48 protein-coding genes and 3 pseudogenes are annotated in these 51,087 nt (G+C 71.7%); 29 read left to right on the top strand and 22 right to left on the bottom strand.

Annotated elements, in window-relative coordinates; all coding sequences use genetic code 11:
- Both G5C51_RS09985 and ypfJ read right to left on the bottom strand, forming a co-directional pair.
- Window positions 1-587, bottom strand: a pseudogene (locus tag G5C51_RS09985) (hypothetical protein); the annotation flags it as partial.
- A gap of 69 nt (window positions 588-656) precedes the next feature.
- On the bottom strand, window positions 657-1,580 hold the full coding sequence (gene ypfJ, locus G5C51_RS09980; RefSeq protein ID WP_165235153.1) for a KPN_02809 family neutral zinc metallopeptidase: 924 nt from the start codon (window positions 1,578-1,580) through the stop codon (window positions 657-659).
- Between the two features lie 178 nt (window positions 1,581-1,758).
- On the opposite strand from ypfJ, the gene G5C51_RS09975 reads away from it, so the two are divergent.
- From G5C51_RS09975 to G5C51_RS09965, 3 genes are all read left to right on the top strand, one after another.
- A complete protein-coding gene (locus tag G5C51_RS09975) occupies window positions 1,759-3,357 on the top strand; it encodes an ATP-binding cassette domain-containing protein (RefSeq protein WP_165235150.1) in 1,599 nt (532 codons plus the stop codon).
- Window positions 3,358-3,677: 320 nt separating this feature from the next.
- A complete protein-coding gene (locus G5C51_RS09970; RefSeq protein ID WP_182853556.1) occupies window positions 3,678-3,896 on the top strand; it encodes a helix-turn-helix domain-containing protein in 219 nt (72 codons plus the stop codon).
- A 64-nt stretch (window positions 3,897-3,960) separates the two neighbouring features.
- Window positions 3,961-4,752, top strand: coding sequence for an enoyl-CoA hydratase/isomerase family protein (locus tag G5C51_RS09965; protein ID WP_165235144.1), 792 nt, complete (start codon window positions 3,961-3,963; stop codon window positions 4,750-4,752).
- Here G5C51_RS09965 and G5C51_RS09960 read toward each other — a convergent pair whose 3' ends face one another.
- Window positions 4,753-5,325 carry a hypothetical protein gene (locus G5C51_RS09960; RefSeq protein ID WP_165235141.1) on the bottom strand — a complete coding sequence of 191 codons (573 nt, stop codon included), beginning with the start codon at window positions 5,323-5,325 and terminating at the stop codon, window positions 4,753-4,755.
- A gap of 66 nt (window positions 5,326-5,391) precedes the next feature.
- On the opposite strand from G5C51_RS09960, the gene G5C51_RS09955 reads away from it, so the two are divergent.
- The 6 genes and pseudogenes from G5C51_RS09955 to G5C51_RS42935 all read left to right on the top strand — a co-directional run bounded on the left by G5C51_RS09955 (window position 5,392) and on the right by G5C51_RS42935 (window position 8,383).
- On the top strand, window positions 5,392-5,898 hold the full coding sequence (locus G5C51_RS09955) for an Asp23/Gls24 family envelope stress response protein (protein WP_165235138.1): 507 nt from the start codon (window positions 5,392-5,394) through the stop codon (window positions 5,896-5,898).
- A 17-nt stretch (window positions 5,899-5,915) separates the two neighbouring features.
- Window positions 5,916-6,110 carry a hypothetical protein gene (locus tag G5C51_RS09950; RefSeq protein WP_165235135.1) on the top strand — a complete coding sequence of 65 codons (195 nt, stop codon included), beginning with the start codon at window positions 5,916-5,918 and terminating at the stop codon, window positions 6,108-6,110.
- A gap of 6 nt (window positions 6,111-6,116) precedes the next feature.
- Window positions 6,117-6,494, top strand: a complete 378-nt coding sequence (locus G5C51_RS09945; protein WP_338118075.1) for a hypothetical protein — start codon at window positions 6,117-6,119, stop codon at window positions 6,492-6,494.
- Entirely contained in the window at window positions 6,491-7,126 is a 636-nt protein-coding gene (locus G5C51_RS09940) for a DUF6286 domain-containing protein (RefSeq protein ID WP_165235132.1), read from the top strand. Before G5C51_RS09945 ends, G5C51_RS09940 begins: the two co-directional genes overlap by 4 nt.
- A 4-nt stretch (window positions 7,127-7,130) precedes the next feature.
- A complete protein-coding gene (gene amaP / locus G5C51_RS09935; protein WP_165235129.1) occupies window positions 7,131-7,718 on the top strand; it encodes an alkaline shock response membrane anchor protein AmaP in 588 nt (195 codons plus the stop codon).
- Between the two features lie 55 nt (window positions 7,719-7,773).
- A pseudogene (locus G5C51_RS42935) lies at window positions 7,774-8,383 on the top strand (DUF6338 family protein).
- Here G5C51_RS42935 and G5C51_RS09925 read toward each other — a convergent pair.
- From G5C51_RS09925 to G5C51_RS09905, 5 genes are all read right to left on the bottom strand, one after another.
- Window positions 8,380-9,135 carry an SDR family oxidoreductase gene (locus G5C51_RS09925; RefSeq protein WP_165235126.1) on the bottom strand — a complete coding sequence of 252 codons (756 nt, stop codon included), beginning with the start codon at window positions 9,133-9,135 and terminating at the stop codon, window positions 8,380-8,382. The pseudogene G5C51_RS42935 and the gene G5C51_RS09925 sit on opposite strands and share 4 nt — an antisense overlap.
- Window positions 9,136-9,139: 4 nt before the next feature.
- Complete coding sequence (locus G5C51_RS09920; protein WP_165235123.1) at window positions 9,140-9,946, bottom strand: SURF1 family cytochrome oxidase biogenesis protein; 807 nt, start codon at window positions 9,944-9,946, stop codon at window positions 9,140-9,142.
- A 43-nt stretch (window positions 9,947-9,989) separates the two neighbouring features.
- Window positions 9,990-10,223: a hypothetical protein gene (locus G5C51_RS09915; protein ID WP_165235120.1), complete on the bottom strand. Its 234-nt coding sequence runs from the start codon at window positions 10,221-10,223 to the stop codon at window positions 9,990-9,992.
- 63 nt (window positions 10,224-10,286) lie between these two features.
- The gene (locus G5C51_RS09910) at window positions 10,287-11,312 is read right to left on the bottom strand and encodes a DEDDh family exonuclease (RefSeq protein ID WP_165235117.1); all 1,026 of its coding nucleotides are present in this window, start codon (window positions 11,310-11,312) and stop codon (window positions 10,287-10,289) included.
- Between the two features lie 72 nt (window positions 11,313-11,384).
- Complete coding sequence (locus G5C51_RS09905) at window positions 11,385-12,707, bottom strand: MFS transporter (protein ID WP_206313650.1); 1,323 nt, start codon at window positions 12,705-12,707, stop codon at window positions 11,385-11,387.
- A gap of 165 nt (window positions 12,708-12,872) precedes the next feature.
- Between G5C51_RS09905 and G5C51_RS09900 the strand changes: the two genes are divergently transcribed.
- On the top strand, window positions 12,873-13,772 hold the full coding sequence (locus tag G5C51_RS09900; RefSeq protein WP_165235114.1) for a LysR family transcriptional regulator: 900 nt from the start codon (window positions 12,873-12,875) through the stop codon (window positions 13,770-13,772).
- A gap of 34 nt (window positions 13,773-13,806) precedes the next feature.
- Here the strand turns inward: G5C51_RS09900 and G5C51_RS09895 are convergent, their stop codons facing one another.
- Both G5C51_RS09895 and G5C51_RS09890 read right to left on the bottom strand, forming a co-directional pair.
- Window positions 13,807-16,368, bottom strand: a complete 2,562-nt coding sequence (locus G5C51_RS09895; RefSeq protein ID WP_165235111.1) for an MXAN_6230/SCO0854 family RING domain-containing protein — start codon at window positions 16,366-16,368, stop codon at window positions 13,807-13,809.
- 160 nt (window positions 16,369-16,528) lie between these two features.
- The gene (locus tag G5C51_RS09890) at window positions 16,529-17,155 is read right to left on the bottom strand and encodes a TetR/AcrR family transcriptional regulator (RefSeq protein ID WP_338118074.1); all 627 of its coding nucleotides are present in this window, start codon (window positions 17,153-17,155) and stop codon (window positions 16,529-16,531) included.
- Between the two features lie 58 nt (window positions 17,156-17,213).
- Here G5C51_RS09890 and G5C51_RS09885 point away from each other — a divergent pair, with 58 nt between their 5' ends.
- From G5C51_RS09885 to G5C51_RS09870, 4 genes are read left to right on the top strand one after another with little or no spacing between them, the layout of a single operon-like run.
- Entirely contained in the window at window positions 17,214-18,011 is a 798-nt protein-coding gene (locus tag G5C51_RS09885) for an acetoacetate decarboxylase family protein (RefSeq protein WP_165235105.1), read from the top strand.
- Window positions 18,011-18,892 (top strand): SDR family NAD(P)-dependent oxidoreductase, encoded by an 882-nt coding sequence (locus G5C51_RS09880; protein WP_165235102.1) that lies wholly within the window; start codon window positions 18,011-18,013, stop codon window positions 18,890-18,892. The genes G5C51_RS09885 and G5C51_RS09880 overlap by 1 nt, the downstream gene beginning before the upstream one ends.
- An 18-nt stretch (window positions 18,893-18,910) precedes the next feature.
- Window positions 18,911-20,194, top strand: a complete 1,284-nt coding sequence (locus tag G5C51_RS09875; RefSeq protein WP_165235099.1) for an amidohydrolase family protein — start codon at window positions 18,911-18,913, stop codon at window positions 20,192-20,194.
- Complete coding sequence (locus G5C51_RS09870) at window positions 20,191-21,432, top strand: amidohydrolase family protein (protein ID WP_165235096.1); 1,242 nt, start codon at window positions 20,191-20,193, stop codon at window positions 21,430-21,432. The genes G5C51_RS09875 and G5C51_RS09870 overlap by 4 nt, the downstream gene beginning before the upstream one ends.
- 12 nt (window positions 21,433-21,444) lie before the next feature.
- Here the strand turns inward: G5C51_RS09870 and G5C51_RS09865 are convergent, their stop codons facing one another.
- Together G5C51_RS09865 and G5C51_RS09860 are read right to left on the bottom strand one after the other, a co-directional pair.
- On the bottom strand, window positions 21,445-24,591 hold the full coding sequence (locus G5C51_RS09865) for an NACHT domain-containing protein (RefSeq protein ID WP_165235093.1): 3,147 nt from the start codon (window positions 24,589-24,591) through the stop codon (window positions 21,445-21,447).
- Between the two features lie 49 nt (window positions 24,592-24,640).
- Complete coding sequence (locus G5C51_RS09860) at window positions 24,641-26,713, bottom strand: phosphocholine-specific phospholipase C (protein WP_165235090.1); 2,073 nt, start codon at window positions 26,711-26,713, stop codon at window positions 24,641-24,643.
- Between the two features lie 266 nt (window positions 26,714-26,979).
- Between G5C51_RS09860 and G5C51_RS09855 the strand changes: the two genes are divergently transcribed.
- Genes G5C51_RS09855 through G5C51_RS09845 form a run of 3 tightly spaced genes read left to right on the top strand, consistent with a single transcriptional unit; the run spans window position 26,980 to window position 30,245 of the window.
- Window positions 26,980-28,671: a hydrogenase maturation protein gene (locus G5C51_RS09855; protein ID WP_165235087.1), complete on the top strand. Its 1,692-nt coding sequence runs from the start codon at window positions 26,980-26,982 to the stop codon at window positions 28,669-28,671.
- A 33-nt stretch (window positions 28,672-28,704) separates the two neighbouring features.
- Complete coding sequence (locus G5C51_RS09850; protein ID WP_165235084.1) at window positions 28,705-29,595, top strand: sterol desaturase family protein; 891 nt, start codon at window positions 28,705-28,707, stop codon at window positions 29,593-29,595.
- Entirely contained in the window at window positions 29,592-30,245 is a 654-nt protein-coding gene (locus G5C51_RS09845) for a lysoplasmalogenase family protein (protein ID WP_165235081.1), read from the top strand. Before G5C51_RS09850 ends, G5C51_RS09845 begins: the two co-directional genes overlap by 4 nt.
- Here G5C51_RS09845 and G5C51_RS09840 read toward each other — a convergent pair.
- Window positions 30,203-31,729, bottom strand: a complete 1,527-nt coding sequence (locus G5C51_RS09840) for a S8 family peptidase (protein WP_165235078.1) — start codon at window positions 31,727-31,729, stop codon at window positions 30,203-30,205. The genes G5C51_RS09845 and G5C51_RS09840 overlap by 43 nt on opposite strands.
- A 246-nt stretch (window positions 31,730-31,975) precedes the next feature.
- Between G5C51_RS09840 and G5C51_RS09835 the strand changes: the two genes are divergently transcribed.
- From G5C51_RS09835 to moaA, 3 genes are all read left to right on the top strand, one after another.
- Window positions 31,976-32,344, top strand: coding sequence for a DUF485 domain-containing protein (locus tag G5C51_RS09835; protein ID WP_165235075.1), 369 nt, complete (start codon window positions 31,976-31,978; stop codon window positions 32,342-32,344).
- Complete coding sequence (locus G5C51_RS09830; protein ID WP_165235072.1) at window positions 32,341-33,963, top strand: solute symporter family protein; 1,623 nt, start codon at window positions 32,341-32,343, stop codon at window positions 33,961-33,963. Before G5C51_RS09835 ends, G5C51_RS09830 begins: the two co-directional genes overlap by 4 nt.
- A gap of 166 nt (window positions 33,964-34,129) precedes the next feature.
- Window positions 34,130-35,119 (top strand): GTP 3',8-cyclase MoaA, encoded by a 990-nt coding sequence (gene moaA, locus G5C51_RS09825; RefSeq protein WP_165235069.1) that lies wholly within the window; start codon window positions 34,130-34,132, stop codon window positions 35,117-35,119.
- A 79-nt stretch (window positions 35,120-35,198) separates the two neighbouring features.
- Here moaA and G5C51_RS09820 read toward each other — a convergent pair whose 3' ends face one another.
- A complete protein-coding gene (locus G5C51_RS09820) occupies window positions 35,199-35,414 on the bottom strand; it encodes a hypothetical protein (protein ID WP_165235066.1) in 216 nt (71 codons plus the stop codon).
- A 170-nt stretch (window positions 35,415-35,584) separates the two neighbouring features.
- Window positions 35,585-35,986 (bottom strand): DUF3099 domain-containing protein, encoded by a 402-nt coding sequence (locus G5C51_RS09815; protein WP_165235063.1) that lies wholly within the window; start codon window positions 35,984-35,986, stop codon window positions 35,585-35,587.
- A gap of 145 nt (window positions 35,987-36,131) precedes the next feature.
- Here G5C51_RS09815 and G5C51_RS09810 point away from each other — a divergent pair, with 145 nt between their 5' ends.
- The gene (locus G5C51_RS09810) at window positions 36,132-36,419 is read left to right on the top strand and encodes a GlsB/YeaQ/YmgE family stress response membrane protein (protein WP_165235060.1); all 288 of its coding nucleotides are present in this window, start codon (window positions 36,132-36,134) and stop codon (window positions 36,417-36,419) included.
- 59 nt (window positions 36,420-36,478) lie between these two features.
- Here G5C51_RS09810 and tyrS read toward each other — a convergent pair whose 3' ends face one another.
- The 3 genes from tyrS to G5C51_RS09795 all read right to left on the bottom strand — a co-directional run bounded on the left by tyrS (window position 36,479) and on the right by G5C51_RS09795 (window position 40,800).
- Window positions 36,479-37,747: a tyrosine--tRNA ligase gene (gene tyrS, locus G5C51_RS09805; RefSeq protein ID WP_165235057.1), complete on the bottom strand. Its 1,269-nt coding sequence runs from the start codon at window positions 37,745-37,747 to the stop codon at window positions 36,479-36,481.
- Between the two features lie 46 nt (window positions 37,748-37,793).
- Window positions 37,794-39,176, bottom strand: coding sequence for a TldD/PmbA family protein (locus G5C51_RS09800; protein ID WP_165235054.1), 1,383 nt, complete (start codon window positions 39,174-39,176; stop codon window positions 37,794-37,796).
- 103 nt (window positions 39,177-39,279) lie between these two features.
- Complete coding sequence (locus G5C51_RS09795) at window positions 39,280-40,800, bottom strand: metallopeptidase TldD-related protein (RefSeq protein WP_165235052.1); 1,521 nt, start codon at window positions 40,798-40,800, stop codon at window positions 39,280-39,282.
- A gap of 191 nt (window positions 40,801-40,991) precedes the next feature.
- Between G5C51_RS09795 and fabG the strand changes: the two genes are divergently transcribed.
- The 3 genes from fabG (at window position 40,992) to G5C51_RS09780 (ending at window position 43,007) form a co-directional block, all read left to right on the top strand.
- Complete coding sequence (gene fabG, locus G5C51_RS09790; protein WP_165235049.1) at window positions 40,992-41,696, top strand: 3-oxoacyl-[acyl-carrier-protein] reductase; 705 nt, start codon at window positions 40,992-40,994, stop codon at window positions 41,694-41,696.
- A gap of 5 nt (window positions 41,697-41,701) precedes the next feature.
- On the top strand, window positions 41,702-42,469 hold the full coding sequence (gene fabI / locus G5C51_RS09785; protein ID WP_165235046.1) for an enoyl-ACP reductase FabI: 768 nt from the start codon (window positions 41,702-41,704) through the stop codon (window positions 42,467-42,469).
- Window positions 42,470-42,704: 235 nt separating this feature from the next.
- On the top strand, window positions 42,705-43,007 hold the full coding sequence (locus G5C51_RS09780) for a hypothetical protein (RefSeq protein ID WP_206313648.1): 303 nt from the start codon (window positions 42,705-42,707) through the stop codon (window positions 43,005-43,007).
- Here the strand turns inward: G5C51_RS09780 and G5C51_RS09775 are convergent.
- A complete protein-coding gene (locus tag G5C51_RS09775; RefSeq protein WP_165235043.1) occupies window positions 42,988-43,695 on the bottom strand; it encodes a FadR/GntR family transcriptional regulator in 708 nt (235 codons plus the stop codon). The genes G5C51_RS09780 and G5C51_RS09775 overlap by 20 nt on opposite strands.
- Before the next feature lie 71 nt (window positions 43,696-43,766).
- On the opposite strand from G5C51_RS09775, the gene G5C51_RS09770 reads away from it, so the two are divergent.
- The 4 genes from G5C51_RS09770 (at window position 43,767) to G5C51_RS09760 (ending at window position 46,128) form a co-directional block, all read left to right on the top strand.
- On the top strand, window positions 43,767-45,020 hold the full coding sequence (locus tag G5C51_RS09770; RefSeq protein WP_420824794.1) for a CynX/NimT family MFS transporter: 1,254 nt from the start codon (window positions 43,767-43,769) through the stop codon (window positions 45,018-45,020).
- 18 nt (window positions 45,021-45,038) lie between these two features.
- Complete coding sequence (locus tag G5C51_RS43725) at window positions 45,039-45,152, top strand: SGM_5486 family transporter-associated protein (protein ID WP_276617612.1); 114 nt, start codon at window positions 45,039-45,041, stop codon at window positions 45,150-45,152.
- Between the two features lie 144 nt (window positions 45,153-45,296).
- Entirely contained in the window at window positions 45,297-45,506 is a 210-nt protein-coding gene (locus G5C51_RS09765) for a hypothetical protein (protein WP_165235038.1), read from the top strand.
- 100 nt (window positions 45,507-45,606) lie between these two features.
- Window positions 45,607-46,128 carry a SixA phosphatase family protein gene (locus tag G5C51_RS09760; protein ID WP_165235035.1) on the top strand — a complete coding sequence of 174 codons (522 nt, stop codon included), beginning with the start codon at window positions 45,607-45,609 and terminating at the stop codon, window positions 46,126-46,128.
- 36 nt (window positions 46,129-46,164) lie between these two features.
- On the opposite strand, the gene G5C51_RS09755 is transcribed toward G5C51_RS09760, so the two are convergent.
- Entirely contained in the window at window positions 46,165-48,432 is a 2,268-nt protein-coding gene (locus G5C51_RS09755; protein WP_165235032.1) for an ATP-binding cassette domain-containing protein, read from the bottom strand.
- Window positions 48,433-48,494: 62 nt separating this feature from the next.
- Here G5C51_RS09755 and G5C51_RS09750 point away from each other — a divergent pair, with 62 nt between their 5' ends.
- Window positions 48,495-49,502 (top strand): helix-turn-helix transcriptional regulator, encoded by a 1,008-nt coding sequence (locus G5C51_RS09750; protein ID WP_165235029.1) that lies wholly within the window; start codon window positions 48,495-48,497, stop codon window positions 49,500-49,502.
- Here the strand turns inward: G5C51_RS09750 and serB are convergent.
- The gene (serB, locus tag G5C51_RS09745; RefSeq protein ID WP_165235026.1) at window positions 49,459-50,655 is read right to left on the bottom strand and encodes a phosphoserine phosphatase SerB; all 1,197 of its coding nucleotides are present in this window, start codon (window positions 50,653-50,655) and stop codon (window positions 49,459-49,461) included. The two genes, G5C51_RS09750 and serB, sit on opposite strands and share 44 nt — an antisense overlap.
- 61 nt (window positions 50,656-50,716) lie before the next feature.
- Window positions 50,717-51,087: pseudogene (locus G5C51_RS09740) on the bottom strand (hypothetical protein); the annotation flags it as partial.

The following is a 51,087-nucleotide window of genomic DNA, read 5'->3' as shown; positions in this document are numbered from 1 at the left end:
GCGGCCCCACCGCCCAGCTCCGCCACCCGCTGCCGCAGCAGATCCAGCAGCGCCGGCACCCGCATCGGACCGCCCGACAGGTGGAGCAGCGCCAGCACCTGCGGCGCCGCCTCCACCACTTCCGCCACGGCCGCGGTGTCCAGGCTGTCCGGCGCCGGTACGGCGAGGGACCACGCGTCGAAGAGAGCCACCCAGCCGCGTAGCACCGCGCTGTCGTCCCGCTCCCACGCCCGTAGCCGCCAGCCCGCGCGGGCCTGGTCGGCGTGCAGTTCGATCAGGCCGGCGAGCAGCGCGAAGTCCCAGTCGCGCCCGGCCTCGGCCGGATCGGTGCCCAGCACCGCCGCCGCGTCCTCGGCCGACTTGCGCGAGGGTGCGTGCACGTCTTCCGCCATGCGTGCGACCCGCACCGCCCCCGCGAGCCGCTCCCGTGCCTGCGCCGCCAGGCGCGGTCGTGGGGCGATGCCGTCGGGCACGCGCGGCTGCCGCCGGGTCCGGTGGCGGACTGCCCGCCGGGCGGAGGCGGCGATCTCCCGCGTGGGTTGCCGCGGTACGAGCTGGAGCCTGGGGTCGCGCGATGTGCCGTCCATCACGAAGACAGTGTTCCCCGTGCCTGCCGGAAAGCCCAATCCGGGGGTGGGTCAGGGGCCGTTACCCGCTCAGCGGAAGGTGTCGCACCGGTTCATGTCGCCGGTCTTCAGCCCCTGCGCGAACCACTGCTGCCGCTGCGCCGACGACCCGTGCGTCCAGCTCTCCGGGTTGACGTAGCCCGTCGCCATCTCCTGGATCCGGTCGTCGCCGACCGCGGCCGCCGCGTCCAGGCCGTCGCGGATGTCGTCCTCGGTGAGGTTGGTGATCAGCGGACGGCCGGTCGTCTTGTCGGGGGTGGTCATCGCGTTACGGGCCCACACCCCGGCGTAGCAGTCGGCCTGCAGCTCGAGCCGGACCGCGTTGCTCGCCGTGCCCTGGCCCGTATTGGGGCCGATGCGGGCGAAGACGCCGGTCAGGTTCTGCACGTGGTGGCCGTACTCGTGGGCGATCACATACGCCTGGGCGAACGGGCCGCCGCGGGCGCCGAAGCGGCTCTGCAGCTCGTTGAAGAAGGACAGGTCCAGATACACATTCATGTCCGCCGGGCAGTAGAACGGGCCCACCGCCGACGTCGCGTTGCCGCAGCCGGTGCTGATGGCGCGCGAGTAGATCACCGTGTTCGCGTCCTTGTACGTGCCGCCGCGCTTCTGGAACTCGTCCGACCAGTAGCTCTGCAGGCTGTTGGTGATCGCGACCACCCGGCAGTCCAGCTTGTTGTTCGCGTCCGCGCCGGTACGGCACTCGCCGGCCAGGTCCGCCGTGTCCGTGGCCCGCGGGCCCGGGTCGGGGGTGGCGTCGTTGAAGCCCAGGTTGCTGGGGCCCACGCCGAAGAACGCTCCCAGCAGCGCCACGACGAGCGCGAGCAGTCCGCCGCCCTTGACCGCCGCTCCCCGGCCACCGCCGCCGAAGCCGCCGCCACCGAAGCCGCCACCGCCGCGGCGCACATCCCGTACCTGCGAAGGGTCCAGGCCGGCCTTGTCGTCGAACTGCATAGGGATGAGTATGGTCGAAATCCCTCATACCCGCCCTTTGCGGGCAGGGGCTGGCAGCTAATTGGGTTGCGACCCACCGGTAGACTGGCCGCATGGCCATTCTCCTTGTGCATTAGGCGGCGTCGACGTCCCCTCGCGCCCTGTCCGCCCCCTCTTCCTGCTGCCTGGAGAAACCACCGTGATCACCGCCACCGGCCTGGAGCTGCGCGCCGGCGCCCGCATCCTGCTCGAGTCCGCGTCCTTCCGTATCGCCAAGGGCGACCGCATCGGCCTGGTCGGCCGTAACGGCGCCGGCAAGACCACCCTCACCAAGGTCCTGGCCGGCGAGGGCCAGCCCGCCGCCGGCACCGTCACCCGCAGCGGCGCCGTCGGCTATCTGCCGCAGGACCCGCGCACCGGCGATCTCGACGTGCTCGCCCGCGACCGCATCCTCTCGGCCCGCGGCCTCGACGCCGTCATCCGCAAGATGCGCGAGGACGAGGACCGGATGGCGACCGGCAAGGGCGCCACCCGCGAGAAGGCCATGAAGCGCTACGAGCGGATGGAGACGGAGTTCCTGACGAAGGGCGGTTACGCCGCCGAGTCGGAGGCCGCCACCATCGCCGCCAGCCTCGGGCTGCCGGACCGCGTCCTCGGCCAGCCGCTGCATACCCTCTCCGGCGGCCAGCGCCGCCGGGTCGAGCTGGCCCGGATCCTGTTCTCGGACTCCGACATCATGCTGCTCGACGAGCCGACGAACCACCTCGACGCCGACTCCATCGTCTGGCTGCGCGACTACCTGAAGACGTACCACGGCGGCTTCATCGTCATCTCCCACGACGAGGACCTGGTCGAGACGGTGGTGAACAAGGTCTTCCTCCTGGACGCCAACCGCTCGGCCATCGACATGTACAACATGGGCTGGAAGCTCTACAAAGCCCAGCGCGAGGCCGACGAGCGACGCCGCAAGCGCGAGCGGCAGAACGCGGAGAAGAAGGCCGCGGCCCTCAACTCCCAGGCGGACAAGATGCGCGCCAAGGCGACCAAGACCGTCGCCGCGCAGAACATGGCCCGGCGGGCCGAGCGGCTGCTGGCCGGCCTGGAAGAGGTCCGCCAGTCCGACAAGGTCGCCAAGCTCCGCTTCCCCGACCCCGCGCCCTGCGGCAAGACCCCGCTGATGGCCGAGGGCCTGTCGAAGTCGTACGGCTCGCTGGAGATCTTCACCGACGTCGACCTGGCGGTGGACAAGGGTTCGCGGGTCGTCATCCTGGGCCTGAACGGCGCCGGCAAGACGACCCTGCTGCGGCTGCTGGCCGGGGTCGAGAAGCCGGACACGGGCGAGGTCCAGCCGGGCCACGGCCTCAAGCTCGGCTATTACGCGCAGGAGCACGAGACGCTCGACCCGGACCGTACGGTCCTGGAGAACATGCGTACCGCCGCGCCGGACATGGACCTGGTCGAGATCCGGAAGATCCTCGGCTCGTTCCTGTTCTCCGGCGACGACGTCGACAAGCCGGCGGGCGTGCTCTCGGGCGGCGAGAAGACCCGTCTCGCCCTGGCCACGCTGGTCGTCTCGTCGGCGAACGTGCTGCTGCTGGACGAGCCCACGAACAACCTCGACCCGGCCAGCCGCGAGGAGATCCTCGGCGCGCTGCGCACCTTCACCGGCGCCGTCGTGCTCGTCACCCACGACGAGGGCGCGGTGGACGCGCTGCAGCCGGAGCGCATCATCCTGCTGCCCGACGGCGTCGAGGACCTGTGGGGCGAGGACTACGCGGACCTCGTCGCGCTGGCCTGACGGCCCCGGCAGCCTCCTGATCGACTCGTTCTGGATCATTCGGCTCATGCCTTGATCCATCATCTGAGTGAGATCTGCTCGTACCACCGATCGATCCGCCGGATTGGCGGCGCGTCAAGGTCATCGTGCGCCGTCCGCGTGGTACGCGCTTCCTCACCGCTGTGACCTGCGTCAACGATGGATCTTGCGGGAATCGCGGCGGGCCGGACTCGGTGCTGTCCGGAAAACCTGTTGCGCGGACCTTGCCGAATGGGTGGCCAGCAGGCGATAAAGGGGTGATCATGAGAGTCCAGAGCGCACTTCCGTATGAGGAGGCACGGGTGGCCGAGACTCTGAAGAAGGGCAGCCGGGTTACCGGCGCCGCGCGCGAAAAGCTCGCGGCAGACCTGAAGAAGAAGTACGACTCCGGTGCGAGCATCCGGGCGCTGGCCGAAGAGACCGGCCGCTCCTACGGATTCGTGCATCGGATGCTGAGCGAATCCGGCGTGACCCTGCGCGGTCGTGGCGGTGCGACAAGGGGCAAGAAGGCTTCGGCCTGACGCCTGGTGTGGCATGTGCCACCCGGTCGGCCGACTGGCCGGCCGGGTGGTTACTGTTCGGTATATGACTTCGAAGGCTTTGAACCAGGACGGCGTCCGCCTCGAACTCGACGCCGAACAGGCCGTAGCGACGGTCACCCTTGACCTTCCCGAGCGGCGGAACGCGCAGTCCCCCGCCATGTGGCGGGCGCTGGCTTCGGTCGGCCGATCGCTTCCCGGCAGCGTGCGGGTGGTGGTGCTGCGAGCGGAGGGCAAATCCTTCTCCGCGGGCCTCGACCGGCAGGCATTCACGCCCGAGGGCTTTCCCGGCGAACCCGGATTCATGGAGTTGGCCGGGTATTCCGATGAGCGGGTGGACGCTGTCATCGCGGAATACCAGGAGGCATTCACCTGGTGGCGCCGTAATGACATCGTTTCCCTCGCCGCGGTGCAAGGCCATGCGATTGGCGCGGGCTTTCAACTGGCGCTGGCGTGTGACCTGAGGGTGTGCGCTGCTGACGCGCAGTTCGCGATGCGCGAGACCAGCCTTGGGCTGGTGCCGGATCTCACGGGGACGCAGCCGCTGGTTCAACTCGTGGGATATGCGCGGGCGTTGGAGATCTGCGCTACGGGTCGCATGGTGCATGCGGAGGAAGCGGAGCGGATCGGGCTGGCGAATCTGGTGGTGCCGGGGGAGCAGCTCGCGGGCGCGGTGGGGGACTTGGCGGCGGCGCTGCTGGAGGCTCCGCGGGATGCGGTGGTGGAGACTAAGGCGTTGTTGCGGGGGGCGCTTTCGCGGTCGTTTGAGGAGCAGCGGGGGGCGGAGCGGGGGGCGCAGGCTCGGCGTCTACGTGACCTCGCGGGGATCTCTGACTGATCAGCGGAGCGACGTGACCAGGACCGCCGCGTTCGTCGACTCCGTTGAGCGCAGCTGACGGACCGTGTCGAGGACGCGGCCGCCGTCCAGCGGGAGTTCCATGTGGAGTTCGCCGTGCACCCTATGCACCACCGGCGCCGCGAGCCCGGCGGGCTCCTCCGCCGGGGGCGGGGCCGACTCCAGCAGGTCGGTCACCTGCACGTCCACCGCCGTCACCTCCAGGCCGACCGCCAGGTCCGCCGCCTCGAAGAGTGCCGAGCGCAGCGCGTCAGCCGCATCGCGCAGCGAGCGGTCCGCCGCAAGCACCGCCGCGCACTCCGCGGTGATCCGTAGCGGACCCGGCGGCAGCGCGCTCGCCGGTGGCGTCACCGCCGGGTCCGTCCACACCTCCGGGTCGGCCAGGGTCAGCCGCAGCGAGCGCAGCTCGATGCCCGGGACCCGCGCCGCCGCCGGGCGCAGTGCTGCCGCCACCGCCGTCTCCGCGATCCAGGCGCCGTCCTTCGCCTCGCCCAGCGGCAGCAGTCGCCCGAGGCCCAGCTGGTCGCGTACCGCCTCCCGCAATGAGTCCGCCATGGTCTCCATCCTGCAGCCTCGGGTAGACCTCCCATAGTGTTGAGGTCGGGCGAACGCACAGAAAGGGTGACGCAGGTGAACAGCGAGGCCACGGTCAGGCAGAGCACGGTCCCGGAGCGACCCGCGCCGGTGGAGTCGGCCGGGCCCAAGACGCTGGGCACCCGGCGCGGCACCGGCGATCCGGCCACCCGAGGGCGTACGACCATCTCCGACGGCGTCGTCGAGAAGATCGCCGGGCTTGCCGCCCGGGATGTGGTCGGCGTGCATGCGATGGGCGGCGGCTTCTCCCGTACGTACAGCGCGGTCCGGGAGCGGGTGCCGGGCACCGGCACCCCCAAGTCGGCGGCCGGCGTCAAGGCCGAGGTCGGTGAGCTGCAGACGGCGCTCGACCTCGAGATCATCGTCGATTACGGGGTGGCCATCTCGGATGTCGCCCGGGACGTACGCGAGAACGTCATCTCCGCCGTCGAGCGCATGACCGGGCTCGAGGTCGTCGAGGTGAACATCGCCGTCATCGACGTCAAGCTGCCGGACGACGACGATGACGACACCGAGCAGCCGAGGCTGCAGTAGGGGACCGGGGGACCTCCATGAGCATGGCAGTCGTCGGCCTGATCGCCGGCATGGCGCTCGGCTTCGCCGGATACTTCGGCGGCTTCGGCGCGTTTCTGCTGGTGGCCGCGCTCGGCGCCATCGGCTTCGTGGTCGGGCGGGTACTCGACGGCGACCTCGAGCCGGGGGACTTCTTCCGCCGGCCGTCCGAGCGCGACGACCGGCGGCGGTGACGCGCCGTGGCGGCCGCGGGGGACGTCGGGGTGGAGGACGCCGCGGGCGCGTCCGTACCGCCGCATGAGCGCGGAGCCACCCGTATCGAGGACCGGGTGGTAGCGAAGATCGCGTCGCAGGCCGCCCGTGAGGCGCTGCTCGGCGCGCCCGGCACCGACGCCGCCCACGCGGCGGTGGTGGTGCGCGGCGCTGCCGCCCGGATCCGGGTCGGCGTCGAGCTCGGCTTCCCCTCGGACATCGGGGCGCAGTGCCGGGTGGTGCGTCACGCCGTCGCGGAACGGGTAAAGGCCTTGGCCGGCTTCGAGGTCCCGGAGGTCAGCGTCGAGGTGGAGCGGCTGCACTCCACCCGGCACGGCGGTCCGCGGCAGGGGAGGGTGCGGTGAGCGACGACAAGACGTTGGTCGCCCCGGAGAAGGGTGACTGGGAGCAGGCCGCCTCGTCGTCCGGTTACGAGCCGGGCGCGCAGAGCGTGGCCGAGCGGCGTTTCTGGGCGGTGCGGCGGGTGCCGGCCGCGCTGGTGGCCGGCGGCGGGGTGCTGATGGCCGGGGTGTTCCTCTACGACATCGTGAAGGTGCGCGCCGAGCAGCCCGGCATGGCCTGGCGGCACCGCCTCGCCGACGAGCTGGCCGCGCGCCCGCTCGACGACGTATGGGTGCTGCTCGGCGGCGCGGCCGTGCTGCTGCTCGGCGCCTGGCTGCTGCACCTCGCCTGCAGCCCCGGGCTGCGCGGGGTGCTGCCGATGCGCCGTCCCGGCGACGACGTGCGGGCCGGGATCGACCGCGCCACGGCCGCGGTGGTGCTGCGGGACCGGGCGATGCAGATCTCCGGCGTGCAGGCGGTGCGGGTCGCCGTGGGCCGGCGGCGGGTGCTGGCCAGGGCGGACGCGCACTTCCGGGATCTGGACGACGTACGGGCGGACTTGGACGCGGTGCTGGGCGAGGGCATCAACGAGCTCGGCCTCGCCCGCCGGCCCGCGCTCTCCGTGCACGTGCGGCGCCCGGCGGCGAAGGGGTGAGGGCATGCTGCGGGTGATCAACCGGGTGGTGGTCGGCCTCGCCGGGGCGGCCCTGGTGGCGCTGGGGCTCGGCGTGCTGCTGGCCGGGCTCGGGCTGCCGGGCTTCCTGCCGGTGGACGGCCCGGACGACGTGCTGATCAGCGACGCGGACCGGGAGCGGGTGAGTTCGTACGGCTGGTGGTGGCCGACGGTGATCGCCGTGCTGTCGGTGGTCGTGCTGCTCGGGTTGTGGTGGCTGGCCGCGCAGCTGCGGCAGCGGCGCCTCGGCGAGGTGGTCATCGACACGGGCGAGCCGGAGAGCGGCACCGGGCCGCGGGCCCTCCTGCGCGGCCGGGCCCTCGAGGACGTACTGGCGGCGGAGGCCACCGGGATAGACGGCGTCGAGCGGGCGAGCGTGAGCCTGCTGGGCCGCCGCACCGCGCCGCGGGCGCACGTCGGCCTCGTACTCGGCCCGCGGGCGAGCCCCGCGGCGACGGTGGTCGCGCTGCGCTCCCGCATGCTGCGCGAGGCATGCGAGTCCACGGGCCTGCCGGCGCTGCCGACGGAGGTCCGGCTGCGGGCGGTCAAGCACCGTCCGGAGCGGGTGACTTAGCCGGTCCGGACGCCGGCATGGAATCCTGTCGGCGACATGCCGGAGTCACGGGGGGATGGGGATGGTGCCGTCAACTGCCCAGCAGGTGGGCGTCTTTCTCGTCCTCGTGCTGCCCGGCGTCTTCTACCAGGCGGTCCGCGAACGGCTCCGCGGCGCGCACCCCAGCGAGCAGGAGCCCGGCAACCGGCTGGTGCGGGCCATCGCCGCCAGCGCCCTCCTGGACGCGGCCTACGCCGTGATCGCCGGCCCATGGCTGGTGGACCTGGCCCAGGGAAACGACCGCCGGGCGGGCCCACTCGGCGGCCTGGCGGACAACCCCCGGCAGGCGGGCCTGGTGGGCCTGCTCCCTCTTCAGGAACCGGGGGAGCTGCTTCGTGCGTGTGCGCTTGAAGACCGGCGGACTGCTGGGGGGCTGGTACGGGGCCGCCTCGGCGGCGTCCGCGTATCCGCACCCGCCGGATCTGTATCTCCAGGCGCAGTATTACGTCGGCGCGGACGGCGAGTTCGGAGCGCTGGTGGAGGCCGGGGGTGGCGTCTATGTGCGCGGCAAGGACATCGAGCCCCGCGACGGCGTCTACCAGCCCACCGACCCGGAAGGACCGCCCCCCACCGGCCCGTCGGGCCGATCCGGCACGATGGACCCCGAGACCGGCCCCGCCGCCTAGAACCCGCGCCTGGCCCCGCCGTCCACCGGCAGCATCACGCCGGTGATGTACGACGCGGCCGGGCTCAGCAGGAAGGTGGCGGCCTTGCCGAACTCCTGCGGGGCGCCGTAGCGGCGCATCGGGATGTTCGCCTGGCTGCGCTCCCGCGAGGCCTCCGCGTCGCCGCTCAGCGCGTCCAGTTCGCGCACCCGGTCCGTGTCGATACGGCCCGGGAGCACGCCGATGACGCGGATGCCGCGCGGGGCGAGCTCGTTCGACAGCGACTTCGCGAAGCCGGCGAGGCCGGGGCGGAGGCCGTTGGAGACGGTGAGGCCCGGCACCGGTTCGTGCACCGAGCTGGAGAGGACGAAGCCGATCACGCCGCCCTCGGCTAGCTCGCCGGCCGCCGCGCGGGCGAGCCGCACCGCGCCCAGGAAGACCGAGGCGAAGGCCGCCTCCCACTGGTCGTCGGCGATGTCCGCGGTCAGCCCGGCGGGCGGGCCGCCGACGCTGATCAGCACGCCGTCGAGGGCGCCGAAGTGCTCGCGCGCCGCGGCGATCAGGCGGCCGGGGGCCGCCGGGTCGGCGTTGTCCGCCGTCACGCCCACCGCGTTCTCGCCCAGCTCGGCGGCGGCCGCCGCCACCGCCTTCTCGTCCCGCCCGGAGACGACGACCTTCGCGCCCTCGGCCACGAGCTGCTCCGCCGAGGCGCGGCCCAGGCCGCGGGTGGCCCCGGTGACGATGTACACGCGGTCCTGCAGTCCAAGATCCATGGGTTCAGTTTGCCGTGACCGGCTCGGAGGCCGCCACGTCGGGGGCCGTATCGGTGGCGGCCGCCGCGCGCTCGCGCCGCTCCCGGCGCACCAGCACCCACCATCCGAAGGGCACGCCCGCGGCGAACACCCACCACTGGATCGCGTACGCCAGATGCGGGCCGATGCTGCTGTGGTCGGGCGGGGCGACGCGCTCGGGCTGCTTGCCGCCCGGTGCCGGGGCCGTCTTGGTCAGCTGGACGTAGCCGCCGAGGATCTTGCCGGGGAGCTCCTTGGAGAGCTTGTCGCCGTTGATCAGCATCACCTGCCGGCCCGGCAGGCCCTTGCGGTCCTTGATGCTGCTGGCGGCGGTGGTCTCGTCGGCGAGCAGCCGGCCGGTGACGGTCACCTCGCCGGCGGGCGGCTTCGGCACCGTCGGGAACTTGGTGAGGTCCTGCCCGGCCGTGACCCAGCCGCGGTTGACGAGGACGAAGCGGCCGTCGTCGAGGCGGAGCGGGGTGACGACGAAATAGCCCTGCTTGCCGTCGCTCGAGGTCCGCTGGCGTACGACGACCTCGTGCGCGGTGTCGTAGCGGCCCTTGGCCGTCACGGTGCGCCAGGTGTCGTCCTTGGGGATCTCATGCCCGGGGGAGGTGAGCTCGGCCACCGGGACCGGGGTCCCTTCGAGGTTCTGCGCGACGAGGTCGTTGCGCTCCACGCGGGCCTCGTGCCGGTGCAGCTGCCAGAAGCCCAGCTCGATCATCGCCGGGATGAGAAGGACGGCGAACAGGGTGAGGGACACCCACTGCCGGGTCAGCAGGAAGCGGTACACCCCTTGACGGTACCCCTCGCCCGGCGGCGGCCCGCCCTCGGGTCTATACGTGGGCGACGATGCCGTCCACGCCCTCCTGGCGGGCGCAGTGGGCGCCGCAATACCAGTGCCCTTCCGACTCCACGCCCTGGCCGATGACCTGGCAGGAGCAGTGTTCGCAGATGGGGGCCATCCGGTGGATGGCGCAGGCGAAGCAGTCGAAGACGTGCACTTCACCCTGGGCGTGTACTTCGAACGACATCGCGTAGTCGTTCCCGCAGACCTCACATCGAGCCATGCGGCCAGCCTGCGGGGCGGGCGTGACGCCCGGCGGGCTTGGTACGGGCGCGTCGGGCGAGCTTCACTCCGCCGGGCGCACGTGTTGCAGCAGCTGAATGAACGCCGCCTCGTCCACCACCGGCGTCCCGTGCAGGGCCGCCCTGGCGACCTTGCTCGTCGGGGCCTGGGGGTCGTTCGTGACGAGGAGGCTCGTCAGGCGGGAGACGCTCGACGCCACGTGCAGGCCCGCCGAGACGGCCCGGTCCTCCAGCAGGAAGCGGTCTATCGACGTGTCGCCCGAAAAGGCGACCCGCATGCCCTGCATCAGGGTGCCGCCCGGCTCGTACCGGCCCGGATTCGGATACGGGCACGGCGGCAGCTTGCGGGCCGGGCGCCAGCTGCGCCAGGTCGGCGAGGAGGGCGTACGGGCCCCGGGGACACCGGCGGGGCGGGTGGCCGATGGCGGGCCGTCCGCCCACTCCTTCAGCGGCTGGCAGGCCAGCAGCGGCAGCCGCAGCCCGGATGCCGCCGCCCGCCGCAGGCTGGGGCGGAAGACCTCGGCCAGCACCCGCGCGTCGTCCAGCGCGTGGTGCGCGCGGCGCTGCGAGACGCCGTAATGCCGGGCCAGGGACTCCAGCTTGAAGTTCGGCAGGTCCAGGTCCAGGTCCTTGGCCAGGGCGATGGTGCACAGCCGCTGCCGGACCGGGGCGGTCTCGCCCGCGCGGGCGTATTCGCGGGCGATCATCGACCAGTCGAAGACGGCATTGTGCGCCACCAGGACGCGGCCCTCGAGGCGCTCGGCGAACGCCCCGGCGATCTCCGGGAATCGCGGCGCGTCGGCGAGCATCTCGCTGGTCAGGCCGTGGATCCAGACCGGGCCCGGGTCCCGGTCCGGGTTCACCGTCGTGTACCACTCGTCCTCGACCTCGCCGCGCGCGTCCACCCGGAAGACCGCGGCCGAGATGATGCGGTCGTGCCGGGCCAGGCCCGTGGTCTCGACGTCGACCACGGCATAGCCGCCGGGATAGCCCTCCGGCCAGGCGTGCGGTGGCCGGTCGGCGCGGGCTGCGGGAGGTGCAGCCGACGCTGCCGCGTGGTCTTCGAGCATGGTCCAGGAGCATAAAGGGCGGGTACGACATCGCCGTACGCGAGGGGGCGGTCCGACGATCTTCTTGACGCGTCAGCGCCCCCGTCCCCGTACCGCCACCAGACCGGCCGCGCCGCCCGCGAGCACGACCCAGCCGGCCGTTCCGAGATCCCCGCACGTGCCCAGCACCGCTACGCCGAGTGCCGCGCCCGCCTGCCGGGCCGCGTTGAGGGCGCCCTGGCCCGTGGCGGCGAGTTCGGCGGGGGCGGAGGAGGAGAGTTCCGCCGTCGCCGCGGGGATCGAGAGTGTCGCGCCCACGGCGAGGACGAGTTGCACCGCGGCGATCAGTCCGAGCGGTGCGTCGTGCCCGGCGAAGGCGAGCAGGCCGCCCGACGCCGCCACCGCCGTGAGCCCGGCGAGCATGGCGGGGCGGGTGCCGGTACGGGCGACCAACCGGCCGGTGAGCAGCGGCAGTACGCACATGGGGAGGGTGAGCGGGAGGAAGGCGAGACCGGCCTGGAAGGGGCCCAGGCCGCGGTCCTCGACCAGCCAGTGAGTGAGCAGGAACAGCACCCCGTATACCGTCCATGTCGCCGTCGTCGCCGTCACCATCGCCGCTCGTACGGGCCGCAGTCGCAGCAGCGCGGGGGGCAACGCGGGTGCGGGGACCCGGCGTTCGGCGATCGCGAGGGCGGCGAAGGCGGCCGCCGCCAGGAGGAGCGCCGCCACCGGGAGCGGGCGGGCCCAGCCGCCCGTACCGGCGTCGATGAGGCCGAAGGTGAGGGAGGTCAGGCCGGTCACGGAGAGGGCCAGGCCCGCCGGGTCCGCGCGGCGCGGGGACGTGGCGCGGGTGCTGTGGAGACCCCGCGAGGCCCAGATCGCGAGTGCGGCGATGGGCGGGTTCACGAGGAAGATCAGGCGCCAGCCGCCGAGTTCGACCAGGGCGCCGCCGAGTACCGGGCCCGCGATCATGCCGATGCTGCTCAGCGCCGCCCACGCGCCCACCGCCCGCGCCCGCCTCGCAGGCTTCGGGTACAGGGCGGCGAGCAGGGCGAGCGACGCCGGGACCATGCCCGCGCCGGCCGCGCCGAGCAGCGCCCGGCCGCCGATGAGCGCGGCCGCGCCGGGGGCGGCGGCGCACAGCAGCGACAGCGCGGCGAAGGCGGCGAGCGACCAGCGGTAGACGCGGCGCGGGCCGAACCGGTCGGCGACGGCGCCGGCGGCGAGCAGCAGGCCGGCGAAGACGACCGTGTAGGCGTCGGCGGTCCAGGGGAGGGCGGCGGCGGAGGCGCCGAGGTCGGTGCGGACGTCGGGGAGGGCGACGTTGAGGATGGTGGTGTCGAGGAGGACGAGGCCGTTGCCGGCGACGATGCCGGCGAAGCCGATGGCATCGGGTTCGCGTCTGCGGCGCGGCATCCGCGCTTCGCGCGGAGCCCTCAAACGCCGGACGGGCTGATAGCCCGGCGCGGGCCACCGTGAGTCAGCGATGTTCATGCGGGTCAGGCTCGCTCGCCGTCCGTACCTCGCGACAGGCCGGAAATCCGATGGCGGCATCGGAGAATCCGATGGCACGCTCCCGGCATGGACTCACGCTATCTGCGGGCCTTCATAGCCGTCGCCGAGCGCGGCGGGATCTCCGCCGCCGCCGAGCACCTCGGCTACGCCCAGTCCAGCCTGAGCGCCCAGTTGCGCCGCCTGGAGAGCGAGCTCGGCGCGCGCCTGCTCACCCGTACCAGCACCGGCGCGCCCCTCACCGACGCGGGCCGCCGCGTGCTGCCGTACGCCCGTCAGGCCCTGGAACTCGACGACTTAATGTGCCGCGCCGCCGCCGACGAGCGGCCGCGGCTGCGCATCGGGGCGCTGGAGACCCTCGCGAGCGAGTGGCTGCCGGAGATCGTCACCGCTCTCGGCAACGGCGCGGCGGGCGACGACGCGCGCGCCGAGGTCAGCCTCGCCGTGGGCCCGCGCAGCCGGCTCTACGACGACCTCGACGCCGGCCGCCTCGACCTGGTCTTCGTCTTCGACAACGGCAGGCCTGCCCCCGGCCGCGAGGATGTCGTCGCCCACGAGCGGGTGGTGCTGGTCACCGGCCCGACCCACCCCCTGGCCGGAAAGCCGTCCGTTACGGACGAGGACCTGCTCGCCCACGACTTCCTCGTCGCCGAGCTCGGCTGCACCTCGCACATGCTCTTCGACCGGTACGGCGACGACCTGATGGAGCGGGCCCATATTGCCATGGTCACCGGCTCGTTCGGCGCGCTGCGCCGGCTCGCCGCACACGGCCACGGGGTGGCGCTGCTGCCGTATCTCACCGTCGTCCGCGAACTGGCCGACGGCGACCTGGTCCAGCTCGACCTCGTCACCCAGCCCGAGCCGATCGCCGTCCAGGCGCTCATCCGCCCGGGCCCCGGCCCGGCGGAGCCGGCGCTGCGGGGCGTACTCGAACTGGCCCGGCGGCACGACCTGCCGTCGGCGGCGTGAGGCCCAGCTGCCGGGCCGCACGCACGCCGTCCGCTCAGCCCAGCGCCGTGAGCAGGTCGCTTGCCGCCAGCCGGTCCAGGCCGCAGCCGTCCACCGGGCCCGGGTAGAGGCGGTACACCTCGCCCTTCGCGCCCCGCGGCTCGAGCGTCCCGTCGACCAGGAGCAGCAGGGCGTCCCGGCCGGACGCGAACGAGTCCGCCCAGATGTCCAGTTGCCGCTGGTCCGGCCGCTCCAGGCCGCGCACCCGGGCGGCGAAGTCCGCGATCGGCTGTCCCTCTTCGCGGTGGTACGTCCACGCCTCGTCGGTCCCGCGCGGTCCCAGCACCGTGACCTCGTCGCTGCGCGCCGCCGCGTGCCAGCACGCCAGGTCCCACATCGACACCCGGCCGCCGCCGGTGAAGTACGTGGTCAGGTCGTGCCCCAGGCGGCCGAGCACCGGGTGGTGCCGGTCGACGTTGTGGAAACCGCCGGCCGCCGACAGGTGGATGTCCGTCCACAGCGCGCTGCGCTGGTCCAGGTCCAGCACCATCGGCGCGCACACCCGCGACTCACCCGTGAGGTCGAAGCGCTGCCGCACGGCGCGCGGGTGGAACGCGCTGTCCCGGCGCTCGGCGTCCGGCAGCTCCATGAAGCCCGCGAAGGCGTCCTGGAGGTCCTCGAACGGCACGTCGTTGTACGCGAAGACGAGCACGACCGCGTACCGCGCGCCGGCGTCGGCGAGCTGCCGCAGGTCGAGGTCGACGTACTCCGTCGCCCCTTCCGGCGCGGGCGCCGAGGTGAGGTCGCCGGAGTGGATCGCGGCCGTGTCGAGGTAGCGCATGTCGGTGTAGTCGCACAGCCCGGCGAACTTCCAGGCCTGGTCGTAGAACGCCACCGACAGGTCGAGGTCCACCCGGGTGCCCTTGGGCTCCGTCCAGTGCAGGAACAGCCGCACGACATCGCCGTCCGGCAGCTGCTGCGTGCTGCCGCGCGGGACCGCGACCAGCGCCGGGGACGCCGTCCGCTCGGCGAACGGCGCCGCCAGGCGGGCGAGGCCGGCGTCGAGCACGGCGGTGTCGTGCCGCGGGGCGGCCGCCAGGCGGCGCAGGATCTCGCCCTCGAGCAGGCCGCAGATCCGCGCGGTGGTCTGCTCGGGCAGCGGCGGGCGATGGTCGTCGGTCGCGTACGAGCGGGCGAGCTGGCCGCGCGGGAAGAACACCCGGCGGTGGGGCGGGAGATGACGGTTCCGCAGCGCCCCGTATGCCGAAAGCAGCGGTCCTGCACCCGCCTTGGGCAGCGCCGACTGGAGCGCGGCGAGCAGCGGCGCGGGCGGCTCACCCGACAGCCGCAGCAGGTGGTCGAGGCGGCGGACCAGCTCTCCCGGCCGCTTGGCCAGGAGCGCGGTCGCCCGGTCGGTGTCCCCGGCGGCCAGGGCCTGCTCGATCTGGGGCGCGAAGCCCGCGGTCCGGATCCGGCCGTGCTCGTCCACGCGCAGGTCGCGCTGACCAGCGATGTGCGGCTCCGCGTGCGGCAGTTCCGCGAGGCGCGTCTCCCGCAGGACCGCGAACGCCAGCGCCGCCCGCGGGAAGCGGGCCGCGTGCTCGTACGGGTGCAGCGGCTCGGCCGCGTGCTTCCACGTGCGCGGGTGGCGCCGCAGGTCCTCGGCCACCAGCGCAGGCGCGAGGCCGTCGAGTACGGCGAGGAGCGTGCGGCGCAGCGGGCGCGGCAGGCTCTTGAAGCGGGGCGGCGCCAGCAGGTCCGCCTCGCCGCCGGACCACACGGCGAGCAGCCGCAGCACGTCGGTGGCGGTGGTCAGCAGGCCCGGCAGCCGGGCCGTCAGCGCCTCCCGGCTGCGCTCGTCGAGCAGCAGCAGGCCGAGGACCAGGGCCTTGGTCTCGCGTACCGGAATGTCCTCCGGCAGCCAGCCGAGGTCGTCCGGCGGCGCGTGCTCGAGCAGCACCCGCAGGTCGTCGCGGTCCTGCGGCGACAGCGGGGTGCGGCGGGCGAGCAGCCGGGCGAGGGTCCGCGCCGCGTCGGTCGCGCGGTCGGCGCCGAGGGTGAGCAGGCGCAGCGGGCCGGCCGCCGTGCGGGCGGGCGGGGTGCCGTCCGTACGCGACGGCTGCAGGAAGGGGTCGCCGGGGGTGATGCGGACCCGGCAGACCGGGCAGCCGGTGTAATCGGAGCCGTCGAAGCAGCCGCGGCACACCAGGTGCGCGCAGGGGGCGACCGGGTGCACCGAGCCGACCGTGCCGCAGAGCACGCACGGCTGCCGCTGCTGCTGCAGCAGCAGCGCGAAGACCCGGTCCACGTACAGCGCCTGCGTGTCGCGCGGTGTCGAGCGCGGGAAGCGGCGGAAGAGCGGCATGTGGGTGCGGTCGGCGCCGAGTTCGCGGTCGAGGTCCTTCAGGAGCCGGGCGCCGGTGGCGGCGAGGTCCTTCGGGCGCAGGCGCGCCAGCGCGTCCCGCAGCGGGGCGGAGAGCGCGGCGTTGCGGTCGAGCAGCTCCGCCTCCAGGGCGACGAGCCCGTTGGCGTTCGGCTCGTACGGCCCGGGGGCGGGCGTGTGGTGCAGATGGACGGTGCCGGCGTGGCGCAGCAGCACCGCGTGCAGCGTCGACATGGTGATGAATCCCCCTGGTGACTCCCCGTTGGAAAGCGAGCGCGGGGGCGGGAAGTGGGCGCGCTACGGATTCATTTAAAGGATGAAGAAGGAAGCACGCCGCGGAGCCGCCCCCGCGTACGTCCACGGTAGGTGCGCCCGCCGCGCCCGCACCACTGCTTTACGCGGGGCCCAGCAGCCCGTCCACCAGCGCTCGTGCCGACGCCGCGAACAGCCGGTCCACGTCCACCTCCGCGGCCAGTGCCCGCGCCAGCGCCGGGTCCTGGCCGGCCGTATCGGCGTCCCACAGCTCCTGCTCGCCCGGCCGCTGGACCGGCGCCCGCTCGCGGTAGCGCTCCAGCACCACGAAGCCGACGACCTGGAACTGCACCGCCCGCACCGCCTGCGCGGCCCGCGCCCCGCGCAGCCCCGCCGCGTGCACCTCGTGCACCAGCGCCTGCGCCACCGGCTGGAACATCTGCTCCGTGCGCCCGCGTTCGTGCACCAGCGCGACCAGGTGCGGATGCGCGCGCAGCTCGCGGCGCAGGGTGCGGGCGAGGGAGACGATCCGGTCCCGCGGCGTCCGCCCTCGCGGCCGGATCTCGCCGAGCTCGGCGACCGTACGGGCCACGAGCTCGGTCAGCAGCGACTCGCGGTTGCCGACATGCCAATAGATCGACGTGACCGCCGTCCCCAGCTCGGCCGCGAGCTTGCGCATCGTGAGCGCCTCGACGCCCTGCTGCTTGACGAGTTCGGCGGCCGTGTCCAGTACGAGGTCCCGGTTGAGCCGTGGGTGTTCACCTTTCACGCGTTCCGTTGTAACGGTGTTACAGGCCCAAAGGGAAGACCGGCGAAGGGTGAAGTACATGGCACGCGTACGGTACGGCCCGCGCAGCGAGGCCGAGATCAAGGCGGCGCGGGAGGGCAGCGCCAAACTGCCCGACATCTGGTCCACGGGCGTCGTGGCCGTCTGGGAGTCCGACGCCGACGCGGTCGCGGCCGTCCTGCCGCCGCCGCTGAAGCCGGGGGAGCGGCCCCTGGTTCGCGTGAACATCAGCAAGGTGGATCTGCCCGGATATCCGCTGGGCGCCGGGTCGTTCGCGGTGGCGGCGCAGCACGGGGACAGGGCCGGCTGGTATCCGCTGGTCATGCCGATGACCCACGAGCGGGCGCTGATCGGCGGCCGCGAGGTCTTCGGCGAGCCGAAGAAGCTCGGCGAGGTCGTGGTGACGCGGGACGGGAACGCCGTCGCGGCCCGGCTGGAGCGGCACGGCATCGCCTTCGTCGAGGTGCGCGGGAACGTCACCGGACCGCTGGAGCCGCCCGCGCCCGCCGAGAAGACCGACTTCTACGTGAAGTTCCTGCCGGCCGTCGACGGCAGCGGCTTCGACGCCGACCCCGTGCTGGTGCACTGCACCCGCCAGGAGAAGGTCCGCAAGCTGGAGGCCATCGACGGCGAGGTGGTGCTGCGCGAGTCGGCCTACGACCCCGTAGCGGATCTGCCGGTGCGCAGGCTGCTGGAGATCACCATCGGCGAGAAGACCACCGACCAGCGCGGCAAGGTCGTCGAGCGGCTGAGCGCGCAGGCGTTCGCGCCGTATCTGCACCAGCGCTATGACGATCCGCAGCAGGCGCACGACGGCCCGCCGGAAGGGACCGTCTGATGGAGCTGCGAGCGGGACAGACGGCGGTCGTCACCGGCGCCGCGAGCGGCATCGGGCTCGCCATGGCGAAGCGCTTCGCGGCCGAGGGGCTGCGGGTGGTGATGGCGGACGTGGAGGAGTCGGCGCTGGCCAAGGCGGCGGCCGAGATCGACAACGGCGCCAAGGTGCTGCCGCGGGTCTGCGACGTCTCCGTACGCGACGACGTCGAGGCCCTCGCCCAGGCCGCGTACGACGCCTTCGGCGGCGTGCACGTGCTGTGCAACAACGCGGGCGTCGGCTCCGGCGCCGAGGGCCGGATGTGGCAGCACGACCCGAAGGACTGGGAGTGGGCCTTCGCGGTCAACATCTGGGGCGTCTTCCACGGCATCCAGGCCTTCGTGCCGCGGATGCTGGACGGCGGCGAGCCCGGCCATGTGGTCAACACGTCATCCGGGGACGGCGGGATCGCGCCGCTGCCGACCGCGTCCGTGTACGCGGTGACGAAGTCGGCGGTGGTGACGATGACCGAGTCGCTGTACGCGCACCTGCGGGCGGAGGGCGCGCCGGTCGGCGCGTCGGTGCTGTTCCCCGGCCCGCACATGCTGCGTACGGGCCTGTGGGAATCGCATCGCAACCGCCCCGACCGGTACGCCAAGACGCGGCCGCGCAAGACCCCGTACCGGCGCCTCGACGAATGGGAGGCGGCGATGCGCGACGCCGGGCAAGAGGTCGAGTTCACGCCGGTGGAGGACGTCGCCGCCGAGGTCGCGGACGGCATCCGGGCGGACCGCTTCTGGATGCTGCCGGCCAGCGAGCGCAGCGACGCGCAGATCCGGGCGCGCTCGCAGTCGATGCTCGACCGGGCGAACCCGGGCTACTTGGAGAGCTTCATTCTCGATTAGGCGATTAGGAGCGTGCACATGAGCGTGAGCGACCCGTACCTGATCATCTCCTCCGACTGCCACGCCGGGCTGCCCACGGAGGAATACCGCCCGTATCTGGACAGCCGCTTCCACCGCGACTTCGACGAATTCCTGGCCGGGCGCGACGCCCGGCGCGCGGAGATGACGAAGCTCGGCATCCGCAACGAAGCCTTCGCCGAGAAGTGGTTCAGCGACAACGAAGAAGGCCTGCGCGGCGGTTGGGACGCCGCCCAGCGGCTGAAGGAACTCGACGGCGACGGCGTCGCGGCGGAGGTGGTCTTCCCCGACGCGGACGCCGTCGACAGCCAGACCGCCGCCCCCTTCGGCGTCGGCCTCGGCCTGTCCGGCGACCACGACCCCGAACTCGGCATGGCGGGCGCGCAGGCGCACAACCGCTGGCTGGCGGAGTTCGTGTCGCAGAACCCCGAGCGGCACTGCGGCGTGGCCCTGCTGCCGATCACCGCCGACCCGAAGGCCGTGGTCGCGGAGATCCACCGTGCGAAGGAGAGCGGCCTCGGCGCGCTCATGATCCCGGCCATGTGGGTGGACAAGGAGCCGTACCACGACCGCCGTTACGACCCGGTGTGGGCGGCGGCGGCCGAGTGCCGGATGCCGGTGATCACGCACTCGGGCGCGGCGCCGCGGCACGAGTACGGCGACCACCTGGGCATCTACGTATCGGAGGTGACGTGGTGGCCGGCGCGGCCGCTGTGGTTCCTGCTGTGGTCGGGGGTCTTCGAGCGGCACCCCGGGCTGCGCTTCGGGGTCGCGGAGTCGGGCTGCTGGTGGCTGCCGAACCTGCTGTGGTTCATGGACCGCCTGTACCTGGGCGCGCACGGCGGCAAGAAGCTCTCACCCTTCGCGGAGCTGAAGCGCCCGCCGCACGAGTACCTCGACCGGAATGTGTTCGTGTGCGCGACGAATACGAAGCGCCGCGAGCTGGCGCAGCGCTACGAGATCGGCGTCGACAACATCCTGTGGGGCTCGGACTTCCCGCACCCGGAGGGCACCTGGCCGGACACGCGGAACTGGCTCCGTAAGACCTTCCACGACATCCCGGTGGGAGAGACCCGGCGGATGCTGGGCGAGTCGGCGGCGGAGGTCTTCGGCTTCGACACGGCGGCGCTGGCGCCGGTGGCGCGCAGGATCGGCCCGACGCCGGCCGACCTGGGCCAGCCGGAGAACCAGGCACCGGTGGAGGAGTCCTGGCGCCGGGCGCGGGAGACGAACCGGCACTGGCTGACGGGCTTCGACTTCCCGTTCATGGGGGTGGGATCATGACCATCGCTGCTACGGACCGCTGCACCGTGATCTCGGCGGACTGCCACGCGGGCGCCGATCTGCTGGACTACAAGCCGTACTTGGAGTCGAAGCACCACGCCGCCTTCGACGCATGGGCGGCGACGTATGTGAATCCGTACGAGGATCTGCTCGCCGACACGGCCGACAAGAACTGGAACTCGGCGCGGCGGCTGGCGGAGCTGGAGGAGGACGGGATCGTCGCGGAAGTGGTCTTCCCGAATACGATCCCGCCGTTCTTTCCTAGCGCGTCGCTGATGGCGCCGGCGCCGACGCGGGAGGAATTCGCGCAGCGGTGGGCCGGGCTGCGAGCGCACAATCGCTGGCTGGCGGACTTCTGCGCGGCGGCGCCGGGGCGTCGGGCCGGGGTGGCGCAGATCCTGCTGAACGACGTGGAGGAGGCGGTAAAGGAAGTCCGCTGGGCGAAGGAGGCGGGCCTGACGGGCGGCATCCTGCTGCCGGGGACGCCGCCGGGTTCCGGGCTGCCGGAGCTGTACTCGTCTGCGTACGACCCGCTGTGGGCGGTGTGCGCGGAGCTGGGCGTGCCGGTGAACCACCACGCGGGGTCGGCGTCACCGCCGCTGGACGCGACTGAGCCTGCGGCTCGGGCGGTGTTCATGGTGGAGACGACGTGGTTCTCGCACCGGGCGCTGTGGCACCTGATCTTCGGCGGCGTCTTCCGGAAGCATCCCGAGCTGAAGCTGGTGCTGACCGAGCAGGGCTCGGGGTGGATACCGGGTGTCCTGGACATGCTGGACTACTACCACTCGCGGCTGGTCGCGGCGGCGTCAAAGGCTTCGACGGCGGAGTCGAAATTCGGCGCGGGGCTGGCGGCGATGATGGGGAACCCGCCTTCGGAGGTGTGGCGGGAGAACTGCTTCGTGGGGGCCAGCTTCATGCGGCCGCATGAGGTGCCGCTGCGGGATCGGATCGGGATCGACAAGATCATGTGGGGCAGTGACTATCCGCATGACGAGGGGACGTACCCGTATTCGCGGGAGGGCCTGCGGATCGCGTATGCGGACGTCCCGCGCAATGAGCTGCGCGCGATGGCGGCGGGGAATGCGGCTCGGGTGTACGGCTTCGACTTGGCGTATCTGGACGGGATCGCGGCCAAGTCCGGCCCTACGTACGAGGAATTGGCGGTGCCATTGGAGACCCCGCCGGCGGACGCCACGAGCCCGGTCTTCGCGCCGGGCGGGAAGGTGCGCGTCTGGTGAACAGGCGGCGGTTCACCCTGCCGGGCGCCTGGCCGGCAGGGTGAACCGCTCCCGGGGGATGCGGTCGGCGCCGGTAAAGGGGGTTTTGCGGCCGACCGAGATGGTGAGGTGATCCAGGTCAGCGAGCGGGGATAGGTCCAAGGGGGTGGGTCCCCCGAGACTTACGAACGTGAGATTCGGCATGTCCCGCAGGGCTTCCAGATACAGCACTTCCTGAACGTCAATCGCGATCAGAGTCTCGAGATGCTGACAGGGTGTCAGTGCGCGTAGGTCCGGAGTCTCTTGCTCGCGCAGGTTCAGCCACTTGAGCTCGGGCAGGCGACTGAGCAGCCGGATCTGATCGTACTGGTGTGGCCCGCTCAGAGTCATGGTGGTAAGCCCCGGCCAGCGGTCGACCCCGGAGAGGTCGGCGTTACCTGCCTGCTCGTACAGGCCAAGCTGCGTGAGCCCCGGATTCAGCGGCAATCCGTCGAGGCTGTCACCGGGAACCGGCGTATCGATGCAGAAGGACGTCAGCTCGGGCAGATCGGCTAGGGGTGAGAGGTCGAGGTCACGGCGCAGGCCGTACAGGTACAGCGCTTCCAGTGACGACCCACGAAGCGGCTCCAAGCTCTCGATTTCCTCGAGGTTTTGGAGAGCGAGTTCCCGCAGTTCGGGCAGGGGACGGAAGGCCTGCAGGTCACTGACACCTGGTGTGCCGAACAGTCCGAGCGTGCGTACATGTCTCAGGAGGTGCAGGTCGTCCGGCAGGTCAAGCGGGCATCCGTAGATGGTGGGACGGGTGTGATGCGGCAGTCGCGGGAGCTGTTCCAACTGTTCGCGCGTGTGCACCGCGACCCAGGACTCTTCCTGCGAGGTATTCAGCAGCACAACGTCCGCGTACTCCGCGGCGGGGAAAGAGCGCCATGCCTCCCCGATGGTGCCTTCCACCACGCCGCGTGGCCCGAGCGGCACTCGCCGGATCCACGCCAACGCGGCGTCACCGCCAATGGACGCGGCACAGCGAACGCACGCAGAAGCCGCCCACTCATCAAGCTGAGCCGGATCGGGCAGCAGCTCCAGTACCAGCGGGCCGATCTTCGCGAGCTCTTCCGCCTCCTCCGGGTTGTACGGCGGCAGCAGCTCCCTGGTCCGCCGTTCCACCTCGTCCCGCACCGCCGGATCCACCTCCAGCGCGTACTCCAAGCACGCCGCCGCCAGCAGCACCAGCCGCTGCCGATGCCGCTTCACCTTGTCCGCCCGCCGCAGCAGCCCTCGCAGCACCCGCACCCGCTCGTCCGGCCGCGCATGCCCGACGGCCATCCGCACCACGTCGTCCCACTTGTCGTCATGCGCGTGTCGCACGAGCACGCCGAAGTCCCGCGCCTCCACCGCGGCCGCCGCGCCCAGGTAGTCCTTGAAGGTACGGTGCACGAAGTCCACGACACCCGGAGACGGCTCGCGCAGCAGCCCGCTGCGTATCAGCAGATGCCGGAAGACCTTCTCCGGTTCCGCGGAGCCCGCCAGTTGCGGCATCGCGGTCAGCCACTCCGCGACCATCTCCACGGCCTCGGATTGCTCCGCCTCGTCCTGATCGTTACGGATCAGCCAGTACGCCAGCCGCCGGAGCAACAGCAACTGCTCGCTGCGCCCGAGCTCCACCCCCTCGGTCCCGCTGACCTGACGCTCCGTGTCCCGGCGGATCAGCAGCATGTCCAGCGCCGCGTCGTACAGCTCCATGCGGGCCCGTGGCAGGTACATCCTGCGGTCCCGGTTCAGGGCGCACAGCAGTGCGCACATCAGCGGATTTGTGGCGAGCCGGCCCAGGTCCCGGCGCGTGGTCACGGCTTCCTTCAAGCTCTGTTCGTACTGCGCCAGGGCCTCGTCCTCGCACTCCAACTGTGCCGCGGCATGCCAGTGCGCGATGAATTCGGCCACGCCCTCCCGCTCCATCGGCAGCAGCGAGTGCGCTTCGAAGCCCAGCGTCGCCAGCCAGTCCTCCGGGACCGCCGACGGCCGGGTGGTGACCACGTAACGTGCACCGGGAAAGGCGGTCACCAGCCCCTTCAGCCAGTCCCGCGTCTGCTTGCGCATCCGCTCCGGAATCTCGTCGACGCCGTCGATAAGCACCAACGCCCGGCCAGCCTCGAGCAGATCCTGTGCCCACCCGTCCGGCGCGGCCCCACCCATGGGCACCCGGGCCGCCGTCATGAAGTCCTCCGGCATCGGCAGCTCGCCGCCTCTGGCGTTGATCTCCCGTAGTCGCAGCACGAACGGCACGCAGCGGTTCCACTCCGCCAGCCGTCCGGCGAAGCGCCGCCGGGCCGTGTTCACCGCGAGCCACTGCATCAGCGTGCTCTTGCCCGACCCCGCCGGACCGCGCAGCAACAGCCGTTGTCCGTCTGCCAGCGCCTCCTCCACCCGGATCGCCGGCCGTCCGAAGCCGTGGGGCCCTTCCCGGTGCCCCAGTTCCGCCTCGGCCCCGCTCACCGCGAGGCTGATGTAAGCCGTATCCAGGGCCAGGTCCGTGCTCGTACGGCCCAGCGTCAGCCCGAAGAGCTCCACTCGCGCGTACGTCTCCGCGACGTACTCCGCGTAGCGTTGCTCGAAGGCAAGCCCTGCCCCCGCGCCGTCCCCCGGCAGCCGCTCGCGGATCTCCTCCAGCGCGCGCTGCGCCTCCCCGCTCCGCCGGATCAACTCCACATCCGCGCGCGGCCCGAACGACGGCAGCGCGGTGGCGATCTCCACCGCATGCCGGCAGCACAGCGCCAGCAGCTCGCCCCGCAGCGACTCAGCCGCCGGACTGAGCCCGGCCACCGGCCGCCCCACCCGCGACGCCAGCGCCTCCGCATCCAGATCGAGCGCCATCAGCTCATCGAGGCCCGCAAGTCCCTGGAAGGCATCCCGCACCGCCTCCACCGCCGCCAGCCGTTCCGCCTCCGGCAGCTCCGCGTACGGCCCGGCGGCACACGCTCGCCGCAGCCGTCCCGCCAGGTCGTCGACCAGCCGCCCCAGCTCTTTCTCCCCGAGCCGCGCCGCCTGCCGCCCCGGTAACGCGGCACGGCCGGGAGCGGTCACCAGACCGGCTCCCGGCCGCTTCGGCCGCAGCACCGCCTTCGCCGCGGAGCCGGCCACGGTGGCGGCAACTCGCGCAAGTACGGCCTCGATTGTCCCCGTCATGTCCGTACTCTACGAGCCGGGCCCGTCAGCCCATCAGCCCATCGGTCCGTCAGCTTGTGGCCAGCGCCGGGTCGCTGACCCCCTTCGCCCCCGTCTCCACATGCCCCGCGAAGCGCCGCAGCCACCCGGCGTCCTCCGCCGACGTCACCGACACGTCGTACCAGCGCTTGCTGCCGCTCAGGTCCACCGTGTGCTCCACCGTCGCGCCCGGCTTCACCGTGAAGGTCTCCTTCGCGCCGCCGTACGCGTTCGCCACCGTCAGACTGTGAGCCGAGGAGCCCGTGTTCGTGAAGGTGAGCTTCAGGTTCCCGGAAGACGCGTCGTGTCGCGCCTTCACCTCCGCGCCCTTCACCTTCGCCGCGCCCTTGAAGCGCGCCAGCGTGCCGTTCGGGCCGTACGCCGACAGGTCGTACGCGCCCTGCCCCGACGCCTTCCACGTCCCCCGCAGGGTCTTGCCCGCCTCCGTCGTGTACGTGCGCGTCGGCGCCTTCGCCGAGCCGGCGGACGTCACGTAGAAGCACGCGCCCGCCTTCCTGCCGCCCGTGAAGCTCAGCGACACCGCGCCCTTCGCCGTGTCCACCGCCGCGTCCACCACCGGCGCGTACGGCAGCGGGCGCGTCGGCCGGCTGCCCGCCTCCTGCTTCGGCATCGACGGGTCGGCCGGCGGCGTGAAGGGGAAGTCCGGGTGGCGGTTCTTGTCCGGGGGCTCGTACGCGTCCGTCGGCGGGAGTTCCGCCGGGTCCGTGACCTTCACCGAGAAGTCGAAGGCCGACGTCAGGTCGCCCGCCACCGCCCGCCGCCACGGCGTGATGTTCGGCTCCTCCACCCCGAAGCGCTTCTCCATGAACTGCACGAGCGAGGTGTGGTCGAAGGTCTCCGAGCAGACGTAGCCGCCCGTCGACCACGGGGATACGACGAAGGTCGGCACCCGCGGGCCGAAGCCGAACGGGCCCTTCGCGGTGTATCCCGAGACCCCGCCCGTGTAGTAGTCCTTCGAGGCGTCCGCCGTCGACGCGCCCCGCCCCTCGCCCAGCGGCGGGTGCGGCGGCACCACGTGGTCGAAGAAGCCGTCGTTCTCGTCGTACGTGATGAACAGGGCCGTCTTCGACCAGACCTCCGGGTTCGAGGTCAGCGCGTCCAGCACCCGCGCGATGTACCAGGCGCCGTAGTTCGGCGGCCAGTTGGCGTGCTCGCTGAAGGCCTCGGGCGAGACGACATACGAGATCTTCGGCAGCTTGCCGGCCTGGACGTCAGCCTTGAGCTGGTCGAAGTAGCCTTCGCCCGCCTTCGCGTTGGTGCCGGTACGGGCCTTGTCGAAGAGCGGGTCGCCCGGCTTGGCGTTGCGGTAGTTGTTGAACCACAGCAGCGAGTTGTCGCCGTAATTGCCGCGGAAGGCGTCCTCGATCCAGCCCCACTTGCCGTTCGCGTCCAGGCCGTCGCCGATGTCCTGGTAGACCTTCCACGACACCCCGGCCTTCTCCAGCCGCTCGGGGTAGGTCGTCCAGCCGTAGCCCGCCTCCTCGTTGCCCATCACCGGGCCGCCACCGGTGCCGTCCTGGCCGTTGCTGCCGGCGAACATGAAGTAGCGGTTCGGGTCCGTGGCCCCGATGAACGAGCAGTGGTACGCGTCGCAGATGGTGAACTTGTCCGCGAGCGCGTAGTGGAAGGGGATGTCGGAGCGGTTCAGATACGACATCGTCGCCGGGGACTTCGCGGCTATCCAGTTGTCGTACGCGCCGTCGTTGAAGGCCGCCTGGCCGCCCGCCCAGTCGTGGTTGAGGCCCTGGAGGTACTTCATCCCGAGGTCGTCCGCCGCGGGCCGGAACGGCAGCACCTCCTTGCCGCCGCCGTCCGCCTGGTGCCACACGCTCTTGCCCGACGGCAGCGTCACCGGGCGCGGGTCGCCGAAGCCGCGGACGCCGTTCAGCGGGCCGAGGTAGTGGTCGAAGGACTCGTTCTCCTGCATCAGCACCACGATGTGCTGGATATCCGAGATGTCCCCCGCCACGCGCTTGGCGGGGATCGCGGCCGCGCGGTCGATGCTGGAGGCCAGCGCCGCGAAGGCGGCCGTACCGCCGGCCAGCTGCAGAAAGCGGCGGCGGTCGAGCGGAGAAGAAGACATGGAGAGGGTGACCTCCTGGGAGCCGTGGGGTGCCGGACCAAGCTGCTCGTATCAACGGTCACGTGCGTGACGGTGGTACGAATCCGAAACGTACCGCCGGTAAAGATCGGCGTGCCAGTGCACGTTCGTGATCGATCCGGACCCGTAATGAGCAAGTGGGAGCAGTGGAGGCATCTGCGCATAGCGAACGATTCGGTGGGGTATCGCTGCGGCATATGCGACCGACACAGGCTCCCGACCTCGACCTGGCTGCAGGAGAGGAACCCATGCGCATCCTGTTGATCGCCACCGCGTACAACTCCCTCACCCAGCGCGTGGAGGCCGAACTCGGCGACCGCGGGCACCTCGTCCGGTTCCGGGAGGCGGGTGACGAGAGCGCGTTGAGCCGGGCGGTCGAGCAGGACGACCCGCATCTCGTCATCGCCCCGATGCTGAAGACCGCCATTCCTGCTGAGGTCTACAAGCGCCGGGTCTGCCTGATCGTCCACCCCGGCCCGATGGGCGACCGCGGCCCCTCCGCGCTCGACTGGGCCGTCGACGGCGGCGAGCGGCGGTGGGGCGTCACCGTGCTGCAGGCCGCCGAGGAGATGGACGGCGGCGACATCTGGGCCACGGTCGGCTGCGAACTGCCGCCGCGGGCGAAGAGCGACCTGTACCGGGGCGAGATCGCCGACGCCGCGCTGCAGGCGGTGCATCTGGCCGTCGAGCGCTATGCCTCCGGCCGGTACGTGCCGGAGCCGCTGGACTACACCCGCCCCGACGTGCGCGGGCGGGCCCGCCCGTACTTCCGGCAGGACCGGCGGCGCATCGACTGGGCCGCCGACGACACGCGGACCGTGCTGCGCAAGCTGCGCGCGGCCGACTCCTTCCCCGGCGTGCTCGACGAGATCGGCGGGCGCGAGTACTTCCTCTACGGCGGGCACGCGGAGGACGAGCTGCGCGGGCGGCCGGGGCGGCTACTCGCCCGCCGCGCGGGCGCGGTGTGCCGGGCCACGGCGGACGGCGCGGTGTGGCTGACGCAGCTGCGGCCGCGGCGTACGGCCGAAGGACCCGCCACCTTCAAGATGCCCGCCACCAAAGCCCTCGGTGCCACGGCGCAGCTGCTGCCGCACGTCCCCGCGCCGCTCACGCTCCCCGCCGGGCGCCGCACCTGGACCGACATCCACTACCGCGAGCACGCCGGCGGCCGCGTCGGCGTCCTCGGCTTCTCCTTCCCGGCGGGCGCGATGTCCACCGACCAGTGCCGCCGGCTGCTGGCCGCGTACCGGCACGCGCTCACCCGCCGCACCAAGGTGCTGGTCCTCGGCGGTGAACGGGACTTCTTCTCCAACGGCATACACCTGGGCACCATCGAGGCCGCGGACGATCCGGCGGGGGAGTCATGGGCCAACATCAACGCGATGAACGACGTGGTGAAGGCGGTGCTGGAGACCACCGACCGGCTCACCGTCGCCGCGCTCGGCGGCAATGCGGCGGCCGGCGGCGTGATGTTCGCGCTCGCGGCCGACGAAGTGTGGTGCCGGCAGGGCGTGATACTGAACCCGCACTACCGGCGGATGGGCCTGTACGGGTCCGAGTACTGGACGTACACGCTGCCCCGCCGGGTCGGCTGGGAGCAGGCGCACCTGCTGACCGACGACGCGGTGCCGGTGAGCGCCAGCCGGGCGCGGCACCTGGGCCTGGTCGATCACGTACTCCCGGCAGGGCCCGAGGAGTTCCGGTCAGCGGCGGCCGAGCTGGCGCAGACGGTCGCGGCCTCCCGGCATCTGGCGGCGCGGCTGCGCGAGAAGCGGCGGCGGCGGGAGCGGGACGAGTCGATCAAGCCACTGGAGTGGTACCGCTCCGGCGAACTCGCCCGGATGTGGCGCAACTTCTACGCCGCGGACTCCCCGTACCACGCCCTGCGCACGGCCTTCATCCGCAAGCAGCCGGCGGAACTGGCCCGCTCCCGCGCCTAGGCGCCGCTCGATCGCCGTTCTAGGGTTCGCACCATGCCTGACCTGCCCGATGTGGTGCTGTGGTCCATCCCGGCCTTCCTCGTCCTCACCCTCGCCGAGGTGATCAGCTACCGGCTGCACCCGGACGAGGAAGCGGCGGGCTACGAGACCAAGGACGCGGTCACATCGATGACGATGGGCCTCGGCAGCATCTTCACCGACCTGCTGTGGAAGATCCCGGTCGTCGCGGTCTACGCGGCCGTCTACGAGCTGACGCCGCTGCGCGTCCCGGTGGTGTGGTGGGCGCTGCTGCTGACGCTGCTCGCGCAGGACTTCTGCTACTACTGGTCGCACCGCGGCCACCACGTCGTCCGGCTGCTGTGGGCCTCCCATGTGGTGCACCACTCCAGCCGGAAGTTCAACCTCTCGACCGCCCTGCGGCAGCCCTGGACCTCGGCGACGTCCTGGCCGTTCTACCTGCCGATGATCCTGTGCGGCGTGCACCCGGCGGCGCTGGCGTTCTGCTCGTCGGTGAACCTCGTCTACCAGTTCTGGATCCACACCGAGCGCATCGGCCGGCTGCCACGGCCGGTCGAGTACGTCCTCAACACCCCGTCCCACCACCGCGTCCACCACGCCTCGCAAGGCAACTACCTGGACCGCAACTTCGGCGGCATCCTGATCGTCTGGGACCGGCTCTTCGGCTCCTTCGAACCGGAGCGGGAGCCGTGCGCCTACGGCCTGACGAAGAACATCACGACGTTCAACCCGCTCCGGGTGGCGACGCACGAGTACGCGGCGATCGCGCGGGATGTGCGGGCGGCCGGGGACTGGCGGGAACGCGCGGCCCGGGTCTTCCGCGGCCCAGGCTGGCAGCCGTCGGCCGCATCACCCGCTACGGCCCGTCCGGCACCCGCGCCGGAGCCGGACCCGCAGCCCCGGTGAACAGCCGCCTGGCGCTGCGCGCCTTCACCGCCGTATCCGCGCTGCACCTCGCCGCCCTGCTCTTCGGCCTGCAGCCGCTCGAGTACGCCACCAAGCCCCTGCTCATGCCGCTGCTGGCCGTATACGCGGCGCTCCGTGGCGGGCCGCGGCTGCTCATCGCCGCGCTGCTCTGCGGCGCCGCAGGAGACGTGCTGCTGCAGATCGGCGGCCCGGCGTTCCTCGCCGGAATGGGCGCCTTCGCGGCCGGACACGTCTGCTATCTGGCGCTGTTCAGGGCCCGCGGCCACCGCCCGCACCGCGTGGCCGCGATCGCGTACGCCGCCGTCTGGGCGGCCACCCTCGCGGCGCTCTGGCCGGGCCTCGACCCGGCATTGCGCGGCCCGGTCGCCGCGTACAGCCTGCTGCTCGCCGCCATGGCCTGGCGGGCGAGCGGGGCCGGAACGCGAGCGGGTGCCGGAGGGGCGCTCTTTCTCCTCTCCGACACCCTCATCGCGACCCGGCTCGCCGACTGGCCGCAGCCGCCGGCGGCCGGGTTCTTGGTGATGTCGACCTACCTGGCCGCCCAGTACCTGCTCGTCACAGGCCTGCTACCGGGCGGCCCGGCGGATCAGCGCACCGCGTCCAGCGCGTCCACGATGCCCTTGCCGTAGAAGCCGTTCGACCTCTTCGACCCTTCGCAGGTGGAGTCCTCGACACCATTGCCGTCCGGGTCGTAGAACTCCGGGCAGCCCGGGTTGTCGGCCTGCGCCTTGAGCAGCTGCTGCAGCTGCGCACCGTTGGCATACGGGTGCGTCGACTTCAGCAGCGCGGCCACGCCGGAGACGTGCGGTGCCGCCATCGACGTGCCCTGCAGCCACGCGTACGCGCCGTCAGGCATGGTCGACAGGATGCGGCCGTTCTTCGACGGGTTGTCCGGGATCTGGTACTTGTCGCCACCCGGCGCCGCCACGTCGACCCAGCCCTTGCCGTACGTGGAGTAGTACGACTTCAGGTCCTGGACACCGGTCGCGGACACCGTCGCCACGCCCGGCAGCTGGGTCGGGATGTCCCAGCACTCCGACGGGTCGATGGTGCGCTCGACCGGCGTGGTGTCGTCCGGCGAGGAGTCGTCCACGATCGCGTCCGAGTCGAGGTCGTGGTTGGAGTTACCCGCCGAGGCGACGTTCAGCAGGCCCTTCTTCTGCGCGTACGCGGAGGCCCGGCCGACCGCGTCCACGATGGCACGCTGGTCCGGGTCGTCCTTGCAGTTGTAGAGCCACGGGTCCACGTAATAGCTGTTGTTGGTGATCTCGATGCCGTGGTCGGCCGCGAAGACGAACGCGCAGACCACCGACTCCGGGAAGAACAGCTGGGTGTCCGGCTCGGACACCTTGATGGACGCCACCTTCACGCCCGGCGCCACACCGGCCACACCGACGCCGTTACGCGCCGCCGCGACCTCGCCCGCCACGTGCGTGCCGTGGTAGGCGTCGGAGGTGTACGGCCGCCAGGCCCCGTCGCTCGTATCAGCCACGCCGCCGACGCAGTTCGCCGACTGCGACTTGCTGAAGTTGGGCGCCAGGTCCGGGTGGGTGTCGTCGACACCGGTGTCGATGACGCCGACGGTCACCTTCTTGCTACCCGGGTTGATCTTGTTCGCCTTGTCGGACTTGATGGCGCGCAGGTCCCACTGCTCGGGCTCCAGTGGCTCCTGGTCCGCGGCCGCCTTCGGGGCGTCCGCGAGCGAATACGGCTTCGGTGCCCCCTCCTTGTCCTCGTCCGTCCAGGCCGGCTTGAGCGGTGCCGTGCGGGCCGCGCCCGCCGAGTCCACACCGCGGACGCCGCGCAGTTCCTTGGCGAAGTCCGCGTTGGCCGAGTGGACGATGAACACGCCTATGCGCTCATAGGCCTTCACGAGCTTGCCGTCCGCCGCGGCTATCGCCTTCGTGACCCGGGCTGTGGTGCCCCGGTCGGTGTCGGCGTTCACGAGGTAAGGCAGCGTGTCACCGGCGGCCTTGGCGCCCGCGGCTGCCACCTCCGCGTCGCGTGCCGCGTCGGCGGAGGCCGAACCCGGCAGGAAGCCGAGCGCGACCGTGAGAGCGAGCCCGGTGGACGCCGCGGCCATGCGGGTCCACCGAGGTCTGGGATGGGTCATGGGGTCTCCAGATCATCCGTCAGGTCCGATCCGCGGGTCTCCCTCCCGCGGTCGGGTACATGGCAAGCGAAGCTATCGCCGATCACGGTCCGCCATCAATACGCAACTTGGCGGGCGATTTCCCGCGCCGCCATCTTTTGGATCAGGAACCGCACCCGTAACATGCGCGCGGAAACGTGTTGTGACTCAGCTCACGAGGTGCTGTGAACGCTCACAACCCCGCCCCCTTGATCACCAGGAGAGACCGTGTCCGCACCACCCCCAGGAAGCATCCCCAAGCAGCCGGGGCCGGGGCGCTACACAGCGGTGCAGCAGAGCCAGGAGTTCGGCGCCCTCCGCCGCGCCTACCGCTCCTTCTCGTTCCCGCTCACCGTCGCGTTCGTCGTCTGGTACCTGGCATACGTCCTGCTGTCCGTTTTCGCGACCGACGCCATGGGCACGAAGGTCGCCGGCAACATCAATGTCGCCTTCGTCCTGGGCGTTCTGCAGTTCGTCACCACGTTCCTCATCGCGTGGTTCTACGCCCGGCACGCCGCCGCCAAGATCGACCCGAAGGCCGAGGCCATCAAGAACCGCGTGGAGAGCGAGAACGACGCAGTGGAGCGTGACGCATGAGTACGACCTTCACCCTGGCCATCGAGGCCAAGGAGCACCGCCCGCTGATCATCTCGCTCTTCTCGCTCTTCGTGGCGGCGACCCTCGCCATCACCGTCTGGGCCGGCCGCAAGACCAAGGACGCCACCGACTTCTACGCCGGCGGCCGCTCCTTCACCGGCTTCCAGAACGGCCTTGCCATCTCCGGCGATTACATGTCGGCGGCGTCCTTCCTCGGCATCGCGGGCGCCATCGCACTCTCCGGTTACGACGGGTTCCTCTACTCCATCGGCTTCCTGGTCGCCTGGCTGGTGGCGCTGCTGCTGGTCGCCGAACCGCTGCGCAACTCCGGCCGGTTCACCATGGGCGACGTGCTCGCGTACCGGATGCGGCAGCGCCCGGTCCGTACCGCCGCGGGCGTCTCGACGATCGTCGTGTCCATCTTCTATCTGCTGGCGCAGATGGTCGGCGCGGGCGCGCTGGTGGCGCTGCTGCTCGGCATCAGCGGGGAGGGCGGCAAGAACCTGATCGTCGTCCTCGTCGGCGTCATCATGATTCTCTACGTGACGATCGGCGGCATGAAGGGCACCACCTGGGTGCAGATCGTCAAGGCCGCGCTGCTGATGACCGGTGCGCTGCTGCTGACGATCATGGTGCTGGCAGAGTTCAACTTCAACATCTCCGACCTGCTCGGCACCGCGGCCGAGGAGAGCGGCAAGGGCGCGGCCTTCCTGGAGCCCGGTCTGAAGTACGGGGTCTCGACCACGTCGAAGATCGACTTCATCTCGCTGGGCATCGCCCTGATCCTCGGGACCGCGGGCCTGCCGCACATCCTGATCCGCTTCTACACGGTGCCGACGGCGCAGGTCGCCCGTAAGTCCGTGCTGTGGGCGATCGGCTTGATCGGCGCCTTCTACCTGATGACGATCGCCCTCGGCTTCGGCGCCGCCGCGCTGGTCGGCCCGAAGGAGATCACCGAATCCAACCCGGCGGGCAATACGGCGGCGCCACTGCTCGCCTACCATCTGGGCGGCGGTGACGGCAGCGCCTGGGGCGCGATCCTGCTCGCCGTGATCTCCGCGGTCGCCTTCGCGACGATCCTGGCGGTGGTCGCGGGGCTGACGCTGGCCTCGTCGTCGTCGTTCGCGCACGACATCTACGCAAACGTCATCAAGCGCGGCAAGGCGAGCGAGAAGCAGGAGGTCGGCGCGGCCCGTATCTCCGCGGTGCTGATCGGCGGCGTCGCGATCGGCCTCGGCGTCTTCGCCGGGAATCTGAATGTCGCGGGTCTGGTGGCGCTCGCCTTCGCGGTGGCCGCCTCGGCGAACCTGCCGACGATCCTCTACAGCCTCTTCTGGAAGCGCTTCAACACCAATGGCGCCCTGTGGTCGATCTACGGCGGCCTGATCACGGCCGTGGGCCTGGTGCTCTTCTCGCCGGTGGTCTCCGGCAAGGAAACGTCGATGTGGCCGGGTGTGGACTTCGCCTGGTTCCCGCTGGAGAACCCGGGGCTGATCTCCATCCCGATGGGCTTCCTGCTGGGCATCCTGGGCTCGCTCCTGACGAAGGACGAGGACGAGGACGGCGAGAAGTTCGCCGAGCTCGAGGTCCGCTCCCTGTCCGGGGCGGGCGCGCACTGAGCCGCTCAGTCGCAGGTCAGGGCGGGCGGCACCGTTGTCGGGTGCCGCCCGCCCGGCTTTTTCCACAGTTTTCCGCGATACGGATGTGAGGTTTCGTCCGTGCCCGATGTCGGTGCCCTCGCGTAGGCTGCCGACTGTAGGAACATCCACCTGGAGAGGCCGCCACATGCTCTTGGACACGTTCGGGCGCACCGCAACCGATCTGCGCGTGTCCCTGACGGACCGCTGCAATCTCCGCTGTACGTACTGCATGCCCGAGGAGGGTCTGCAGTGGCTCGGTAAGCCCGACCTGCTCACGGACGACGAGATCGTCCGGCTGATCCGGATCGCGGTGACCGACCTCGGCATCACCGAGGTCCGCTTCACCGGCGGCGAGCCGCTGCTGCGCCCCGGCCTGGTCGGCATCGTGGAGCGGGTCGCGGCCCTGGAGCCCCGCCCGCAGATGTCGCTGACCACCAATGGCATCGGCCTGGAGCGTACGGCCCCGGCGCTGAAGGCCGCCGGCCTGGACCGGGTCAATGTCTCGCTCGACACCCTCAGGCCCGAGGTCTTCCAGCAGCTCACCCGCCGCAAGCGGCATGACGACGTGCTCCGCGGCATGGCCGCGGCCCGCGAGGCGGGTCTGTCTCCGGTGAAGGTCAATGCGGTCCTGATGCCCGGGCTGAATGACGACGAGGCCCCCGACCTGCTGGCCTGGGCCATCGAGCACGATTACGAGCTCCGCTTCATCGAGCAGATGCCGCTGGACGCCCAGCACGGCTGGCAGCGCGACGGCATGATCACGGCGGGCGACATCCTGCAGAGCCTCCGCACCCGCTTCGACCTGACGGAGGAGGGCGCGGACGAGCGCGGCTCGGCCCCCGCGGAGCGCTGGCTCGTGGACGGCGGCCCGCACCGGGTCGGCGTGATCGCCTCGGTGACGCGCCCGTTCTGCCGGGCCTGCGACCGCACGCGTCTCACGGCGGACGGCCAGGTGCGCAACTGCCTGTTCGCGCGCGAGGAGTCGGACCTGCGCGGCGCGCTCCGCGACGGCGCGTCGGACGCGGAGATCGTGGAGCGCTGGAAGGCCGCGATGTGGGGGAAGAAGGCCGGGGCAGGCCTGGACGACCCGAGCTTCGTACAGCCAGAGAGGCCCATGTCGGCAATCGGCGGCTAAGCGGCGAGGGCGACCAGAATCAAGCCCGCCCGGCGCTTGAGGGCGAGCGCCGTCAGGCGCGATCGACGCGGCTAGCGCGCTACGCGCCTTCGGCTTCCTGCCAGTCCTTCAGCGCCACTACGTCCTTCAAGAACCCTCGCATGCCCAGGAATTGGGCCAGATGCTCGCGGTGTTCATCGCACGCCAGCCAGGTCTTGCGGCGCTCAGGGGTGTGCAGCTTGGGGTTGTTCCAGGCGAGCACCCAGACGGCAGCATCGCGACAGCCCTTGGCTGAGCAGATCAAGGATTCGTCCACGGCTACAAGCCTAGAGAGGGGGCGACGCCGGGCAGCCACGGGGGGAGCCGCCCGGCGTCGGTCCGTCGCTCCGACGGGGGATGCGGAGCGCCTACGAAGTATGTCACGGGACCCCCACCGCTAGGCACCGGATCTGCACTATTGATCTGAGGTTTTCTTGAGCTTCGCGCTCAACTCGCCCCGTGCGTACGGCCGGTGTGCCCCGTTTCCTCCGGGCCTGCGTGCTCTGCGGGGTCGGGGATCGTCTCCTCGGCATCCATGACCCGGCCCTCCAGCATCGGCTGCACAGGCTTCGGCACAAACGCCTCCGGCAGCCCCGGCGCGTTCTCCCGGCCGGCGTTCGCGACCACGACGGCCACGTACGGGAGGAAGGTCCCGAGGATGAGGGCGAAGATCGCGGTGAACCGCTCCACGTTCCACAGCAGCGCCGCCGCGACCACCGCCGCGGCGCGGATCAGCATGGAGATCACGTAGCGCCGCTGCCGGCCGCGCACGTCCTCGTCGAGGCTCTTGCGGGCCCCGGTGATCCGGAAGACCTCGCCGGAGCCGCCGGTGCCTCCACGCTTCCGCATCACGCTCTCCACCACCCGCCAGCTGGATATTTCTCTACGGTACGCCCAGGGCCGGGTACCGCATACGGCCCCCTCCCACATGCGGCCGAAGTGCGCCCGACGGACACTGGCACGACATGCGCACAATGCCGCATTAGGAGGCGACATGAGCTGGTTGTGGGCGATTTTGTTCGGCTTGGTACTGGGTGCCGCCGCGCGCGCCATCCTGCCGGGCAGGCAGAACATTCCCATCTGGCTGACCCTGGTCTTCGGCCTCATCGGAGCGATCCTCGGCAATGCCGTGGCGTCCTGGATCGGGGTCAACGACACCAAGGGCATCGACTGGATCCGGCACGCCCTGCAGCTCGCCGGCGCCGTGGCGATCGTGGCCCTGGGCGCCCCGATCTACGCGGGCACGCGCGGCAAGAGCAAGGCGAGGGCCCGCGGCCGCTAGCCGCCACAGCGAAGGGCCCGCCGCCGGTACGCACCGGCAGCGGGCCCTCAGGCCTGGAATCAGTCCGCCGCGACCTCGACCGCCGCCAGGTTGCGCTTGCCGCGCCGCAGCACCAGCCAGCGCCCGTGCAGCAGCTCGGCCGCCGCCGGCACCGCGTCCTCGCCGGCGACCTTGACGTTGTTCACGTACGCGCCGCCCTCCTTGACCGTGCGGCGGGCGGCCGACTTCGACGGCGAGAGCCCGGTCTCGGCCAGCAGGTCCACCACCGGGCCGAGCTCCGCCACCTTCGCGTGCGGCAGCTCGGACAGCGAGGCGGCGAGGGTGGCCTCGTCCAGCTCCGCCAGGTCGCCCTGGCCGAAGAGCGCCTTCGACGCGGCGATCACGGCGGCGCACTGGTCGGCGCCGTGCACCATCGCCGTCAGCTCCTCCGCAAGCGCCCGCTGCGCGGCCCGCATCTGCGGCTTCTCCTCGGTCAGCCGCTCCAGCTCCTCGATCTCCTCGCGGCTCTTGAAGCTGAAGATCCGCAGGAAGTTCGACACGTCCCGGTCGTCCGCGTTCAGCCAGAACTGGTAGAACGCGTACGGCGTGGTCCGCTCCGCGTCCAGCCAGATGGTGCCGGACTCGGTCTTGCCGAACTTGGTGCCGTCCGCCTTCGTGATCAGCGGCGTGGCCAGCGCGTGCACTGACGCCTCCGGGTGCACCCGGTGGATCAGGTCCGTACCCGAGGTGAGATTGCCCCACTGGTCGCTGCCGCCGGTCTGCAGCGTGCAGCCGTAGCGCTTGTAGAGCTCCAGGAAGTCGTAGCCCTGCAGGATCTGGTAGCTGAACTCGGTGTAGCCGATGCCGGCCTCGGAGTTCAGCCGCCGGGAGACGGCCTCCTTGGCGATCATCTTGTTGACCCGGAAGTGCTTGCCGACGTCCCGCAGGAACTCGATCGCGGACAGCCCGGACGTCCAGTCCAGGTTGTTCACCATCTCGGCCGCGTGCGGGCCCTCGAAGTCGAGGAAGCGCTCGATCTGACCGCGCAGCCGGCCGACCCAGTCGGCGACCGTGTCGAGGTCGTTGAGCTTGCGCTCGGCGTCCGGCTTCGGGTCGCCGATCAGGCCGGTGGCCCCGCCGACCAGACCCAGCGGCTTGTTGCCCGCCAGCTGGATCCGGCGCAGCGTGAGGATCTGCACCAGGTTGCCCAGGTGCAGGCTGGAGGCCGTCGGGTCGAAGCCGCAATAGAACGTGACGGGCCCGTCCGCGAACGCCTTGCGCAGTGCGTCCTCGTCAGTGGACAGGGCGATCAGCCCGCGCCACTTGAGCTCGTCGACGATGTCCGTCACGGTTCTCGTGTCTCCTTGTGATTGGTGGTTCGCGCCAGGTACGAGGTTATACGCCCTGGCTGACCGAGCTCATATTGAAATCCGGCACCCGCAGCGCCGGCATCGCGGCCCGGGTGAACCAGTCGCCCCACTCGCGCGGCAGCGTCGGCTCGGTCCGTCCCGCCTCGGTGGCCCTGGACAGCAGGTCGACAGGGGACTCGTTGAAGCGGAAGTTGTTCACCGCCCCGGTGACCTCCCCGTTCTCCACCAGATAGACGCCGTCCCTGGTGAGACCGGTCAGCAGCAGCGTCGCCGGGTCCACCTCGCGGATGTACCAGAGGCAGGTCAGCAGCAGCCCGCGCTCGGTCTCCGCGACCATCTCCGCCAGCGACTTCGTGCCGCCCGCGTCCAGGATCAGGTTGTCGATCTCGGGTGCTACCGGCAGCCCGGTCAGGCCCGCGGAGAAGCGCGAGGTGAGCAGGTTCACGAGCTTGCCGTCGCGGATCCAGTCGGTGGCGGTGAGCGGCAGGCCGTTGTCGAAGGCCGAGTAGTCGCCGCCGGAGGCGTGCGCGATGACGAAGGGTGCGGCCTCCAGGCCCGGCGCGTGCGGGTCGCTGCGCAGCGTCAGCGGCAGCTCGGCGAGCTGCTCACCGGCCTTGGTCGCGCCGCCCGGCTTGGAGAAGACGGTACGGCCGTCGACGGCGTCGCGGCCCGAGGCGGACCAGTACATGTACGTGAGCAGGTCGGCCACGGCGGACGGCGGCAGCAGCGTCTCGTACCGTCCGGCCGGCAGCTCGACCGGCCGCTCCGCCCAGGCGAGCTGCTGCGCGAGCTCGGCGTCCAGCGCCGCCGGGTCGACGTCGGTGAAGTCGCGGGTGGCCCGCCCGGCCCAGGCGGACTTCGTGCGGTCCGGGGACTTGGCGTTGATCTCCAGCGTCCCGGTCGGCTGGTCGTGCCGCAGCCGCAGGCCCGTGGACGTGCCCAGATAGGTCGAGGTGACCATGTGGTTCGCGAAGCCGTACAGCTCGCGGCCGCCGCGCTTGGCCGTCGCGAAGGACTCGCCGAGGGCCGGGGCGAAGGAGCCGAAGACCTCGGAGGAGGTCTCGGCGGGCGGCTCGGTGAAGGCGGGGGATGGCGGCACGTCGGTCACCAGCGGCTGCGCGTCCTCGGCGGGGCCGCCGTCGAGGGCGGCCGACTCGGCGGCCCGTACCAGACTCTCCAGGTCGTCCGCGGTCACGGCGGCGCGGGAGACGACGCCGGAGGCGGTGCCCTCCTGACCGTTGACGGTCGCGATGACGGTCAGCTGGCGGCCGCGGGTGACGCCGTTCGTCGTGAGCGCGTTCCCGGCCCAGCGCAGGTTCGCCGTCGACTGCTCGTCCGCGATGACGACGCACCCGTCCGCCCGGGAGAGCGCGAGGGCCCGCTCAACGATCTCGTGCGGCTTGCTCATCGACCGGCCTCCTGGGTGGTGTTGAGACTGTGCTGTCCCGGGGGACGACCCCCGGACCCCCGGCCGGTTGCGGCGCCGCCCCGGATCGAAAGGCTGAGCTCTGTCATCGTCCCGCCTCCTGGGTGGTGTTGAGGATGTTCACATTCCTGAAGAGGGCCGACGGGCAGCCGTGCGAGACCGCCGCGACCTGGCCCGGCTGGGCCTTGCCGCAGTTGAAGGCGCCGCCGAGGACGTATGTGTCCGGGCCGCCGACCGCGGACATCGAGCCCCAGAAGTCGGTGGTCGTGGCCTGGTACGCCACATCCCGGAGCTGGCCTGCCAGCCGCCCGTTCTCGATCTTGAAGAAGCGCTGGCCGGTGAACTGGAAGTTGTAGCGCTGCATGTCGATCGACCACGACCGGTCGCCGACCACGTAGATCCCGCGCTCCACCTCCCCGATCAGCTCGTCCGTCGTCGGCCCCTCGGGCGCCGGCTGCAGCGAGACGTTCGCCATCCGCTGCACCGGCACGTGGCCGGGGGAGTCCGCGTAGGCGCAGCCATTCGACCGCTCGAAGCCGGTCAGCTTCGCGATCCGGCGGTCCAGCTGGTAGCCGACCAGTACGCCGTCCTTGATCAGGTCCCAGGACTGCCCGGCCACGCCCTCGTCGTCGTAGCCGACGGTGGCGAGGCCGTGCTCGGCGGTCCGGTCACCGGTCACGTTCATCAGGTCGGAGCCGTACTGCAGCTTCCCGAGCTGATCGAAGGTCGCGAAGGAGGTCCCCGCGTACGCCGCCTCGTACCCGAGCGCCCGGTCCAGCTCGGTCGCGTGCCCGATCGACTCGTGAATGGTCAGCCACAGATTGGACGGGTCCACGACCAGGTCGTACGTGCCCGCCTCGACCGCCGGCGCCGCCATCTTCTCCGCCAGCCACTCCGGGATCCGCTCCAGCTCCGCGTCCCAGTCCCAGCCGGTGCCGGTCAGATACTCCCAGCCGCGCCCCACCGGCGGCGCGATGGTCCGCATCGAGTCGAACTCGCCCGACTCCGCCACCGCCACCGCGTCCAGCACCGGATGCAGCCGCACCCGCTGCTGCGTGGTGGAGGTCCCGGCGGTGTCGGCGTAGAACTTGTTCTCCTGCACCGTCAGCAGCGAGGCGTCCACATGCGCCACGCCCTTCGCCCGCAGCAGCCGCTCGCTCCACTCGGTCAGCAGCCCGGTCTTCTCGGTGTCCGGTACGTCGAAGGGGCTGATCTCGTACGCCGAGATCCAGGTCTTCTCCGCGTGCACCGGCTCCGGCGCCAGCTCCACCCGCTCGTCCGAGCCCGCCGCCGCGATCACCTGCGCCGACAGCTTCGCCATCGCCACTGCCTGCCCGGCCACCCGGGCCGCCGCGTCCGGCGTCATGTCGACGCCCGAGGCGAAGCCCCAGGCGCCGCCGTGCACCACCCGCACCGCATAGCCGAAGTCCGTCGTGTCCGAGGAGCCGGCGAGCTTCGCGTCGCGCAGCCGCCAGGATGCCGCCCGCACCCGCTCCAGCCGGAAGTCCGCGTGCTCGGCGCCGAGCGAGCGGGCGCGCGCCAGGGCGGCGTCCGCGAGCGCGCTCAGCGGCAGCGCGAGGAACGCATCATCGATCGAATGGGCCACGACCCGCCTCCAGATCCTTGGTTCGGTGTCGCGACCGATCATCTCCCGGCCGCCCGCTCTCCGCCCAGCCCTTTCTGTGGAAACCCGACAACCGTCCGGACGGGTGCCCTGTGGGGGGCGGATTGCCCGTCCCCGGCCGCAGCCCGATAGTTTTCAGGGGTTGAGACCTGACCTGACGAAAGGGTGGACCCTTGAGCCGCTCGGTACTGGTAACCGGAGGCAACCGCGGCATCGGCCTCGCCATCGCCCAAGCCTTCGTGGACGCTGGCGACAAGGTCGCCATTACGTACCGCAGCGGGGAGCCACCCAAGGGCTTCTTGGCTGTCAAGTGCGACATCACCGACACCGAGCAGGTGGACCGGGCGTACAAGGAGATCGAGGAGGCGCACGGCCCGGTCGAGGTGCTGGTCGCGAACGCGGGCATCACCAAGGACCAGCTGCTGATGCGGATGTCCGAGGAGGACTTCACCTCGGTCGTCGACACCAACCTCACCGGCACCTTCCGGGTGGTCAAGCGCGCGAACCGCGGCATGCTGCGGGCCAAGAAGGGCCGCGTCGTGCTGATCTCCTCGGTGGTCGGCCTGATGGGCTCGCCCGGCCAGGCGAACTACGCCGCCTCCAAGGCGGCCCTGGTCGGCTTCGCCCGCTCGCTCGCCCGTGAGCTCGGCTCGCGCAGTATCACCTTCAACGTCGTCGCGCCCGGTTTTGTCGACACCGACATGACCCAGGCGCTCACGGACGAGCAGCGTCAGGGCATCGTCTCCCAGGTGCCGCTCGGCCGTTACGCGCAGCCGGAGGAGATCGCCAATACGGTGCGCTTCCTCGCCTCCGACGACGCCTCGTACATCACCGGAGCCGTCATTCCCGTGGACGGCGGATTGGGCATGGGTCACTGAGCACCATGAGTGGAATCCTTGACGGCAAGCGCATCCTCATCACCGGCGTGCTGATGGAGTCCTCCATCGCCTTCCACGCCGCGAAGCTGGCGCAGGAGCAGGGCGCCGAGATCATCCTGACGGCGTTCCCGCGGCCGACGCTCACCGAGCGGATCGCGAAGAAGCTGCCGAAGCCGACCACGGTCATTGAGCTGGACGTCTCCAACGACGAGCACCTGGCCGGCCTCGCGGACAAGGTCCGCGCCGAGCTCGGCGGCCTCGACGGCATCGTGCACTCCATCGGCTTCGCGCCGCAGGACGCGCTGGGCGGCAACTTCCTCGAGACGCCCTTCGAGTCGGTGTCTACGGCGATGCACGTGTCCGCGTACTCGCTGAAGTCGCTGACGATGGCGTGCAAGCCGCTGATGGAGAACGGCGGCTCGGTGGTCGGCCTCACCTTCGACGCGCAGTTCGCGTGGCCGCAGTACGACTGGATGGGCCCGGCCAAGGCCGCGCTCGAGTCGACGAGCCGCTACCTCGCCCGCTACCTCGGCGAGGACGACATCCGCTGCAACCTGATCTCGGCCGGCCCGATCGGCTCGATGGCGGCCAAGTCCATCCCGGGCTTCTCCGACCTCGCCGCCGTCTGGGACAGCCGCTCCCCGCTGAAGTGGGAGCTCTCCGACCCGGAGCCGGCGGGCAAGGGCATCGTCGCCCTGCTCTCTGACTGGTTCCCGAAGACGACGGGCGAGATCATCCACGTCGACGGCGGCCTGCACGCGATCGGCGCGTAGCGCGCCGGGGGCGTCCGCGCGGGGTTTGGTCCCGGCGCAGGTCAGGCTGGCGGGTGCGGTTCGGCCGCGCCCGCCCGCCCGCCGCCCCGACGTCCCTCGATCGGCCTACTCGCGGCGCATTCCCAGCGCCCCGGGCGCACCCTGAGAGGACAGCATCCGCGGTCTTCCCGCGGCGAGTTGTCCTTGTGGTGCAGCAGCGGCGTTCAGCCGCAGTACGGCCGAGGAGGTTGATGTCATGCGCAGACGCAGCAGCCTCCTCGCCGCCGTCCTCCTGGGGACCGTCCTCGCGACCCCCGCGCGAGCGGACGCGAGCATCGCCGACTGCCGTACGAACGTCACCGGCGATACCGTCACCGCCCGCTGCCACAACCCCAACGGCACCGCCGACCGCGTGCAGCTGCACGTCGAGTGCGCGGAGTGGTGGGACCCGGACACCGACAGCCGGGCCGTGACCTTGAACCCGAGCCAGGGCCGGGAGTTCCGCGGCCGCTGCTGGTTCGGGATAGCCAGGGCGTGGGTCAGCCACGCTCCCCGCTGAGCAGCCGCTCCTCGCCGCGGCCCTCCAGCACGCAGTGCAGCGCGTGCGCCGCCGCCTCCGCGCCCGCGGCATCGGCGTTCTGCGCCCGGATCGCGTCCACGAGCCGCCCGTGGTCCATGTACACCTCGGGCCGCAGCTCGGCGCCGACCTCCAGGTGCAGATGATCCCGTAGCACCGCGTCCAGATCCGCGTACATCTCGGTCAGGATCTCGTTGTGCGACGCGGTCACCACCGACAGGTGGAAGGTCGCGTCCGCGTCCACGAAGGCGGCCACGTCGCCCGCCGCCCATGCCCGCTCCCGCCGGTCCAGCAGCGCGTCGATCCGCTTCAGCTCCTGCTCCGTACGCCGCACCGCCACCAGCCGCGCCGCCTGCGACTCCAGCGCGCTGCGCAGCTCCGCGAAGTCCCGCATCCGGGAGCCCGCGAAGCGCCGCCGCATCACCCCGGCGAGCTCGCTCGTGGCCACGACATACGTGCCCGAGCCCTGCCGGATGTCGAGCAGCCCGTTGTTGGCCAGCGCCCGGACCGCCTCGCGGACCGTGTTCCTGGCCACACCCAGCTGCTCCACCAGCTCGGGTTCGGTGGGGATGCGGTCGCCCACCGGCCACTCGCCGGAGGTGATCTGGTTCCGCAGCTCGGCGATGACCTGGTCGGTCAGGCTCGCGCGGCGGGGGGAGTGCAGGGGCATGACCTAGATCTCCTCAGGTCCTCTGGTCCTGGCTGGACAAGCATTCATCCCATGATTCTATGATGGGCAACATGCTACGCGAGAAGACCACTGCCACCCGCACCAGCGCGACCGACGCGCTCCCCGAGCCGACCACCTCCCCGTGGCCGCGCCGGATCATGGTGGCGGCCCTCCTTCTCGCCGCCATCAACCTCCGCCCGGCCATCTCCTCGCTCGGCGCGATGATGGAGGAGGTGCGCGACGGCGTCGGCATGAACGGCACCGTCGCCGGCCTGCTCACCTCCATGCCGGCCGTCTGTTTCGCGATCTTCGGCAGCCTCGCCCCGCGACTGGCCCGCCGCTTCGGCCCGGCGAAGGTCGTCTGCGGCGGCATGGTCGCCATCACCGCGGGCCTGCTCGTACGGCCGCTGCTGGGCAACACCGCCGGCTTCCTGGCCGCCAGCGCCCTGGCCCTGGCCGGCATCGCGGTCAGCAACGTCCTGCTGCCCGCCATCGTCAAGCGCTGGTTCCCCGACCGGGTCGGCCCGATGACCGGCCTGTACTCGATGGGCCTCGCCCTCGGCACCTCCGCCGCCGCGGCCGCCACCGTCCCCGTCGCGCACGCCTTCGGCGGCAGCTGGCGGATCGGGCTCGGCGCCTGGGCGCTGGTCGCCGCCGTCGCGGTGCTGCCCTGGTTCGGCGTGCTGCGCGGCGACCGTAAGACGGACGGGGGCACGCGGCAGGCCGCCCAGGCCGACGCGCAGCCGGTGCGCCTCACCCGCAGCCCCACCGCCTGGGCGCTCGGCGTCTTCTTCGGCTTCCAGGCCACCGCGGCGTACGTGACCCTCGGCTGGCTGCCGCAGATCTACCGCGACGCGGGCCTCTCGGCCGGCACTGCCGGCGTGCTGCTCGCGGTCGTCATGGGCCTCGGGGTGCCGCTGGCCTTCGTGCTGCCGCGGGTCGCCGAGCGGCTCAAGCACCAGGGCCCGATCGCGGTCGTGATGGGCCTGTGCGGCCTGGCCGGCTATGCGGGTCTGTGGCTGTGGCCGCACGGCGGGGCCTGGGTGTGGGCGCTGCTGCTCGCCGTGTCCAACTGCTCCTTCCCGCTCGTGCTCACCCTCATCGGCATGCGCTCGCGCACCGGCGCCGGCGTCGTGAAGCTGTCCGCCTTCGCCCAGTCCACCGGTTACGTGATCTCCATCCCCGGCCCGCTCGTCGTCGGCGGCCTCTACAGCGCCACCGGCGGCTGGGGCGCGCCGCTGGGGCTGATGGCCGCGCTGATGGTGATTCAGATCGGCGTCGGCGTGGTGGCCGGGCGGGACCGCGTGGTCGAGGACGAGATCTGACATGGGAGACTGGTCGGCATGCCAGTCCTCGAGCCCAATCCCCAGGGTGGCCAGCGGAAGTTTCTGGGCATTCTGGGTGTCATCGCCCTGATCACCATCGTCATCTCGGTCGTCGCCACGGTGCTTTCCTGAGCGGGGGTGGGGCTAGCCCCACCGTCCCCTAGGGGGCCAGGGTCAGGGGTAACTGGGTGGGTCACCGGATAGGACCGGCGGCCCCGGCTGCGTAGCGTTCCACGTAACGCGAAACGCCCACCCCAGAGCCCCGGAGGCGATCCCATGGCGGCCACCGTCCCCACCCCCCGGTCCACCCGGCCGGGCAGCCCCGCCGAGACGCGGCTGCGGTGGTGGGTGCTGGCGCTGCCGGTCGCCGCCTTCGCGCTGCTGCTGGCGCTCGGCGCCGGGGGAGCGCAGGCGGCGAGCGGCGAGCTGCCGCTGTCGCAGTTCCTCGCCTGGTTCCAGGCCAATGTGGTCTCCGGGCTGATGTGATCGGGCGCGGCCCGGGACACTCCTGCGGGAGGTCACCCATGCCGGTCGAGCATCCCAACACCGCCCGCCCGCAGGCGCGTTTCGTGCGAAGCTGGGGCACATGAGCGTAGAAACGGCCCGCAGCATCATCCTTCTCCGCCATGCGAAAGCAGACTGGCCGCAGGTGTCCGACCATGATCGCCCGCTCGCCGAGCGCGGCCGCAAGGAGGCCCCGCTCGCCGGAGACTGGCTCGCGAAGGAGGGCCTCGCGCCCGACCGAGCGCTGTGCTCCACCGCCGTCCGCACCCGCGAGACCTGGAAGCTGGTGGTGCCGAAGCTGCCGGCGCGGCCCAAGACCGTTTACGAGGACCGGCTCTACGAGGCGTCCCTGGGCGAGCTGATCGCCGTCGTCAACGAGACCCCGGACGACGTCCGGAACCTCATCGTGATCGGCCACAACCCCGGCGTCCACGCCCTCGCCGACGCGCTGTCCGCGCGCGCGGACGACGATGCGGCGGCCCGGATGAACCGCAGCGGCTTTCCGACGGCGGCGATCGCCGTGGTGTCTTTCGCAGGTGACTGGAAGTCCGTGGAGCACGGCATGGACGGCACGCTGACGCACTTCTGGACATCACACACGTAGGCAGCGGGGGCCGGGGGCAGCGCCCCGGCCCTCCACCTAAGCAGCGAGATCCCGGCGCAGATACTCCGCGGTCGCCGTGTCCGCCGCCGCCAGCTGTGCCGGGGTTCCCTCGAACACCACCCGGCCGCCGTCCCGGCCGCCGTCCGGGCCCAGGTCAAGCACCCAGTCCGCGCGCTTGACTACGTCGAGGTTGTGCTCGACGGCGAGCACCGTGTTGCCCGCGTCGACCAGGCGGTCGAGCAGGCCCGACAGCACCTCGACATCGGCCATGTGCAGCCCGGTCGTCGGCTCATCGAATACGTACACCCCGCCGCTGCCGTCCAGCCGCCCGGCCAGCTTCAGCCGCTGCCGCTCACCGCCCGACAGCGCGGTGAGCGACTGCCCCAGCCTTACGTACCCGAGCCCGACCTCGGCGAGCGCCCGCAGCGGGCCGCGCAGCACCGGCTCCGCGGCGAAGTGTTCGGCGGCCTGGTCCGCGGTCAGCTCGAATACGTCGGCGATCGACAGCCCGGCCACCGTGTGCCGCAGCGCCTCGGCATTGAAGCGCCGCCCCGCGCAGGTCGCGCACCGCGTGGTGACCGGGTCGAGGTAGCCGAGGTCGGTGCGGATCACGCCCAGGCCCTTGCAGTCCGGGCACGCCCCGCGGGAGTTGAAGCTGAACAGCGCCGCGTCGGCGCCCGTCGCGCGGGCGAACAGCCGCCGCACGGTGTCCAGCAGCCCGAGATACGAGATCACCGCCGACCGCGACGACGCGTGCGGCGCCGACTGGTCCACCACCACCGGCTCCCCGCGCTCCGCCCCGTACCGCCGCACGAACTCCGCCACCAGCGAGCTCTTCCCCGACCCGGCGACGCCGGTGACCGCGGTCAGCACGCCGAGCGGCACGCGCACGCGCACATCGCGCAGGTTGTGCAGCGAGGCACCCTCGACGGCGAACCAGCCCGCCGGCGCCCGCACCTCCTCCCGCACCGGCACCCGCTGCCGCAGCCACCGCCCGGTCACGGTGTCCGCCGCGCCGAGCCCCGCCGCAGGGCCCGCGTACACCACCTCGCCGCCGCGCGCGCCCGCGCCGGGGCCGAGGTCGATCGCGTGGTCGGCGGCCGCCATCACATCGCGGTCGTGCTCGACGACCAGCACCGTGTTGCCCTTGTCGCGCAGCTGCCGCAGCAGGTCGGTGAGGCGGTGCACATCGCGCGGGTGCAGCCCCGTCGTCGGCTCGTCGAAGATGTACGTCAGCCCGCTGAGGCTCGACCCCAGCTGCCGTACGGTCTTCAGCCGCTGCGCCTCGCCGCCCGACAGCGACGCGGTGGCCCGGTCCAGGCTCAGATACCCGAGCCCGATGTCCACCAGCCGCTCCAGCGAGCCGGCCGCCGCGGCCGCGACCGGGCCGCCCACCGGGTCGTCGATCTGCTTCAGCTCGGCGAGCAGGTCGACGGCGTCGAGCGCGGTCAGGTCGGCGATCGACCGGCCGTCGATCTTCGAGGCCCTGGCCGCCTCGTTCAGCCGCGAGCCGCCGCACTCCGGGCACGGGCCCTCGGTGACCACGCGGCGCACGGCGGCGCGGGAGTGGGCGGGTGCGTCGCGGTCCAGGTACAGCCGGTTGAAGCGGACGACGAGTCCCTCGTACGCGTTGTGGCCCTGCTCGCCGGTGCTCTTGTTGCGGCGCGGGACCCGGAAGCCCTTGCCGTACAGCAGCTTGTCCCAGTCCTGCGGGCTGAAGTCCCCGATCGGCAGGTCCGGGTCGAACAGCCCCGACTCGGCATACGTCTGCCACCACACCGAGCCCACCTCGAACGGCTTGAAGCGGATCGCGCCCTCATTGAGCGACTTCGACCGGTCCAGAAACGCCTCCAGGTCCAGCCGCCGCACCCGGCCGAGCCCCGAGCACTCCGGGCACATCCCGCGCGGGTCGTTGAACGAGTACGCCGTCGACTCACCCGCGCTCGGCGTGCCGATGCGCGAGAACAGCAGCCGCAGCGCCGTGTAGATGTCCGTCATCGTGCCGACGGTGGAGCGCGCCCCGCCGCCGACCGGCCGCTGGTCGATGACCACGGCGGGCGCGAGGTGGTCGAGCAGGTCCGCCTGCGGCCGCTCCTGCCGGGGCAGCCGGTTGCGTACGAACGAGGAGAAGGTCTCGGCCAGCTGCCGCTGCGATTCGGCGGCGATGGTGCCGAACACAAGCGAGGACTTGCCGGAGCCGGAGACCCCGGTCACGACGGTGATCTTGTCCCGGGGGACGGTGACGTCGACGTCCTTGAGGTTGTGCTCGCGGGCGCCGGCGATCCGCATGTCGTTGTGAGCCATACGATCACGGTACGACCGAAGCAGGTCAGAACCTGACCGCCTTTTCTGCGATGCTGAAGGGCATGAGCGACACCCCGGCGAGGCTGCTGAAGCTGCTGTCCGTGCTGCAGAGCGGCCGCGAGTACACCGGTCCTGAGCTGGCCGAACGGCTGAGCATCAGCCCGCGCACGGTACGCCGCGACATCGACCGGCTGCGCGAGCTCGGCTATCCGGTGGAGGCGACCATCGGCGCGATCGGCGGCTACCGGCTGACGGCGGGGAAAGCCATGCCGCCGCTGCTGCTGGACGACGACGAGGCGGTGGCGGTCGCGGTCGGCCTGCGCCGGGCCGCGGCCGACAACATCTCGGGCATCGCCGAGTCCTCCGCGCGGGCGCTGGCCAAGCTGGAACAGGTCCTTCCTGACCGTCTCCGCCGCCGCGTCGGCACCCTGCAGCGCGCCACGGTCCCGCTGACCGTCGGCCCGACCGGTGCCGTTCCGGCGCCGCACGGCGAGGTGGACGCGGACACCCTGGCGGTGCTCGCGGCGGCCAGCACCAAGGGGGAGGGGCTGCGGTTCGGGTACCGGGGCAAGCAGGGTGCCCCAGGCGCGCGGCACGTGGAGCCGTTCCGGCTGGTCAGCACCGGCGGCCGCTGGTATCTGGTGGCGTACGACCGGGACCGGGAGGACTGGCGGAGCTTCCGCGTGGACCGGATCAGCGAGCCCCGGCCCACGGGCGTACGGCATCCGGCGCGGGAGCTGCCCGCCGAGGACGCCGCCGCCTTCGTCGCGGAGGGCATCGCGGGCCCGCGCGCCCGCTACCGGGCGGTGGTGACCCTGTTCGTACCGCTGGCGGAGGCGGCCCGGCGGCTGCCGCGAGGCGCGGGCCGGCTGGAGCGGGATCCGGACTCGGCGGACCGCTGCACACTGATCACGGGCGGCGACGCGCTCGACTGGCTGGCGGTGCGGATCGCGCTGCTGGAGATCGACCTCGAGGTGCGGGAGCCGCCGGAACTGGTGGAGTTCCTGGACGCGATGGGCCGGCGGCTCACTCGGCGAGGCCGTCGGCGGCCTCTACCTCCTCGCGGGTGATGCCGAGGAGGTAGAGCACCGTGTCGAGGAAGGGGACATTGACCGCGGTGTGCGCGGCCTCCCGTACGACGGGCTTGGCATTGAAGGCGACGCCGAGGCCGGCCGCGTTGAGCATGTCGAGGTCGTTGGCGCCGTCGCCGATGGCGACGGTCTGGTCGAGCGGCACCCCCGCCTGCTCGGCGAAGGAGCGGAGGAGGCGGGCCTTCTGCGCCCGGTCGACGATCGGCCCGGTCACCCGGCCGGTGAGCTTGCCGTCCACGATCTCAAGGGTGTTGGCGGAGGCGAAGTCCAGGCCGAGCTTCTCCTGGAGATGGTCGGTGACCTGCGTAAATCCGCCGGAGACCACGCCGACCTGATAGCCGAGCCGCTTCAGCGTACGGACGAGGGTGCGGGCGCCGGGGGTGAGCCGCACCTGCTCGCGGACCTTCTCCACCACGGCCTCGTCGAGCCCCTCCAGCAGCGCGACGCGGGCGTGCAGCGACTGCTCGAAGTCCAGCTCGCCGCGCATCGCCGCGGCCGTGACCTCGGCGACCTTGTCCTCGCAGCCGGCGTGCCCGGCGAAGAGCTCGATCACCTCGTCCTGGATGAGCGTCGAGTCCACATCCATGACGACGAGGCGCTGCGCCCGCCGCTGCAGCCCGGACGCGACGACGGCGATGTCCACGCCGAGGGCGGCGGCCTTGGTGGCGAGCGCCGTACGCAGCTTCTCGGTGGCGGCGCCGGAGACGGCGAACTCGACCGCCGTCACGGGGTACTTGGCCAGCCGGAAGATCCGGTCGATGTTGCCGCCGGTCCCGGTGATCTCCGCGGCGATCGCCGCCGTGGACTCGGCGGTCAGCGGATGCCCGAGCACGGTGACGTGCGAACGGCCCGACCCGCGCGGCCGGTTGTCCCCGTGCCCGGTGATGATCTCGGCCTGCAGCTTGAGCGATTCGGCCCAGCTGTGCACGGTGGCCCGCAGCTCGCCCTCGGTGGCGTGGACGGGCTCGGTGACCAGGGCGCAGAGGGTGATGCGCCCACGGGTGACGATCTGCTCGATGTCGACCACATCGACGGAGTAGGCGGCGAGGGTGTCGAACAGCCCGGCGGTGATGCCAGGACGGTCCTTGCCGAAGATCTTGACCAGCAGCGTGGGGACATCAGGCGCGCTCATGATGCGCACAGGCTATCGCCTGGCCTTGCACCACTGAACGTAACCCCGGCGCCGGCCCGCATCACCGCCGCTTGCGCGGACCGCCCGTACCACCACCGGGCTTCCCCGGCGGCGGCGGTGGCCCGTCCGCGTCCGGCGTCCCCCAGCGCGGCTGCTGCTTGCGCGCGCGCCGCTTCCCCGGCGGCAGCGGCGGCGGCACCGCCGCGCCGATCGTCGGCGCGCTGTACGCCCCGCCGCCCCCCGCCGGAGGTGCCTCGGCGGGCGGCGGCTCCACGTACGGATTCCGCTCACCTTCTGGCCGATAGCCCCTGGCCGGGTTGTACGGGCCGGGCTGATACGCGATCGAGGGGTAGGTGCGCCCGGAGTCGCCCGCATCCGTCCCCACCCGCGCCGCCCCGCGCGCCAGCGGCGCGGCCCGCTCCCCGGCCGAGC

It is taken from the genome of Streptomyces coryli, from assembly GCF_011044975.1.
GTDB lineage: Bacteria > Actinomycetota > Actinomycetes > Streptomycetales > Streptomycetaceae > Streptomyces > Streptomyces coryli.
The sequence above is the reverse complement of the archived record's forward strand: the minus strand, read 5'-3'. Positions and strand labels throughout refer to the sequence as shown.

What these genes read in the sequence shown, in the direction of transcription:
- G5C51_RS09965 (WP_165235144.1), top strand. Translation starts at nt 3,961, where the DNA reads ATGACTTCGAAGGCTTTGAACCAGGACGGCGTCCGCCTCGAACTCGAC.
- ypfJ (WP_165235153.1), bottom strand. Translation starts at nt 1,580, where the DNA reads ATGCAGTTCGACGACAAGGCCGGCCTGGACCCTTCGCAGGTACGGGAT.
- G5C51_RS09855 (WP_165235087.1), top strand. Translation starts at nt 26,980, where the DNA reads ATGCGCATCCTGTTGATCGCCACCGCGTACAACTCCCTCACCCAGCGC.
- G5C51_RS09885 (WP_165235105.1), top strand. Translation starts at nt 17,214, where the DNA reads ATGGCACGCGTACGGTACGGCCCGCGCAGCGAGGCCGAGATCAAGGCG.
- fabI (WP_165235046.1), top strand. Translation starts at nt 41,702, where the DNA reads ATGAGTGGAATCCTTGACGGCAAGCGCATCCTCATCACCGGCGTGCTG.
- G5C51_RS09950 (WP_165235135.1), top strand. Translation starts at nt 5,916, where the DNA reads ATGAGCATGGCAGTCGTCGGCCTGATCGCCGGCATGGCGCTCGGCTTC.
- G5C51_RS09925 (WP_165235126.1), bottom strand. Translation starts at nt 9,135, where the DNA reads ATGGATCTTGGACTGCAGGACCGCGTGTACATCGTCACCGGGGCCACC.
- G5C51_RS09760 (WP_165235035.1), top strand. Translation starts at nt 45,607, where the DNA reads ATGAGCGTAGAAACGGCCCGCAGCATCATCCTTCTCCGCCATGCGAAA.
- G5C51_RS09765 (WP_165235038.1), top strand. Translation starts at nt 45,297, where the DNA reads ATGGCGGCCACCGTCCCCACCCCCCGGTCCACCCGGCCGGGCAGCCCC.
- amaP (WP_165235129.1), top strand. Translation starts at nt 7,131, where the DNA reads ATGCTGCGGGTGATCAACCGGGTGGTGGTCGGCCTCGCCGGGGCGGCC.
- moaA (WP_165235069.1), top strand. Translation starts at nt 34,130, where the DNA reads ATGCTCTTGGACACGTTCGGGCGCACCGCAACCGATCTGCGCGTGTCC.
- G5C51_RS09875 (WP_165235099.1), top strand. Translation starts at nt 18,911, where the DNA reads ATGAGCGTGAGCGACCCGTACCTGATCATCTCCTCCGACTGCCACGCC.
- G5C51_RS09900 (WP_165235114.1), top strand. Translation starts at nt 12,873, where the DNA reads ATGGACTCACGCTATCTGCGGGCCTTCATAGCCGTCGCCGAGCGCGGC.
- G5C51_RS09905 (WP_206313650.1), bottom strand. Translation starts at nt 12,707, where the DNA reads ATGCCGCGCCGCAGACGCGAACCCGATGCCATCGGCTTCGCCGGCATC.
- G5C51_RS09895 (WP_165235111.1), bottom strand. Translation starts at nt 16,368, where the DNA reads ATGTCGACGCTGCACGCGGTGCTGCTGCGCCACGCCGGCACCGTCCAT.
- G5C51_RS09850 (WP_165235084.1), top strand. Translation starts at nt 28,705, where the DNA reads ATGCCTGACCTGCCCGATGTGGTGCTGTGGTCCATCCCGGCCTTCCTC.
- G5C51_RS09865 (WP_165235093.1), bottom strand. Translation starts at nt 24,591, where the DNA reads ATGACGGGGACAATCGAGGCCGTACTTGCGCGAGTTGCCGCCACCGTG.
- G5C51_RS09815 (WP_165235063.1), bottom strand. Translation starts at nt 35,986, where the DNA reads ATGCGGAAGCGTGGAGGCACCGGCGGCTCCGGCGAGGTCTTCCGGATC.
- G5C51_RS09880 (WP_165235102.1), top strand. Translation starts at nt 18,011, where the DNA reads ATGGAGCTGCGAGCGGGACAGACGGCGGTCGTCACCGGCGCCGCGAGC.
- G5C51_RS09755 (WP_165235032.1), bottom strand. Translation starts at nt 48,432, where the DNA reads ATGGCTCACAACGACATGCGGATCGCCGGCGCCCGCGAGCACAACCTC.
- G5C51_RS09870 (WP_165235096.1), top strand. Translation starts at nt 20,191, where the DNA reads ATGACCATCGCTGCTACGGACCGCTGCACCGTGATCTCGGCGGACTGC.
- G5C51_RS09860 (WP_165235090.1), bottom strand. Translation starts at nt 26,713, where the DNA reads ATGTCTTCTTCTCCGCTCGACCGCCGCCGCTTTCTGCAGCTGGCCGGC.
- G5C51_RS09810 (WP_165235060.1), top strand. Translation starts at nt 36,132, where the DNA reads ATGAGCTGGTTGTGGGCGATTTTGTTCGGCTTGGTACTGGGTGCCGCC.
- serB (WP_165235026.1), bottom strand. Translation starts at nt 50,655, where the DNA reads ATGAGCGCGCCTGATGTCCCCACGCTGCTGGTCAAGATCTTCGGCAAG.
- G5C51_RS09915 (WP_165235120.1), bottom strand. Translation starts at nt 10,223, where the DNA reads ATGGCTCGATGTGAGGTCTGCGGGAACGACTACGCGATGTCGTTCGAA.
- G5C51_RS43725 (WP_276617612.1), top strand. Translation starts at nt 45,039, where the DNA reads ATGCCAGTCCTCGAGCCCAATCCCCAGGGTGGCCAGCGGAAGTTTCTG.
- G5C51_RS09830 (WP_165235072.1), top strand. Translation starts at nt 32,341, where the DNA reads ATGAGTACGACCTTCACCCTGGCCATCGAGGCCAAGGAGCACCGCCCG.
- G5C51_RS09770 (WP_420824794.1), top strand. Translation starts at nt 43,767, where the DNA reads ATGCTACGCGAGAAGACCACTGCCACCCGCACCAGCGCGACCGACGCG.
- G5C51_RS09780 (WP_206313648.1), top strand. Translation starts at nt 42,705, where the DNA reads ATGCGCAGACGCAGCAGCCTCCTCGCCGCCGTCCTCCTGGGGACCGTC.
- G5C51_RS09910 (WP_165235117.1), bottom strand. Translation starts at nt 11,312, where the DNA reads ATGCTCGAAGACCACGCGGCAGCGTCGGCTGCACCTCCCGCAGCCCGC.
- G5C51_RS09960 (WP_165235141.1), bottom strand. Translation starts at nt 5,325, where the DNA reads ATGGCGGACTCATTGCGGGAGGCGGTACGCGACCAGCTGGGCCTCGGG.
- G5C51_RS09840 (WP_165235078.1), bottom strand. Translation starts at nt 31,729, where the DNA reads ATGACCCATCCCAGACCTCGGTGGACCCGCATGGCCGCGGCGTCCACC.
- G5C51_RS09775 (WP_165235043.1), bottom strand. Translation starts at nt 43,695, where the DNA reads ATGCCCCTGCACTCCCCCCGCCGCGCGAGCCTGACCGACCAGGTCATC.
- G5C51_RS09750 (WP_165235029.1), top strand. Translation starts at nt 48,495, where the DNA reads ATGAGCGACACCCCGGCGAGGCTGCTGAAGCTGCTGTCCGTGCTGCAG.
- G5C51_RS09800 (WP_165235054.1), bottom strand. Translation starts at nt 39,176, where the DNA reads ATGAGCAAGCCGCACGAGATCGTTGAGCGGGCCCTCGCGCTCTCCCGG.